Below are 57,671 nucleotides of genomic sequence, written 5' to 3' on the forward strand. Positions count from 1 at the left end.
AGAACCAGCGCAAGGTCGACGCGGCGATCGCGTTCGGGGACCTCGCCGCCGAGGCGGGCATCACGCTGATCGAGCTGGCCCTGGCGTTCGTGCTGCGTCACCCGGCGGTGACGTCGGCGATCATCGGCCCGCGCACCATGGAACACTTGGAAAGCCAGCTCACCGGTGCCGACGTCACCCTGGACGAGGCGACCCTGGACCGGATCGACGAGATCGTCCCGCCGGGTGTCAACCTCAACCCGCAGGACGCCGGGTGGATCCCGCTGTCGCTCACCAAGCCGGCGCTGCGCCGCCGCTGACGCCACGCCCGGTCGCGGCATATCGCGGGATGTCCCGGTATCTCGAAGTCGATGTCGACATCGAAGGTTCCGTCCGTCTATCGTGAGCACGTCCGGCCGGCGACGCCGTCGGCGGGACGTGCCGGCAGGACCCTGAGCCTGGCCGCGGCGGGTTCACGGCCGTGACCGCGGGCGCCGAGCGGTCGGAGCGCCGGTGCTGGCGTCGCCTTCGGAGGAAGAAGACCACGTGGACCTCGCTGTCACCCAGGAGCAGACCGAGCTGCGCCGGACCGTGCGTGACTTCCTCGACAAGACCTCGCCGGAGTCCGAGGTCCGTCGGCTCATGGAGACGGCTGACGGCTATGACCCCGACAGCTGGCGGCAGCTGGCCGGAGAGCTCGGCATCGCCGGCCTGACGCTGCCGGAGGAGTACGGCGGCGCCGGATGCGGGCTCGTCGAGCTCGGGATCGTGCTCGAGGAGGCCGGGCGTTCGCTGCTGTGCGCACCCCTGCTCTCGACCGTCGTGCTGGCCGCCTCGACGCTGCTCGCCCTGGACGACGAGCAGGCCCGCGCCGACTACCTCCCCGGCATCGCCGCCGGGACGACGGTCGCCACGCTCGCCCTGTCCGAGGCCGCCGACGCCGGCGGCGACCCCGACACCATCACCACCACGGCCGCCCGCGACGCGCACGGCTGGACGGTCACCGGGACGAAGACGCACGTGCTCGACGGGCACACCGCGGCGCTGCTTCTCGTCGCCGCCCGCACCGGCACCGGTGCCGGTGCCGGTGCCGGTGCCGGTGCCGGGATCAGCGTGTTCGCCGTCGACGGCGACGACCCGGGCGTGCGCCGGCAGCCTCGGGCCACGCTCGACCAGACCCGCCGGCAGGCCGACGTCACCTTCACCGCCGCGCGGGCCCGGCTGCTCGGCGGCGAGGGCGCGGCCTGGCCGGTGCTTGCGCACGTGCTCGACCTGGCCGCGGTCGCCGTCGCCGCCGAGCAGGTCGGCGGCGCGGCGCGGGTGCTCGACATGGCCGTCGGCTACGCGAAGACCAGGGTGCAGTTCGGCCGGCCGATCGGCTCGTTCCAGGCCGTCAAGCACAAGCTCGCGAACCTGCACCTCGACGTGGAGTCGGCGCGTTCGGCCGCCTGCTACGCCCTGTGGGCGGCGGCCGAGAGCCCGTCCGACCTGCCGCTGGCGGCGAGCCTGGCGAAGGCGTGCTGCGGGGACGCGTTCGTCACGGCGGCCACCGAGAACATCCAGGTGCACGGCGGCATCGGGTTCACCTGGGAGCACCCGGCGCACCTCTACCTGAAGCGGGCGCACAGCTCGCGCCAGCTCTTCGGCAACGCCGCCGACCACCGGCAGCGCCTCGCTCGGCACGTCCTCGCCGAACGGGCCGAGTGACGCCAGGTGACGCCGAACAGCCCGAATGGCCCGGGTGACCCGGGCATCCCCGCCAAGAACGCGCGTGGAGGCGAACACCTGATGCCGACCCCATCCGCACCGGCTCCCGAGGGCGCGGCTGAAGCGCCCGCCGAGGCGCCTGCCGAAACGCTCGCCGAGTTCCAGGGCCGGGTCCGCGCCTGGTTCACCGCCAACGCGCCGCGCAAGGGATCACGGGAGGACTTCTCCGCCGTCCACGTCGTCAGCGCGCGCACGGCCGAGGAATACCGCGAGCAGGAGCAGCACGCGATCGACGTGACCCGTGGCTGGCAGCTCAGGCTGTTCGACGCGGGACTGGCCGGCCGGTCCTGGCCGGCCGAGTGCGGCGGCCACGGCGCACCGGCCTGGCAGGACGAGGCCGTCGCCGAGGAGCAGGCCCGGTGGGGCGTGTCGACGAAGATGTTCGCCGTCGGGCTCGAGATGGTCCCCGCGGTGCTGTTCGCCCACGGAACCCACGAGCAGCGCGTCACCTACCTCCCGCCGATCCTGCGCGGCGAGCACAGCTGGTGCCAGCTGCTGTCCGAGCCGGGCGCCGGCTCCGACCTCGCCAGCGTCCAGACGAGGGCGACGCCCCGGGACGGCGGCGGCTGGACCGTCACCGGCCAGAAGGTGTGGACCTCCAATGCCGGCTGCAGCGAGTACGCCCTGCTCGTCGCCCGCACGGGCAGCAGGGAGGAGGGCCGCGCCGGCCTGTCCTGCTTCGCGCTCGACATGACCCAGCCCGGCGTCGACATCCGCCCGCTGCGCCAGATGTCCGGCGCCTACCACTTCAACGAGGTCTTCCTCGACGACGCGGTCGTCCCCGAGGGGGGACTCATCGGCGGCCTGGGCGACGGGTGGGCCGTGCTGCGCACGATGCTCGCCAGCGAGCGGGCCGCGATCGGCGGCGGCACCAGCGCCCGCTCCGCCACCCAGCTCGTCGCGCTAGCCAGGCACCTCGGCCACGCCGACGACCCCGGCGTGCGGGACCTGCTGGCCCAGGCGGTCATCCGGGAGCGGACCCTGGACCTGCTGCGGGCCAGGATCGCGGCCGGCCATCCCGTCCCCGCCGCCGGGCCGACGACGAAGCTGCTCTACTCCGAGCACGCCCGGCTCAGCGCCGACGCGGCCACCACCATCCTCGGGATGGCGGCGACGGTCGTCGACGACCCGGTCTCCGCGCCCTGGATCGAGCGGCTGCTGTTCGCCCCCGGCCTGCGCCTCGGCGGCGGCACGGACGAGATCCAGCGCAACGCGATCGCCGAACGCGGGCTCGGCCTCCCCCGCTGAGCCTGCCGGCWGACCCGACCGGCTCACCGCTCATCACTCTCCGGTCGAAGGTTCGAGCCCCACCCGGCCCACCAACCGAGCCTTGGGTGGGTGTCGCACACCGCCTGACCTGGATATTGGCGGTTTTCACGCCAGAATTGCCGATCTTCGTACCGGTGACGTTACGTTCGCGAGGCGCTGACCAGCGCTGATTCAAGATCGATGGCGGGCGCTCTCGTCGTCGATGGACCGGTGGTTGGCTGTTGACAGCGACACGGTTCCGTCGCGGCGCGCGGCTTGGATCGGTATGCAGGCGCGGACATCCGGTCGACGCAACACGCCGCCGCCAGCGGGCGGGCGAGCAGCCCGCGCAAGCCCATCGCGACGGGCTGCGTCATTGTTGCAGCGATGGCGCGCGGCGAGACGCCGCCCTCGGCCAGCAGGGATCGAGCGATGATGGCGGCAGCGCTCGGCGAAAACCGTAGATCGCCGATTACGGGTGGTCACCGATTCGCTTCGACGACGCCGCCGCCATTAAAGCGGGTCTGACAATAGGCCGACGTTGATCACTGGCTACGGCCTACCGCCCCGGAGTACCCCTCGTCCCTGCCCCTCGGTTTCGAGGGGCGAAGCACATTCCGCCTGTAGGGGCCGGACGGCGTTTGGCCGACACGGACGGTGTTCTTCTCCGTGTCGGCCAAACCTGTCCTCATGTGCGCGAAGACGCGCTCCGCCGTTCGGCTACATGCTGTTCTCTGGCTGGTGGTAGACGTGTCCGTCGACGATGGTGATCATCGTTCCGGTAGCCTGGAAGTCGTTGACCATCAGGTCGATGGTGAGGTGGAAGCCGTCCGGGCTGGTCTTCTTCGTGCTTAGGGTGATTCCGGTCTGGGTGAGATCGGAATACCAGTCGAGTTTGGAGACGGTGATGCTCGGCGCCGCGGCGGTGACCTTCTCGGTGCCGTTGAGGGTGCGCAGGCCGTCGTCGGAGAAGTTGGTGTAGCGGACGGCGACGGTGTCGATGGCGGTCTTGGCCGCATTCTCGGTGATCGTGATCGCGGCCGATCCGGTCTTCGCCCCGGCGAGCGTGTACGAGCCTGCGGGCGGGTAGGGCCGTGTCGGGATCGGGCTGCCGGGCACGTATGGGGTGCCCCAGGGGACGGTGTCGGAGATCGGGGCGACGGTACGCGCTGGTTGCGGCTTGCGGCTGGTGAACCTGGCGATCATCATCCGCGCGGTACGGCCACCAAGTTCGGTGGAGGTCTCGCACTTCAGCGGGTTCGCGCCGCCGCAGGCAGGTGCGACCGCGAGTGCCTGCCAGTAGACGACGGCGGTGCCGTCCGGTGACCAGCGCGGGTCGGCCATCCCGTTCCAGTTCGGGTCGTTGATCGCGCCAGGACTGCCGTCGCCGGCGGCGTTGATCTGCTGCCCCTGGTAGGTGCCACGGTCTCCGTACCGGTCGATCAGGATCGGCTGGAAGAACCGTCGCGGCCCGTTGTTGCGGATTGAGGAGATTGCGCCGGGAGTGACCAGGTCTGTGATCGGTGGGACGCCGCGCATGCCGGCGACGAACTCCTGGCGGTCGGAGCCTCTTGTGTCCATGGCGACTGTCCAGTTGCCGTCCGGCGACAGGTCCATCGGGTCGGTGTACTCAGGGTTGGCGGTCAGTCGGCGCACCTTGCCGGTGGTCAGGTCGGCCGCGAAGACGTCGATGTTGGATGACTCTTCCGGGTAGCCGATGTAGGCGACCTCTTTGCCGTCCTTGCTGAAGCCGCGCAGCTCACCGACGGAGACGGCCTTCGGGTTGATCTTCAGCTGGTCGAGGTGGGCTGGGTCGACGTAGACGTTCTGCCTGTCCGCCGCGGTGTCGAACAGCCGGGTGACCGACGTGATGTCGTAGCGGGGCGCCAGCGGGGTGCCGGTCGTGGGATTCGGGTTGAATGTCAGCCGGCCGAGGTAACCAAACTGTCCGATCGCGTCGTTGGAGAAGGTGAAGCTGTTGAAACCGAGATGGACATCGTCCGGGTTCAGCCGCAGCTCACGAATGTTCCCGCCCTTGCCGGACCCGTCGGCCGTGTCGTTGAACCGGATCGGATACATGTGAACCTGGTCTGGCGTGCAACCAGGTTCGGCGATCTTGGCGGACCCGCAGTCGATGATGTTTGTGCCGGCCAGGATTCGTTTGCCGTCGTTGAACGGCTGCGGATAGTCGAGGGCTTCGTTGCGGCCGATCTGGTTTCCGACCGGGAGACCGCAGGTCACGCATTTCCACGCGTCACCGTTGGGGAAGGTGCTGCCGTCGGTCTTCACGATGATGATCTGCGAGCCCGAGTAGATGCTCGTAGGGTCGGGGGCCGCTGGCGCCCCGGCGAAGCTGACCGTCGCGGAGACGGTGCGCCCGTCCGGCAGGTAGCCACCCGACTGCAGACCGACTGACTGGCCGATGCAGCCCGTGCCACGCGGGTTGATCGCCGTGGTGCAGCCGCCCGGCGCGATGTTCGCTGTGACCGGGGGCAACGGCAGTTCGCTGACCGAGATCGGCTCCGGCTTGGGAGCAGGCGGATTGTCCTTCACCTCGGGAAGCGCGTTGACCCCGGTCGCCGGCGCGGGAGACGTCTCGGCACCGYCGGGCGAGCCCGCCGACGAGCACGCCACCACCGCGACCACCAGCGCCACGACCAATCCGACGACCGACCATCGCCTCCGGGCAGCCTCCCGCGGCAGTCGGAGCCTGGCCGGGACCCCTTTACGGAAGGTGTGCGCTACCCGTGGGGCGCCACGAGAACTCGTCGAGCGTAAAGGCATTCTGTCCTCTTCTTCCTGTGGAGCGATGGTCATAGCCGCGCTCACCTCGTAGGAAATCTCGCCACATTCAGGGCGCCGGAATTCCGAGGCATCGTCAGCACCAGAGGCCCTCGGCCAACATGGGACCTGTGGTCGACCGAACGGGACCGGTTCCGCATCGTCCCTTAACGACGATGGAGCTTTCTAGAAATCCCCCGTGGCATCGAAGTTCGGCATCCACGCGGGTCGCCGCTCGGGGCGATTGATCATCCAATGCCAACGGTGGCGCGTCGCGCGAGACATGACAAAGTCCTACTGGCCGCGAGAAGGGCCAGTCGTTTACGACCAGCTTTGGCCTCCGCGGGTCAGCTCCAGCCGCCGGCTCCAGTACGGAAGGCGGTGATGCTGGCCGCCGCCGGAACGGCGTCGATCGGTGTGGCGAGCTGTTCGGCGCTGGGAGCGCTGATGTCGCTCGCGATGGCCTGGAGGGCGGTGCGGTCGAGGCCGTAGACGCCGATCGCGTTCTCACCGACCATCCGGCGGGTGTCCGCCGGCGCTACGGCGTTGAAGGTGTTGCGCAGCGCGAGGCGGGTGACCGACGGCGTGTCCTGGCCGTCGGGATAGACGAAGGTGCCTTCGAGGTGGGGGTAGTCGGATCCCCACAGCAGCTGCGACTGCAGCCCGTGACTGACCACCTGCTCGACCTCGTAGGGGGACGCGAAGCTCGCGCCGACGAATACGTTGGTGGCTAGGTACTCGCTGGGCCGTCGGGGCACCTGTTCGAGCAGTGCCTGGTTGAGCGGCTCGTTGCGCTTCGAGTCGTAGAAGGCGTGCAGCGCGTCAAGTTCGATCGCCTTCGCGGGAAGCCAGCTACCAGGTGTCTCGGTAATCACGAGCTTGAGGCCCGGGTGGCGCTCGAACACACCGGCGAAGATCAGCCACCAGACCGCCCGCTGGGAGAGAAATCCGGCCGACTCCAGCTGGATCAGCGCGACGGATTCGAGTCCGGTGTAGCGGGCGGTCATGCCGCCGCCGACGTGGGTGACCAGCGGCATCCCGAGTTCTTCGCAGACCGACCACAGTGGTTCCCAGAGACGTCGGTTGTACTCCGGCAGTTCGCCGTCGCGCATCGCCGGGAAGTTCACCCCCCGCAGACCGGCGTCCCGAGCCCAGGCCACCTCCGTGACGGCGGCGTCGATGTCCCACATCGGCAGGTAGGCGAGGCCGATGTGGCGATGCGGCGCGCGCGAGACGAAGTCGGCGAGCCATCGATTGTAGATCCGCTGCCCGACGCCGATGAGCTCCCGGTCTCCGTCGGGCCTGGGCTTGCCCAGCGGCGAGGAGATGAACGGGATCGGTTCCAGGTTCATGGAACCGTGGAAGATCACCCCGGCAGCGATGCCGTCGTGGTCGTAGTCGGCGAGACGCGCGGCCGAGTCGTGGTGCCCGGCAGTACGGAAGTTCGGGTGATCGAGATAGCCGCTGCCGGCGAGCATCGCCGCCGCGGCCTCCTTGTTCTGGCGCTCGCTCGCGGCGAAGCGGTCGAAGTCGTCGAGATATCTGGCCGGGCAGTAGGCGCGCAGGTCGTCGATCAGCCGCGGCCCGATGTGGGTGTCGTTCGAGACCACGATGACTGGGTCGGTCGGTAAGGCCATGAGGTCACCTCTTGTTGATCGGGCCGGCGCCAACGCGGACCACGATGCCGGTCATTCAAACGGGACTCGCTACTCGGGTGGTTTGGCAAGATCGCCGGCAAGGACCCGCGACCAGGCGGCGCTCCCGGGCATCGCGATCAACCGAGCTGCAAGATCTCTACCTGGTTTCCMCATGGGTCGAGAAGGTCGATGGATCGCCCGGTCTGGTTGTTCGGGGTTCCGGTGAACTCGCCCTGCACCGTGGCGCCGTTCGCGACCGCCCGCGCCTGTGCCGCGGTCAGGTTCGGAACCTGGATTACGAAGGCTCCTGCCTTCTTGTCGTCGGACTGTCCTGGGAGCAGGATCAATCCGGGGCCACCGTTGGGAAACGTCACGACGCCCACGTTGCCCTGGACCTTGAGAGCGAGTTTCGCGCCGAAGACCGCGCCGTAGAACTTCTCGCCGGCGTCGAGACTGCCGACGTGTAGTTTGATCATGAGTATGGTCCCGTTCGGCGCGGCCGGATCCTTCGAAGCCGAGGCCGTCGCCGACGGAATACTCTCGATGGAGAAGGTGGTCGCAGCGGCGGCCGGCGTCGAGCTAGTTTCGAGTCGGGCGCTGGGAGCAGCGGCGGAATGGCTGCCGGTCGAACCGCACCCGGCCGCCAGCACCAGAGGCGCAACAAGCAGGAGCGCGCGTCGGCGCATGAAAAGGTCTCTCAATTCTCTCGGACACCAGATCATCTGGCGCATCTCTCTGCCATGGAGCCACGAATGGCCCGGCTATCCCCGCGCGACTCGGCCTGGCTATCTATCGCCCAGCCCGTTCCGAGGCGGCTCGCTGCTCGGCTGTCTCCGCCGTGGACCCGCCTGGCTCGCCGAGGCGGCCCGTGACGGAAGGCCGCGCGCACCACGGTCATCACCGGCCCGAACGTTGACCGTTCAGCCTGCCCCTCCTCGGACCAGGCAGCTGACTCCGACCGCGACAGTGAGAGGAAACCAGAATTCTCGACATCTGTCGAGTGAAGAGGTGTCGCCGCTACTCGGACCTCGGCGTCGTCGATCAAGCGGCGAAGATGATCGTGCGCTCCGGGCGCCTGCCCGGCCGGCGAGGGTGACGCCGCTCCGTCGCTCCGGTGGCGGCCCGACGGACCGGAGCGCTGTCTCAGCCCGTTGGCAAGGCGCCGAGCCGCACTCCGCTCCGGTCCGCGATCCCACGCAGCGCACAGTCGAGGTCGTACTCGAACTGCGCGTCCGGTGAGGTCTTGGCAGCCGCCGCAACCACCTCACGAAGCGTCATGAGATCGTCGACCTCGACCGCCTCAAGCTCGGTCATGAGCGCCCGGTGCATCCCCGTCACCGGCGCGTCACCGGACCCGATGCTCGCCAGGACGACCTGGAAGAGGAACGCATAGGCACGGGTCGCGTCATCGATCGAGAAGCCGCAGGCGCGAAGCCGCCCGACCAGACCGTCCATGGCACGCAACTGCACCCGCCCAAGCACGAGCCGAGGCGTCGCGAACCGGATCCACCCCCCGGCCGCCATGAGCCCAGCACGCGTCGCGCGGGCGTAGGACTCCATCACCGCGTTCCAGCTGCCATCTGGCTGCGGAGACCACCGCGCCGATTCGCCCTCATCGATGATCGCGCCGAGGACGAGCTCGCCGATGTCGCCGCGGTCGCGGACATGCCAGTAGATGCTTGTCCGGGCAACACCCAGCTCGGCCGCGAGCGCGGCCGGGTTCACGGCATCGGGACCGAGCCGCCGGGCCGCCACGATCAGCTCCTCGCGGCTGAAGGTCGGCACACGCCCGCGACCACGACGCTCCACCACCCGACGGTACCCACCCGCCGGGACCGGAACTGCAGGGCAGCCACGCTCCCAGCGCCGACGATGGATGCCGCCACGCGTCGCTGGCGCCGCATGCCCTGCCGCCGCGGCCGAGCAAGGATCGACCCCCGGTAGGGCGACAGCCACCAGGCCGCGCCTACCCTGGCGCCGTCTGCACGGCTGGTGAGCAGCATCTGTGTCGGGCGCCGTCTCAATATTTGAGCAGATGTTCAAACTTTCGGGCTGCCGATCCTGGCGTCAGAGGCGGCGGGCCCGTTGCTGTTCAAGGCGCGTGACCAGGCGGCTCATCGCGGCGCGGGCCTGCTTGTGCGCGGTCTCGTAGCCGGCAACCTCGTCGGCGACGAGGCCGAGGGCCAGACCCTGCACGGTCGCGGCGATCAGGGCAGGCGGGTAGTCAAGCGGGTCGAGATCGTACTCGGGGAGAATCTTGTCGAGGACCGCCATCTGCAGGCGCCGTACCTCGCGTGCGACCTCGCCCATCGATGCCTTCAGCGCCGGCCGGTGGTTCGCCGCGGCGAGGAACTCGATGAACAGTGCGGTGCCACGGGGGTCGGAGGCGAGGTCCCACCAGGCTTGCAGGGGTCGCGGTGAGGCCAGCGCCGCCTCCATGCGTTCGACAACGCGCTCGGAACGCCTGCGCAGCAGCGCGACGAACAAGTCGTCCATCGTCGCAAAGTAGTAGTGCAGCAGCGGTGCCTTCAGGCCTATCCGCTCGGCGACGTTGCGTGAGGTGACGGCGGCGTAGCCCTCCAGGAGCATGATCTCCTCCGCCGCGTTGAGCACGCGGTTCACCTTCTCTTCGGTCGCCGCGCGCCGGCGACGGGGCTCGGCCATCCAACTCCTCCCAGCTCCTCCTTCGATCAAGTCGTCCCATCCTGCCGGACAGTCGAGCGTCTTGACAGCGTGTCCCCGCGAAGTTTGAATGACCGCTCAAAGTAGACGTGGTGGAGAGTCGAGCCCGGAGGTGTCGGAGTGAGCAACACGAGGCCGGTGTACTGGGACCCGTTCGACGGTGAGTTAGCGCGCGATCCGTACCCGATCTACCGGCGGCTGCGGACCGAGGCTCCGCTCTGGTACAACGGGCGCCACGATTTCTGGGTCCTCAGCCGTTGGGACGACATCAACAGCGGGCTGGTCGACTGGGCAACCTACTCCTCGTCGAGGGGTCCGATCCTTGAGCTCATCAAGGCGAACATCGAGATCCCACCGGGCACGCTGCTCATGGAGGACCCGCCGATCCACGACATCCACCGGCGCCTGCTCGCGCGGGTGTTCACCCCCCGTCGGGTGCTGTCGCTGGAGGCCGCGATCCGGGAGTACTGCGTCCGCTGCCTCGACCGCCTCGATGGGGTCGACCGGTTCGATCTCATGGCCGCGTTCGCCAACGAGGTCCCGATGCGCGTCATCGGGATGCTGCTCGGCATCCCCGAGGACGACCAGCTCACGGTCCGGGAACGGGCCGACGCGAAGCTGCGGACCGAACCCGGCCAGCAGATGAAGGTCTCCAGCAGCGCCCTCATGGACACCGATCTGTTCGCGAACTACATCGACTGGCGCGCCGAGCATCCCTCCGACGACCTGATGACCGAACTCATGAACGCCGAGTTCGAGGACGAGCGGGGCATCACGCGCACACTCACCCGCGAGGAGATCCTCACCTACGTGACCGTGTTGGCAGGCGCGGGCAATGAGACTACCGCACGCCTGATCGGCTGGCTCGTCGCGCTGCTCGCCCGCTACCCCGACCAGCGTGCCGATCTTCTCGCGCACCGTGAGTTGATCCCGAACACCGTCGAGGAGACGCTGCGCTTCGAGCCAACAGGTCATGCCATCGCGCGCTACGTCACCCGAGACGTCGAACTGCACGGCCAAACGGTCCCGGCCGGCAGCGCGATGATGCTGCTCGTCGCCTCGGCGAACCGCGACGAGAAGCGATGGGACGACGGCGAGACCTACGACATCCGCCGCAAGATCGACCAGCACATCACCTTCGGAATCGGGACCCACTACTGCCTGGGCGCCGCGCTGGCCAGGATCGAAGGTCGGATCGCGCTCGACGAGTTCCTCACCCGGTTTCCGACCTGGGACATCGACTGGGACAACACCGCACTGTCGTCGACCTCGACCATGCGCGGCTGGGAAACCCTTCCCCTCAGCGTCGCCTGAGGTCGGCTCGCTCCCTCACCGACTGATGGCTCGCGCGTCGTCGACGATGCCGTACGCGCCCGCCATCGCCACTCAGATTGGCGTTCGCCGTCGGTGAGCTGGCCATTTGCATCGATGCGCTCGCCGCCGGGTAGGCCTCACCGCGTTCCGTTCCGGTGCCGACGCTGGCGGCTGGACCTTGACCGCTCCGCGCGAGCGTGTCTCCGCTCCGGTCGTTAGCACTGGCCGTCGGGCTCGTCGCCACTGCGGGTGGGCGTCACCGCCCGCGGTTCGACGGCGGCACCAGCCAGCGTGCGTGGGTCCCGCCGTCGAACCGCGGAAGAAACCATGGGCGGGATCAGCGCTTCGGTGGCTGGCTGGGGGTCATCTCGGCGGAGAGGCGTGCTGCGCCGTCGAGCCGAATGACCTCCCCGTTGAGGTAGGGATTGCGGATGATTGCCTCCGCGAGCAGGGCGTATTCCTCAGGCCTGCCCAGCCGTTTCGGGAACAGGACGTCGCGTACGAGCAGCTCCTGGACCACGGGGTTCGACAGTCGTGGTGTGGCGAACGCGCCGGGCGCGATAGCGCATACCCGGACGCCGATCGCGGCGAGGTCGCGCGCCATGGGCAGCAGCATCGCGACGATCGCCCCCTTGGCCGCGGCGTAGGGAACCATGGTCGCCTGGGCGTCGAACGCACTGATCGACGCCGTCTGCACGACGACTCCACGCTGCCCGTCCTCGTCCGGCGCGTTGGCGCTGAACGCCGATGCCGCGAGCCGGGTGAGGTTGAACGGGCCACACACGTGCAGGTCGAGATTCGCGCGCAGCACCTCTGTTGACATGACCGACCCGTCACTTGCGACGAGTCGTGGGCTGGGGATGACGACACCCGTCGCGCTGACGGCGATGGAGAAGACGCCGAGAGCCTGCGCCGCCGAGATCGCGGCGGCCACGGCCTCGTCGTCGTTGCTGTCGCCGGTCACCGCCATGACCGTGGGACCTAGTTCGGCGCCGAGTGCCGCCGCGCGGTCTGCATCGGGATCGAGCACGACGACACCGACTCCCAGCGCGGCCAGGCGCCGCACCGTCGCTCCTCCGAGACCACCCGCGCCTCCGGCGACCACTGCGGCCTTACCCACGAGCTCCATGGACTTCCTTCCCACGAGTGCGATCGCCGAGCTCATCGCGCATCTCCTGCGGCCGGTGCGCGAGCGCGCGGCAGGGTCGCGAGCTGACCACCATTTCTTCTGCCTGTCGCCTAGCCCCGCGGCCGCCGGAAGATCGGATACGCGGGAGGGAAATCAGAGGAGACGCCACGAGGTGGGCCGACAGCCTCCGCTGGCCGTCGGCACGGTTACCCGTCGACGACGGTGATCGCTCTCTTTGGGCAGGCCGCCGCAGCTGCCTGCACATCGGCCCGCAGATCCTCTTCTGGGCGCTCGTCGAGCACGGCGAGTGTGTCGTCCTCGTCAAGCTCGAATACCGAGGGCGCGAGGCCCACACACAGGGCGTTGCTCTCGCAGAGCACGGGGTCGATGACCACCCGCATAGCGACCTCCATCGATACGACTCGCGACATCAGGCCGACGCCCTTCGCCGTCGCGGCGACCAACGACATGAAAGCGTCAAGATCATGAAGAAGATCCGCACCCCGGAAAGGCGTCCGGGGTGACCCAGCGACATTCGTGCGGGTATCGCCAACACCCCGCGCGTTACCGCCCCACGTCAGATGTACATGCCGCCGTTGACGCCGATGATCTGGCCGGTGATGTAGGCCGCGTCGTCGGAGACGAGGAACGACACGGCGTTGCCGATGTCGGCGGGCGTGCCGGCCCGGCCGAGCGGCACCATCGCGCTGACCGCTTCGAGGAACTGCTCCGCGCCGCCGGCCTGGCCTGCCTCGTGGTGGGCCATCGGGGTGTCGACGACCGTCGGCGGGATCGTGTTGACGGTGATGCGGTGCTCGGCGAGCTCGCGGGCCAGCGCCTTGGTCAGGCCGATGACGCCGCCCTTGCTGGAGACGTAGTGCGCCATCGCCGGCGCGCCCGACTGCGCGCTGGACGACGAGATGGTGACGATCCGGCCGTATGTGGCCTCGATCATGTCTCCGACGGCGGCCTGGATCGTGTGGAAGACGCCGGTGAGGTTCACCGCGATCATCCGGTCCCAGGTCTCCTGGTCGAGCTGCACGAACGGGACCATGTTCGAGATGCCGGCGTTCGCGACGACGATGTGGATCGGCCCGAACGTCTCGCGCACCGTCGCGTAGGCGGTCTCGATCGAGGCGCGGTCGGAGACGTCGACGGTGAGCGGCAGAACGGTGCCACCGGCGGCGGCGAGCTCGGCGGCGAGCTTCTCGACCTTGTCTCCCTGCCAGTCGAGCATCGCGACCTGGTGGCCGTCGTTCGCCAGCCGCGTGGCGATCCCGGAACCGATGCCCTCGGCAGCACCCGTGACGACTGCGACGCGACCCATGCATTGCTCCCTACTAGACACGAAGTTTTGACGGGTGTAAAAGTACTGCCATGGGTGGGCCAGAGCAAGAGGTTCGTTCGCGGGGTTCCCGAGCGCCCGAGACGCGCGCGAGGATCGTCGACGCGACGATCCAGCTCCTGGCCCGAGAGGGCTATGGCAACATCACGACGCGGCGTATCGGAGAGGTCGCCGGTGTGAAGTACCAGCTCGTCCACTACTACTTCGCCTCGATGGAGGACCTCTTCATCGAGGCCTTCCGGCGCGGCGCCGAGGAGAACCTCGCGCGTCTCGCCGAGATCGCGAAGGGTGAGGCCTCGCTCCGCAGGTTCTGGAAGATCCACTCTGACGCCGGCGCCAGCAAACTCATGGTCGAGTTCGCGGCTCTCGCCCAGCGTCACCCCGCGCTGCGGCTGGAGATCGCGGCCTACGCGCGACGTTTCCGCACTGCGCAGCTCGACTTCGCGCGGGCGGCCCTCGACCGCGAGTCGATCGCATCCGACCACATACCACCGATGGTCGTTCTCCTGCTCACCACCGGCCTGGCGCAGCTAGAAGCGAACGATCGCCTGCTCGGTTTCACCGACGGACACGACGAAACCCGCACCTGGATCGAGAACTGGCTCGCCGCCAACACCACCCCAGTAAAGGAATGAGAGACGACGCATGACCGCCACCGACCTCTACTGGGACCCGTTCCGCCACGACATCTGGGTGGACCCGTACCCCATCTACAAGCGCATGCGCGCCGAGGCCCCGGTCTACTACAACGAAGAGCACGACTTCTACGCCTTCGCCCGGTGGGACGACGTGGACCGCGGCCTCCCGGACATCGAGCACTTCAGYAACGCCCGCGGCAACATCTACGAGTTCATCAAGTCCGGCATCGAGATGCCGCCGGGCAGCGTGATCTTCGAGGACCCGCCGAGCCACGACATCCACCGCCGCCTGGTCTCCCGCCTGTTCTCCCCGGGCGRCATCAGGGCGCTGGAGCCGAAGATCCGCGACTACGTCGCCCGCCAGCTCGACCCGGTGCGCGACGGCGAGAGCTTCGATGTCATCGACATCCTCTCCGACAAGGTGCCGATGCGCGTCATCGGGATGCTCGTCGGCATCCCCGAACAGATGCAGCAGTCGGTCCGGGACCGGACCGTCGCCAACCTCAAGACCGAGGAGGGCGGCAAGATAGACGCCGAGGCCTCACAGATCGCCACCGACATCTTCGAGAGCTACATCGACTGGCGCATCGCCAACCCCTCCGACGACATCATGACCAAGCTGCTCAACGTCGAGTTCGAGGACCACGACGGCACCACCCGCAAACTCACCCGCGAGGAGATCCTGGTCTACTGCGCTGTCATCGCGGGAGCGGGAAACGAGACCACTGGCCAGCTCATGGGGTGGATCGGGAAGATCTTCGGCGAGGAGAACAACCAGGCGCAGTACCAGGAGGTCGTCGCCGACCCGTCGCTGTCGGCCAGGGCGGTGGAGGAGATCCTGCGCCTGGAGCCCGTCGGCCAGGCGGTGGGGCGGTACGTCACGAAGGACGTGGAGTTCCACGGCCAGACCATCCCCGAAGGAAGCACCGCGCTGTTCATCGTCGGCTCCGCCGGCCGTGACGAGTCCAAGTTCGCCAACCCCGACGACCTCGACATCCACCGCGACATCACGGCGCAACGCAGCTTCGGCTACGGCCTGCACTACTGCCTCGGCGCGAACCTCGCCCGCATGGAGGGACGCATCGTCCTCGAAGAACTGGCGAAGCGCTTCCCGAAGGGATGGGACGTCGAATGGAACGACGCCAAGCTTGCGAGTACCTCGACAGTACGTGGCTGGGAGAAGCTTCCCATCGTCCTGCGGAAGTAGATCCGCCTCGCCACGGGTGAAGGACAGTTAGCGGACGTCGCCGCTGGCGTTGGCGGACTCGGCATCGCCAGCGCGCGACAGCACCATGTGTCTCGACGTGGTCGCCGCATCGCTGTGACGTCGGCGGCATCGGTGGGGGAAATGACCTCCTGCTGTTCTGGCCCCGAACCCTGGCCGGCCTGTGCGCCGTCGATGCCCCGTCCGCTGGTTGAGCGATCGCTCACATAGTGGAGGGTTTTGTCGCGACCTGTGCGACGCGACGTTGGAAGACGCGTGTCGCCGCCCGGTGCCAGTGGAAAGCGTCGAGCTGAAATCAGAGTGCTGGCAGTGACATGGCCGGGGGTGTCTGGTCGGTGGTGGTGAGGAATCGTCGAGTCTCCTGCGACACCGGAGCCGCGAGGTGGCCGGTGAAACCGTCGATCAAGGTGCTGACGAACAGGCCGAAGGGGACGATCTGTTCGCCGGCCGCGATCGCTCGCTCCCGCCGGGCCGCGGCGTGCACGCTGAGCTCCTGGACCTCACGGATGCGCATCGTGCGTACCGGCTCCTCGACGTGGGGCACCAGGCGGCGCATGTCGTGGAGGAACTCGCCCTGGGAGCGCTGGATCTCTTCCGACTGGACGAGGGTGCCGGTGGCTTCGGCGCTGCGTTGGAGCTGCTCGACGAACGACACGTAGAAGTTGTCCGGTGACTCCGCCAGTTCCAGCACCGGCAGCAGGTGCGCCTCGAATCGCGCTCGCAGGTCGCCCGGGTCGATGCGGGCGAGCAGGAGCGCGCGCCGCTGCACCAGTTGCGGCATCCGGTGAGCGAAGATCGCTTCGATCAGCTGTCGTTTCGAGCCGAAGTAGTAGTGCACAGCCGAGTTGTTGCCCGACCCGGCCTGGGTGGCGATCTGCCGCAGGGACACCCCGTCGATGCCGTGCTCGGCGAAGAGCCGCTCGGCGGTCAGCAGGAGTTGCAGTGCCATCGCACCGGACGGGGTGCCCTGCGGCTGGCTCACGGCTGGCCCGCTCGCCAGTGGCGCGCGGCCTCGTGCAGCGCCTCGCCCTTCGCGAATCCGTAGTAGGCGCTGAAGTGCAGGATGATCTCCTGCATCTCCTCGTAGGTCACGTCGCCTGACTCTAGTGCCGACCCGACGTGCGAGAAGATCGGTCCGACCGCGTCCGAGGCCCCGACGCAGGGAATCGTGACGAGCCGTCGCTCGCGGCGGCTGAGCCCTTCCCGGCGCCAGACGTGGCCGAAGACGAAGTTGAGGATGCCGGCGTAGAAGTAGGGCGAGTCGGACGGCGGAGCGGGGATGACGTTGACGGTCCTGAACTCCTCCTGCCCGCCGTGGATCCGCTCCTCACGGTCCGCCGGCCCGAGGTTCTCGACGGTGAGCGTCGGCCAGGCCGGCGCCTCCTGTCCCTGTTCGGCATGGAGTCGGTGCCATTGCTTGCGGACGGCCTGCTCCAGTGCTGAGGCTTTCGGCCAGCCGCAGTAGACGGCGAAGTGCAAGGTGACCTCGTTCATCTGCTCGATCGTGAGGTCGCCGCTGTGAAGCGCCGCGTAGACGTGGTCGTCGATCGGTGTCGCTGCGTCCGCGGCGGCCACACACGCGAGCGACACGAGGCGGCGGTCGCGGATGCCCAGACCGGGCCTGCTCCAGATCTCTCCGAACAGGTACTGGCGTGTGGCCGCGTCGAAGGGCGTCTGTGGCGTCGGCGGGTCGACGGTCATCACGGCGCGGTAGACGTCGTCCGCGGTGGTCGGCGAGGTCATGGGTGGTCCTCTCGTGCGGTGCGGGCGAGGCCCATGGCGGCCAGCGCCGTGTCGGCCATGTCGATCAGCGGTGAGCTCGCGGGTGCGAGCAGGTCGGCGAGGATCCCGACGTCCTTGGCGAGCAGTGGCCCGGCGCCGCCCGCGAGCGGGGCCAGGTGGTAGCCGTTCCTGGCGACGACGTCGGCTGCGAAGCTGTGGCCGCTGCCGCCGTGCAGCACGGTCGCCATGGCCGCGGGGTCGAGCCCGCGGCGTTGCGCGGCCGCGTGGAGCTCGGCGGCGAGGGCGAGTTGCGCGGTGAACAGGGCGTTGTTGAACACCTTCGCTTCTTGGGCGCTGCCCAGGGGCCCTAGGTGCACGATCGGGTCCGCGAAGGCGGTCAGGATCGGCCGGCAGCGTTCCAGGATCTCCGCCTCGCCGCCGACCATGACCAGCAGCCTGCGTTCGGCCGCGGCTGCCCCGCCACCGCTGACGGGCGCGTCCAGGACGTGCAGGTGCGGATGGTCCTCCTGCAGGCGGCGACAGGTGTCCGGACGGGTGGTGCTGTGCACCACGACGATCCCGCCCGGCGCCATGCCGGCGAGCGCCCCGTCCGGTCCGCGTAGCACCTCGTCCACGTCGGCGTCGCCCACGACGCACACACCGAGCACGTCGCTGGCCGCGCCGAGCTCGACCCTGCCCGCGGCGAACCGAGCGGGCGTGTCGGCGAAGAGCTGCTGGGCCTCGGGGCGGCGCGCCCACAGCGTTGTCGGGAAGCCGGCGTCGATGATCCTTCGGGCCATCGGGGCGCCCTGGGAGCCGAGCCCGACGAAACCGACCCGTACGCAGCCGTCCCCGCGGGCCCCGCTCACGGCGCCTGCTCGGTGATCCGGGCCTGCAGGTACGCCTCCAGGTCGCCGGCCCGGACCGCCAGCTCGTCATGGATCGCGGGGGCCGTCAGGACGAGGAACCGTCCCTGTGCCACGGCGTCGGCCGCCAGCTCGCCCACTGTGTCCGCGGGCACCACGGGATGATCGGGAGCGCGCGGCGAGGAGGCGACCTCGCCGTAGACGGTCACCTGCTCAAGAATGTTCGTGATCACTCCGGACGGGCACAGGCAGGTGACTCCGACGCCGCGGGGACCCAGGTACAGCGCGAGCGCCTCCGACAGTCCGACGACCGCGTGTTTGCTCGCGACGTAGGGCAGCCGGTCGAAGCCGTACGCGAGCAGCCCCGACGCGGACGCGGTGTTCACCACGTGGCCCCGGCCCTGGGCGAGCAGCAGGGGCAGAAACACCCGGTTACTGCGCGCGATGCTCATCAGGTTGAGGTCGAACACCCGCAGCCAGGCCTCGTCCGGCAGCGATTCGGGCGCACCCAGGGCCAGGACGCCGACGTTGTTCATGACGAGGTCGACCTGGCCGAACCGGTCGAGAGCGGMGTCACGCCAGGCGGCGAAGTCGGCCTCGCGGGTGACATCAACCCGGGTGGCGAACGCCTCGCCGCCGCCCGCGGCGATCTCGGCGGCGACGGCGAGCGCCCGGTCGAGATCGAGGTCGCTCACGGCGACCCGGGCACCCCGGCGGGCAAACGCGAGCGCGGCGGCCCGGCCGATCCCGCTGCCGCCGCCCGTGACGGCGGCGACAGCACCGGTAAGCATCAGTGGCCGGGTCATGCGATCGCCACGGCCTTCGTGCGGACGAACTCCAGCAGGCCCTCCTGGCCGCCTTCCCGGCCGTATCCCGAGATGCCCACACCCCCGAAGGGCAGCTCATAGCCGACCACCGGCGGAGCGCCGTTGACGTAGACCCCTCCGGCGCGCAGCTGGGCCGTCAACCGGTTGACCCGGCCGATGTCGCGGGTGTTCACGTAGGAAGCCAGGCCGTAGGACGTGCTGTTCGCGATCGCGACCGCCTCCTCCTCGGAGGAGAACCGCAGGAGCGACAGGACCGGGCCGAACACCTCCACCTGGGCGATCTCGCTGTCCGGCGCGACGTCACCGAAGACCGTCGGCTCGACGTAGTAGCCGCCCGCCGGCGGCCCGTCAGGCACGCCGCCGCCGGCAAGCAGGGTGCCCGCGCCCTGCGACCGCGCCGTGTCGATCATCCCGAGGATCCGGTCACGTGCCGCACGCGTGACCACCGGGCTGACATTGGTCGACGGGTCGAACGGATCCCCGAACCGCAGTGAGCGCACCCGCGCGACGACCTTCTCGGCGACCTCGTCGTAGACCGACTCGTGCACGAGCAGCCGCGACGGGATCGCACAGCCCTGGCCCGCCAGCGTCTCGAACACCGACGAGGTGTTGATCAGGGTGACACGGTCAAGGTCGGCGTCCGGGAAGACGAGGTTGGCTGACTTGCCTCCAAGCTCAAGCACCGCGGGCTTGAGCGACTCCGCGCACGACGCGAGGATCTTGCGGGCCGTCGTTGGGCCGCCTGTGAAGCTGACCTTCTGCACGAGCGGATGGCGCACGAGCGCCTCACCCGCGTCCGGGCCGCCGAGCACCAGGTTGACCACGCCATCCGGGATCCCCGCCGCACGGACGAGACGCATCAGGTGCTCGGTGGCGTAGGGCGTCAGCTCGGACGGCTTGACGACAACGGTATTGCCCGCCGCGAGCGCCGGGATGACCTTCATCCCGACCGAGACCAGCGGGCCGTTCCAGGTCAGGATGATCCCGACGACGCCGTAGGGCTCGGGGACCGTGTACGCGAGTTCCCGGCGCTGTGCCGGCACCGTGGTGACCCGGCCCTCGATCTTGTCCGCCCAGCCCGCGTAGTACTCGGTGTAGCCGGCCATCGAGCTCGCCAGATGCAGACCGATGCGGTGCGTCATCCCGTTGTCCAGCACCGACAGCCGGCCCAACTCCGCAACGTCAGCCTTGATCATCTCCGCGAGCCGCACGAGTACGCCGCGGCGCTCCGCCGGGGTCCAGGCTCGCCAGGCCGGAAACGCGGCATGTGCCGCCTCGACAGCCTCCGCGACGTCGGCCGGCCCGGCGAGCGGGACCAGGCCCTGGACCTCTCCCGTCACGGGGAACACGTGCGCGACCGTGCCGCCGGTGCCCTCCACCCGCGCCTGGCCGCCGATGTGCAGATGTACGGCGGGGACCGTGCGATCGATACCCATGCAGGCCCTCCTCTCGATAAGTCGCCTGCTTTAAGGCAGAAGCTACTTGACTTGGACAGTATGCGCATGTCTTAGTGGCCGCATGGCACCCACGGAGCTGTTCGACCTCGCGGGCAAGGTCGCCGTCCTCACCGGCGGAGCCGGAGGCATCGGCGTGGTCTACGCGGAGGCGCTCTGCCAGGCCGGCGCCTCCGTCGTCGTCGCCGACCTGGACGGCGCCGCGGCTGAGCGCACGGCCGAGAAGTTGACCAGACAGGGACTGCCGGCCACGGCGGTGCAGGTAGACGTCTCGTCCGTCGAGTCGACCGCGGCGATGGCCGCGGCCGCCGTCACCGCGTTCGGCGGGATCGACATCCTGGTCAACAATGCGGCGATCATGACGAACCTGCCGCCCTACGGACTGTCGAACATGCCCGTCCCCGACTACGACCGCGTCATGAACGTCAACCTGCGCGGGCCGCTGCTGTGCACACAGGCCGTCGTCGAGTCGATGACCGAACGCGGCGGCGGCCGGATCGTCAACGGCCTGTCGGCCGGAGCCTTCATGACCGGCGGCGTCTACGGCGTCAGCAAGTTCGCACTCCACGGCCTGACGATCAACCTCGCGGCCGARCTCGGCCCCTGCGGCATCAACGTCAACGCGATCGCGCCCGGCCTCGTCGCCAACGACAGCGGCTACGTCTCCCTGCCCAAAGACTCGCCGTTCCGCGCCGCGATCGAGRCACGCATCCCGGGCAAGAAATCCGGACCGCCCGAGGACCTGGTCGGCGCACTGCTCCTGCTGTGCTCCAAAGCCGGCGAATGGATCACCGGCCAGACGATCCTCGTCGACGGCGGATGGATCACCCGCCTCTAGATGCCGCCGGCAGCTCCGCTCACCACAACCCGGACGCTCCGACGAAAGGAAGACACCGATGAGTACCGAGCCGGCCGGCAACAGCACCGGCCACGCCACACCGCTGCGCGAGCAGCGGCGCGGGCGGCGAATAGCGATGACGCCACAGGAGCGCGACGGGTTCCTCGCCGACGAGCGGACCTGCCGGGTCTCGACCCTAGGCGCGGACGGCACCCCGCACACCTCGGCGCTGTGGTTCGTCTGGGACGGCACCGCGCTGTGGCTCAACAGCATCGTCAAAAGCCAGCGCTGGACCGACCTGACCCGTGACCCACGAGTGTCGGTCATCATCGACACCGGCCACGACTTCGGCGAGCTACGCGGCGTCGAACTGATCGGCCAGGTCGAGACCGTCGGCGAGGTACCGCGAACGGGCGCGACCGAGGCGGCGGCGCTGCTCACCGAGCCCGAGCGCCTGTTCGGCGAAAAGTACGGCGCCGGCAAGTTTCACTACGACGGCCGCCACGCCTGGCTAAAACTCACTCCAAACAAGATCGTGAGCTGGGACTTCCGCAAAGCCGGCCTTTAGTACGGCGCCTCGATCGGCATCGGGTGCAGGAAGGGCGGCCTGCCGTACAACGGTGGCCGCAGCGCACGTCGCCCGGACAGTACCCACGCGGATAGAAGGCCGTCCGTGGCGTTGGCCGACCGAAACCTGTTAGCGCCCAGCAGGGCCTGGCCCCCTACAACCAGGCCCCGCAGCCCGCCCCACCGCCGACGCCTCCCGGCAACTCGATAACACCGGTCATACAGGGTCGAGCAGCCCCGGCAGCGTGGTCGACCGGGTCATCAACGCCGGCCCGGTGTCACGCCGACTGGAGCGGGCTATGTCGAGGCCGCTCCAGGATGCTGGTTGTCGAATGTTAGCCGAATACCCCATCAAATCGGCCCGGGAAGGACTTGCAGGTGACGCCGACTGGCAGAATCATCACCGAAAATTTGACAACTGCAGTTTCAGCCTTCCACACCAGACGGATCCGGTTGGCGCCAGTGCCTGTATGACTCCCACCCGTGAGCAAAACTCTCAAGGTGGAACGGTAAGTACATTCTACCAGGATTGRCACATGATGAACGACGACCCCTTCTGGGTGGACCTCCTTCCGTAAACCCCGGCGATCAATGATCGGCTAGAAGTGGTGGCACGCTGACCGGCGATCAGCGCGCCACCACTTCTCGAACATAAACAGCCAAAAATCGGCGATCCTGCTACATTCTAGCTATGCCAATTTTCCCGAAACTGCACGGCTCGCTACTGATACGCACGGATTTTTCTGACGATGATGCCTGGGAAGCGGTCTGCACGGCGAGCGTCGCGACCTCGCCCGAGGGTTTCGAGGCGCACCTGCTCTTCATCAGTGACCCGGAGTTCGCAGATCTGACCGTCGAGCAGGTGATGGCAGTCCCGGGCGCACGACACTACAACGCCCTATTTATCGTCGATCACGTCACGATTTCTGATCAAGAGAAGCCGATCCTGGTAGTTGATCTGAATCTCGAACCTGGGCGCACCCTTCGAGTGATACCGGCCAAGATGCAGAGTATAGAGAACAACCTCGAAGCCGATCACATGAATTTCTCTCAATTTGCCGGCGCGGCTGACCCGGATGGAGTCTTTCGTGGCTTCGCTGACGTCCGTTGACGACCGCGCCGAGAACCGTCAGGAACCCCTGCAATTGATCGAGAGGATCAGACCCCGTCAGCCGATCACGCAGTAGCGACAGCTCCTCGTTACGGCCTGTGAACAGCGCATTGCGCGGCCAGGCCAGGTCCCACACCACTCCGCCGGCCGAGCCTCCCGAGCGCGCGGCCCCCGCTGCAAACACCGGATGGGCCGGAAACGCCGCGAGTGCCGCCGCAAACAACTCCGCTAGACCACCAGGCAGTACGCCGTGTTCCAGCAGTTCTGACACCGCGCGTCAGAAGCCCTGAGCGTCGGTTGCCGTCCAGGATGGATGGCGCCGAGTTGGCAGGCCCGCCGCAGTCAGCACCCAGCCGGCAGCACGTCGTTCAGGGAACGCGTCGGCGAAAGCTTCGACCTCGTCGGCCGACAGCCAGCCATCGGCAGCCCACCCGTAGCCAGACCTGCAACCAAGGCCAGCGTTACCATGCTCGCGAAGATGAGTAGCCTCCGCGCCGAGCGCAGCACCTCGATAGGGCCGCCGTTGACAGCGAGTGCCGGCTGGCTCCGCAGCAGTCGATTCCTGTAGGTAGTCGTTCAACGGCATGGCGGTCCGAATGAAGCTGCGGATGGAAGGATCCCGTGAGTGGCGAGTCCGCGCGGCTGGGACTGGCCGGCGTGCAGGTCGCTCGCGGCATTCTGGGGCGAGATCCGGCAGGTGGGTGGCTGGGCTCCTGTTTACCGGCGGTCCGCACCTTCGTCGGCCGCTGCGGTGGAGCGCACCCAGTACCGATCAGCTCCGCCAGCGCCTCGACCGCGCTTCGCCGTTGCCGCATGGCCGTGGTCTCGGTCCGCTCGACGAAGCCGCGCCGTTCCCGCCAGGCAGGTGGAGGCGACGGCGGGGCGGCCAGGGACGGGCGCGGGACCGAGATGGCCCACCCCCCGATTGATGTCCGGTGCGAGGATCACTTGGCTCTGGTCGTGAGTTGCGAACGCGACTGGTCATCGTGACGGCGCGCACATGTCGGCGCGGCCCGGCCGATATTCGATCTTGGGACCGGGCGGCTTCACCGCTCTGCCGAGTGCCGTCACACCGAGTTTGGCCCGCGGTTCGTTGGTCGTTTCACGAGCGACAGGAGCTGGGCTCGGAGCGTGTCATCGTCGAGTCCGATGAGTAGTGGGTGCACGGCTGCCCCGCTGATCGCGGCAACGATCATCGCCGTGTGGGTGATCGTGTCCGGGCCGGTTGCTGGCGATCCGGAGGCGGCAGCACGGATGCCGTCGCGGTAGATCGCGCCGCGCCTGCCGTCGGGTGTTGGCAGACTCGCGTCATGACCGTTAGCTTCACATGCCGCACCGAGTCCACCCTGCCCCTGGAACGGCTTTTCGACCTCGYCCGCAGCATTGACGCCCACATGGACTCCCAGAAGGGTGCCAGGGAGCGGGCTGTCGGTGGCGTGACGTCGGGCCTGATCGGTGAAGGCGAAGAGGTCACCTGGCGGGCACGGCACTTCGGTCTGCCGATCACGATGACCAGCCGCGTCACCGCGCTGGAGTTTCCCGTGAGGTTCGTGGACGAGCAGGTCAAGGGTCCGTTCAAGTCGTTCCGTCACGTCCACGAGTTCGAGGCGACGTCAGGGGGCACTGTCATGACGGACCGGGTGAGGTTCACGGCGCCGTTGGGACCTTTGGGCCGCCTGGTGGAACGGCTGGTGCTGGGCCGCTACCTGGAAAGGCTCATCGTGGACCGCGGCCACTTCCTGGCTGTGCGCTAGCGACGCCGGACCCAGCTGGACCAGATTGGCCGTGCCCGTCTCTTCGGAGACTCGCGAATTAGGTTCTCGAACGGTAGCGCGTGCATCGATCGTCTTTCTTTGCGGCCTCGACCCTTCTTCGTTGGTGACGAACCATCCAACATCATCGTAGTGCACTCATGTAGGTTCCATTTCGGTCCAATGGCGTCAGGCCGTTCTGTTACACGCCGGCTCTGGTGCCGAGGCATGGAGCGTGGCCTTGGCGTCGCCGCGGAGCTGGGCGACCAGGTTTCGTGCGGTACCTGCGCCGACGCGGAGGCGTTTGCGGAGCTTTTCGGAGGAGATCGGGCGGTGGTGCAGGTGCCAGTGGAAAACGTCTTCGGCGCGTGCGCGGTGGAGCAGGTCCTGCTCCCGTGCGCCTGACGCGTCTCGGCGAGGTGCCGCCTTGGCCGATGGCCCCTCCACGCTGGATGGATCACGACCCTGAGGCACCGATGGTCGGTCAGCCGCGATCGACTCGGGCGAGTCGCCCACAGCCTACTCGGCCAGCGCAGACGTGCACGCCGAAGCGGCCTGCATCGCCTGGAGCACTCTCGGCCCCACTTCCGCCCATCCGATGAGAAGAGTGGTCCGACAGCGTCGAAGGCCGCTTTGCCGCGGTGGCCGGCGATGAGGGGTTCCGCGATGTTCAACGCGAGCGTCACTGCGAGAAGATGAGCAGACGCCGCGCCGAACGAATGCCGGGGTCCCAGTCGCGTTTGGCTGTCCGTCTGTCCGGGCCTACCGCGACGAGTGCATGAGGTAGCGGAGATGGCTCATGGATGCGCGGCGGCGGTAAACCGGTGCGCGACGTCGAGGAGTTCGTGGCCTGGGGCGTCGCCGAGTAGTTCGCTCATCAGGTGGACGTCTTTGACGAGCGGAGGGCCGGCGGGTGAGGCGGCGACGCCGGCGGTGGAACCGGCGCGTAGTCGCAGTCCGGAGGCGACGCAGGCCGAGCTGCTGGTCATGAGAACCGTGGCGAGGCCGGCGGGGTCGACACCGAGGGACGCGCCGGCTTTCATCGCGTCGTCCGCGAGGGTGATCTGGGCGGCGAACAGGGTGTTGTTGATGAGCTTGGCGTGGGAGCCCGCGCCGATCGCACCGAGGTGGATGACGTGGTCGGAAAGGGCTGACAGGAGGTCGGTGACGTCGGTGAGGGCGCCGGCGTCTCCGCCGATCATGATGGTCAGTTCGCCGGTCTGGGCTCGTGGGGCCCCGCCGCTGACGGGCGCGTCGAGGACGCGTAGGTCGTGTGCCGCGGCACGTTCGGCGATGGCGCGGATCTGGGTAGGCGACACGGTGCTGTGCACGAGCACGACGGCGCCTGGGCGCAGTGTCTCGACCAGGCCGGCCGGCCCGAACATGACTTCTTCGACGCCGTCGGCGTCGAAGACACAGATGCCGACGGCGTCGACCGCTGCGCCCAAAGCGGCTGGGGTCGCCGCGACGGTCGCGTTCGAGCCTTGAAACGGTTCGGTCGAGGCGGCGCGGCGGGCGTAGACCGTGAGGTCGTGCCCCGCGGCCTGGAGCCGTTGCGCCATGGGCAGTCCCATGCTGCCGAGTCCGATGAACCCGACTTTCACGATGTCCTCCTGGTCCAGGTACCCGCTTGCCGTTCGCCGTGGTCCCACTCGTCTGTGGCCCGTTCGGGCCGGCTGGCGTCTTCGGATGTGGTTGGTCTGGAGGTCCTGTTGCCCGCGATGACTGGTCGCTGCTGGAGGTGGCGGACGCCCACCGTGGTCTACGTGGGCACCGCGGCCGGGGGCGCTGGCGCTTCGGCTAGCCGAGCTGTCCGGTCTGGATGGCGGCGACGGTGCCGCCGTCGACGAGCAGGTCGGTGCCGGACAGGAAGCTCGCGGCGGGGCTGAGGAGGAACTCGGTGGCGGCGGCGATGTCTGCGGGGGTCCCGAGCCGCTTCGCGTTGGACACGTCGATCATCATCTGCATGTGGCCGCCGTGATCGGTCGCGAGCTCCGCGGTGCTCATCGGGGTGGCGATGACGCCGGGGCTGATGGAGTTGATCCGGGCACCGTGGGCGCCCCAGGTGGTGCTGGCGGCCTGTACGCGGATCTGGTTCGCGCGCTTGGCGAAGGTGTATGCGTGGCCGCTGTCGGGAAACTGGTCCGGGCTCGCGGCCGGAAGTGCCAGCAGCTCGCTGGCCGGTGTCGTGGCAAGGGCGCGAGCCACCTCCGGTGCCAGCGGCGTGCCGAGGTGGCCGGCCATGCTGGCGATGACGACGCCCGCCCCGCCCGGGGCGACGACGTGGGCGAACTCCTCCAGGACCAGGGCGACGCCGAGCAGGTCGACGGCCAGGACCGCCGGTACCGGAGCCTGAGCGGGAGACAGCCCGGCGGTGTGGACCACGGACCGGACCGGCCCCAGCGAGGCTGCGTGTTTGGCGAGGGCCACCACCGACTCGCGGGAGGTGACATCGACGACGGCGGTGGCCACCGCGTAGCCCTCGATCTCCAGCTTCCCGGCGAGCGTCTGCAGGATCTCCTCGTTGACGTCGGCGATCAGAACGTGGGTGCCGGGACCGATACGTCGAGCGATTGCCTGTCCCATCGCTCCGATACCGATCACCACTGTGACGTCAGGTTTCATCGTCTGCCTTGAAGGACGTCTGGCGGCGGTCAGCGGCGGTCGCGGGCAGCGTTTGGACCCACCGTGCGAGGCGGTTCCAGAGGTCGTGGCGGGTGCCGGCGGTGTTGTGGCAGTGCGCGGACCTTGGGAGCCGGAACAGGGTGATGTCGTCGGAGGAGCTGTAGGCGCGGGCCTCGTCGTGGTGATCCGGGGTGGAGTCGCGTTCTCCGAGGCCGATGAAGACCGGGCAGCGGATCCGGCCGGCGTGGTCGGAGGCGATGTACGGGACGATCGACAGCGGGCCGGTCACGCCGGGAAGGTGGGCGCTGGTGAGGTCGTCCGCGGCGATGACGTCGGTGGGGACGTCGTCCCAGTAGAAGTGGTGGCGGATCGCGGGGTCGGTGCGGTCGGACAGGAACGGTTCGTCGAAGGCGCCGGCCCTGGCCGGGACCATGATGGACTCCAGGCTGGGGATCTTGGTGCGGTCGTTTCCGACGAGGTGCGCGGCGAAGGGGCCCACTGTGCCGTAGCCGAGTGGGGCGATGGCGTCGAAGCTGCCGTGCAGCGATTGCTGGAAGATGGCGAGCATGCCGCCCATGGAGTGACCGACCGCGACGATCGGGCCGATGTCGATCGGCCCGAGGCCAGGCAGGAGCGTGCCTTTCGTCGCGTGTTCGAGCAGGTCGGTCAGCGCCGCGTTGTTCGCCGCGGCGACGACGTCAGGGGTGAGTTCCACGGCTCGTGGGTGGCGGGAGCTCTCGCCGGTGGCGAGATGGTCGACAGCGATGACGAGCATTCCCTGGGCCGCGAGGTGCTCGCCGAAGCTGTAGCCCACGCGGCCGGGGACGTCGAGATGCCAGTAGGCCTTCGTGTAGCCACCGCCGGGAAGGCAGAACAGCAGCGGCACCGGGCCGTCCGTCGGCGCCGGGGGCGGGAAGATCCACGTCGCGATGTGGTGGTCGCCGTCGATCGACACCCGGCCGGTCACGTCGACGACGACGGTCGGCGGGGCGGACGCGGCCGGCGCGCTCATCGGGCGCCCGATCGCGTCAGCGACGTCACACCCGGGGCCCGGACCGGCACGGCCGTAGATGGCACGATGGCCTGGAGACCGTGCGCCCAGGTGGTGAGCTCGTGGGCATCCCCGACGGTCCGCGATAATAGCCCGTCGCGCTGCATTCCGACTCTCACGTATTCGTTTCCTGCCATCGGACAACCTCCTCAAATGCTGCTGTGTGCTTCCACGGGTATAACTTGCGGAAAGGTGGGAGTGGTTACCGACCGCACCCTTCACCCACGCGGCGCGCTCGGTTCGCTCCGGCCGAGCTGACGGTCCGGACCAGACGACGGGTATTACATCAGGGGACGATGCGCCCGTCGGGCTGACGCCACGGATTGACACCGCGGCCGATCATTTGCACAATCGGGCCGGGAACGGATCGATAGACGCCAGGCCCCACATTTGGAGCAGAGCGCGCACGTCAGGCGCGGCCAGAAATAATCTTATCCAGATCGCGAGCCGCTTCCAGGTCGGCGAGGCTGGTGACGTCGCACCGGATGGCGACGGCCTGTGTGCCGATCTCGACGGCCACCGAGTCCGCACGGTCGGCGTCGATGTCGGCGACCACCACGCGGGCCCCACGGCGGGCGAGGGCATGCGCGGTGGCACGTCCAATGCCGCTGCCACCGCCGGTGATCACAGCCACGGCGCTGCTCAGGTCAGTACTCACGAGCACTCATCGCGCAGGGTCACCTGTCCTTATCAGAGGAACGGCGGCCAGGTCAGACTGGCCGGATCGGTGTCGTCGAGGGCAGCGAGGGTCGCCGGAGACACCGGGGCCGAGAGGAAACCGACCAGGCCGTCGAGCAGGTCGGTGACCGCGACGGCAAGAGGGACCACCGGCCGGCCGGCGGCGCGTGCCAACTCCCGGTCCGCGGCGGCCCGAACCATGAACGTCATCGCCCAGGAGATGCGATGGGGCCGCAACGGCTCCGCGATGTGCGGGAGAAATCCCGACAGGCGCTCCTGGAAACGCACCGCCGACTGGCGGATCTCGTCCGGCAACTGCTCGAACACGTCCCGCCGCCCGTACTGGTGGAGCATCCCGACAAAGCCCAGGTAGTGACTGCCCGGTCGTTCGCTCTGCTCCATCACCACCCGTAGCTGGCACTCCAACCACGAGCGCAGATCGTCGGGACGGCGTTCCGCGATCAGCAACATCCGGCGTTCATGCAGCCACTCCAGCCGGTATTCGAAGATCGCCTGTATCAGCTCGTCCTTCGAGCCGAAGTGGTACTGCACCGCCGAGTTGTTGCCACTCCCGGCCGCCGTCCCGATCTGGCGCAGCGACACCCCCTCGATCCCGTGCAGAGCAAACAACTGCTCCGCCACGCGGACGATCTGCTCCTTCGTCGACGGAGCTACCACCGGCATGGCGCCATCGAAGCATCTGGACACCAGGCAGTCAACCGTCTTAGAGTCCAGCCGCCCGACTTAGCCAGCGCTGATGCGGAGGTCCATCCATGAGCGACTCAGTCACCGACCGRACCTACCGGGAGGTCATGACCGTCGACCCACCGCCGGTGAGCACACCTTTCGAGCAGGCGACCCGTGATTTCGTCTTCGGCCAGGTGTGGTCGCGCCCCGGGCTGAGCCGCCGCGACCGGCGCCTGGTCACGCTGACCTGTGTCGCGGCAGCGGACGCCCCCCAGCCGATCGACGACCACGTCTACGCCGCGCTGGGCAGCGGTGACCTCACGCTGCCGGAGTTGCTGGAGTTCGTCCTGCACTTCGCCGTGTACTGCGGCTGGCCCAAGGCGTCCCACGTCGAGGGGGTGATCCGCCGGCAGTGGGCCCGCCTCCAGACCGAACGTGACGAACCGGTGACGCCCTGGCCCGCGCTGGACAACGCCACTCTCGGCCCGAACGACTGGGACGCCCGGCTCGAACGCGGCGTCAAGGAGTTCATCGACGTCAACCTGCTCCCCGCCCCGCCGCCCGACACGCCGTACACCCATGCCGGCATCCTCAGCTACGTCTTCGGGCACCTCTGGCAGCGCCCGGGCCTGACCCGCCGCGATCGCCGGGTCATCACCGTCGCCTGCGTTGCCATCGACGACTCCCCCATGCCCCTGCAGACACACGTCGGCTCCGCACTCGGATCAGGCGATATCACCAAACCGGAGATGGACGAGATCGCCCTGCACTTCTCCGTCTACTACGGCTTCGCCAAGGGCGAGGCCCTCCAGGCCAGCGCCGATGCCGGCTGGGCCCGGCTACAAAGCTGAACCCACCCGGCACACCTCCACCGCGGGCCACCGCAAGTCAGAAGTCGCTGATTGCTCTGGCGGCAGAGCAGCCACGTGGCCCGGTGACCGGAGTCGCCCTGATGGCCGATCCCCTGCCGACGCCGTCGGGCACCGTTTCGTCGCGCACCGCAAGAGATCGGAGGTGGGTCGGTGAGAGTCGGTGCCGCGGAGGTGGACCGAGTGGAAGAGCAGACCTTCCGCGCCTCGCTCAGCGCGATCACCCAGGACGAGGCGCTCCTCGACCGACGGGTAGGCCCACTGCCTCCCGGGTTCTGGGACCGCGCCTCGGGCGTGTTCCAGTTCTCGTGCCACAGCTGGCTCCTGCGGGTAGACGGCCTGGTCGTCGTCGTGGACCCGTGCACCGGGAATGGGCGCCGGCTGGGGCAGGCACCCGTCTTCGACGACCTTGACACGCCCTTCCTTGAACGGCTGGCGGCAGCGGGGGCACCGGCCGAGAAGGTCGACCTGGTGTTCTCCACCCATCTGCACCACGACCACTGCGGCTGGAACGTGCGGCTGGACGAAGAACGCTGGGTCCCGACCTTCCCGAACGCGGTCTACCTCTTCGCCGAGCAGGAGTACCGGCGCTGGGACCCGGCGAACCCGTCCCGGCACCCAAACGCGTTCAACCCGAACGTCTTCGACCAGTGCGTGCGGCCAGTGGTGGCAGCCGGGCAGGCCGAGCTCGTGGYGCTGCCGTACCGGGTATCACCCAGTTTGACGATCGAGCCGGCCGCGGGACACACCACCGGGCACGCCATGATGGGCCTGGTGTCCGAGGGCATACGCGCCTACTTCACCGGCGACGCCTTCCACCACCCAGTCCAGTTCACCCGGCCGGAACTGCACCTTCCAGGCTGCGACGACCTGGCCACGGCAATCGAAACCCGCAGATCCGTGGTGCGACGCCTCCAGGAAGAAGCAGCGTTCGTCCTGCCAGCCCATTTCCCGTCACCACACTACGGCCGGCTAGGTCTCGACGACAACGAGGTCTGCTTCATACCCGGTGGAGCAGCGTGAAACATCGCCAGTCGCCGTAGGCCTTCCCACTCCTCTTCAGATCACCTCAAATCCCCCATACCGTCCGGCGACCATCTTGCTCACGACCATCAACAGCGAATCAGCCGGTGTCGGCAAATCCGAAAAAGCGAGTCCGTGAGCCGCCAGCCGCTCTCCCCCTAGATACTCGCTGGCAACAGGTCTTCGCGGAGAGTTTTGCTTCGACTCCAGTTCCGGCCGGTGCGTCCCTTCTCGTCGCTGCGCTGGTCGACGTAGGCGTACTCCCATACCGAACCGGCGGGCCAGAGGCGGCCCGCCGGCCGGCAGCCCTCGTGCCCGGCGAGCGCCCTCAGCGCTACGACCCAGGCGATCAGGAACAACCCTGCGCGCATTCCTCACGGCCGACCATTGCGCAAGTCGCCGCGAGCGAACTGAAACCCAAACAGGCGTCACCCCAACGAGCCGCCGGCCCACGCGGGCGAACACCACGGCGATCTTCACAGTTGCTCGCCATCCGACGAAAGGACAAAGACATGTCGCACACTCGCCACCTGACCAGCCGACGGGCAGGCACCCGGCCACCCTCGGCCGTCGCATCCATGCGAGCATCCACCCACCCGATCCGGTTACGGCTCGCCGGCGTCGCCGTCCTGGCCGCGAGCCTGGCCTTCGTCTCGGCCTGCGGCGGCTCCGACGACAACGGCCCCACCCCCACGGCAAGCGGCTCCGCGGGTCCCGTGGACATCCTTGGCCCGATCGACAAGGCGACCGGCGCGCCGGTCAAGATCGGCGTGATCACGGAAGGCTCCAGCCCGACCGCCGATCACACCAACGACAAGCGGGTCATTCCGGCCGTCGTCAAGTACCTCAACGAGCACAAGGGCGGGATCGGCGGCCGGCCCATCGAGGTGACGGTCTGCGAGACCCTCAGCGATCTGTCCAAGGCCGCCGACTGCGGCAGCCAGATGGTCGACGACGGCGTCGCCGCGGTCCTCATCGGCACCTCCGCCGTCGTCGAGGCCGCCTGGAAGCCGCTGAACGATGCCAAGATCCCCGTCATGCTCTACAGCTCGGGCGACCCGACCCTGCTGGCCAGTCCGACGACCTTCGTGCTGGCCAACCCGACCTTCGGCTTCGTCGACCTCGCGATCCAGGTCGCCAAGGACGCGGGCAACAAGAAGGTCTCCGCGATCGTCGTCGACGTCCCCGCAGCCCTGCACTCCGCGCAGGAGGTTGCCCCGCCCCTGTTCCAGAAGGCCGGCATCGGCTACGAACTCGTCCGCGTCGCACCCGGCACTGCGGACATGACGCCCCAGATGCAGCAGATCGCCGACAACGGCTCCGACCAGGTCTTCATCATCGGAAACGACGCGTTCTGCATCAGCGCCATGAACGGCCTGGGGGCCGTCGGCTTCACCGGCACCATCAGTGGCATCTCCCAGTGCATCACCGACGCCACCCGCAAGTCAGTCGCCAGCACCACCCTCAAAGGGATGGTCATCAGCGCCAGCGCGCCGATCGGCCCAGACAGCCCCTCCATGCGGCTCTTCACGAAGGTCGCCGAGACCTACGGCAAGGACATCGACCTCAGCAACCAGGACGGCATGATCATGTTCATGCTCATCGCCGGCCTCCAGACAGCGACACAGGGCATCACCGGCGACATCACCCCGGCGACCATCACCACGACCATCAAATCGATGAAGGAGACCGAGCTTCCCGGCGGCGGCGGCATCAATTTCCGCTGCAACGGCAAAGCCGTCACCGATTCTCAAGCCGTCTGCGTCCGCGGCGGACTGTCAACTACCCTCGACGACAAGGGCCAGCCCGCCGCATACAAGGTCCTCGCCAACACCCCCATTCCCGACTAACGTCCCACCCAGGCCGGAGGGCGGGCACCGCTTCACCACCCGCCCTCCGCTCGCCATCACCACATCACCCGCGACAAGCCGCCACTGGCGACGGCGCGGCCCCAGGCTGTTCCATCACCGGCTGACCTCTTGTGTCGAGGTGTCGAACATGAATTCGGTGCCGCTGCGCCGCTACGTAGCCAGGTTGGCCTAGCCAACCTGCTCGGAACCCAACCACGCGTCGGCTACGAGGTCGGAGCGTGGCGCTCTCGGGGCGCATCCGCTCGCTGGTCATCGAGGATGAGCTTTATGAGTTCCACCATCGACAGATAAAGCCAGAAGATCCAGTCGAGATAGAAATCATCATAGTCACGTTTCTGTCTCGCGTCCTGGTGGCGGATGTGAAAGTTGTTCGCGATGTCGAACAAGGCGCCGCGGTCCGACTTGGCCAAAGGCGTCTGCCAGTATGCCGTGGCGGCGCTCTTCGATCACCAGGGCCAGGGCCGCAACCGCGGAGCGCTTCTGGTGCCGTCCAGCCTCGCGGCCTCGGAACAGCGAGATCGCGTGGCGGACTTGCTCGTCCTGCTCGCTTGTGTCACGGGTCAGCAGTGACCGAACAAGCTGCGCACGGGCATCGTCGGTCACCCCGACCAGTCGGCCGACATCGGCGCCTTCATCTGCCAGGCGATAGGGAACGTCCGCGCCGCGTAGGAGACTGTTCACGCGCCAGCGATACACCGCACGACCTGAACCAAGATCCCATTCGCAATGGGGCCAGTCGCACTCGTTGTACGAATGGAGATCCCGTGGCCGTGGCCGTGGCCGTGGCCGTGCGACGAAATCGTGCAGGACCTCGATCATTTGGAAGAGGTTCTCCCGGTCGGCGGCCAGCATCTCGGGGTCGATCGGCCACATGGTCGGCCCGCCGAACGGTCCTTCGACCAAGGTGGCGGGCGACGGGCCGTACGGGTTGTCGATACAGTCCTTGCCGAATCGCCGCTCGAAGTAACCCGAGACTTCGAACTCACGGACAGGATCCACGTGGCGGCGCGCCAATGCATCGACGCTCGGGTGAGCAGGTCGGTGCGGCCAACGGGTCCGTTCGCGCCAATAGGGAGTTTGCGGGGTGGATCTTCGTGCAGCTCGCTGGCGCTCCCCATGAGGTGGCGCAGAAAAGCCTGCTTCGTCGTCAAGCCCTGCGCCCGACGCGGCGCGGACGACCCGTATCCGTAACCAGGTTCACTGAGTTCTCGGAAGTCCACACCGCCGCTTCCCGTCCATCGCGGCGCCGTGCCCTCTCGAAAAGGATCGCGATCGACTCCCCAGTTGATCAGTCAGGAGCTCGCGGGGTGGGGCCTGACGAGGGAAGATCATGTTCTTCTGAGGGCATCGAGGTGGTCGTGCGCCCAGGTCCTGAAGCTGGTGGCCGGACGTTTCAGGAGCCGGGTCACGTCGTCGGTGAGGATGGCGTTGTGTCCTGCCCGCGCCCACCTGGAGCCGGTGATGACGACGTCGACGACGGAGCTGTCGATTCCGGACGCGAGCATCTGGTCCCGCGCGATGTCGAGAGGCACGTCTACGGCCGTGACGGGGTGGCCGAGCAGCTCTTGGAGCTGGGAGGCCTGGTCGGGCACGGTGAGCAGGTCCGGGCCGGTCAGGGTGTAGGTCCGACCCGCATGCGCAGAGGAGAGCAGGGTCTCGACGGCGACCGCGGCCACGTCGCGGGGGTCGACGACGCCCTGCTTGCCGTCGCCCGTCAGGTTGGGGGCGGGGTTTCCGGATTCGATCGGCTGGGCCCAGTGCAGGACGTTCGAGGCGAAGGTGGACGGCCGTAGCACCGTCCAGGCCATGCCACTGTCGCGCACCGCCCACTCCGCCCGCTGGTGCCAGGCTCCCACTGTTCTGTTGTGGTCGTCGATTTCACCGGTCCCGATGGCGGACAACTTCACGATCCGACCCACACCGGCCGCCGCCGCGGCGTCAAGCAGGGCCATGTCATGGTGGGGCGAGGGTGACGCGGGCGCGGTCAGCAGGAAGACGCTGTCGGCTCCGGCGACCGCCGGAGGAAGGGACGCGGGGTCGTCGAAGTCGGCCTGCGCGATGTCCACGCCAAGCGAGGTGGGAATCCTCGCGGGGTCCCGTGTCATCGCGCGGACCGCCTCGCCCCTGGCGGCCAGGAGCCGGAGAACCTCGCGGCCCACGGTGCCGGTGGCACCGGTAACAAGGATCATGTGGACCACGGTGGCAGTGTGGACACCGCCGCCGCTAGGACGTTTCGGCACTCCCCGTCCGCGTGGGCACCGCGGCTGTTCGCGCCGCGCAGGCTTCTACCGTAGGGACGGTGAACGACGACTCAGAACATGTTGTCCCACTGTCGGCCGCCCTACGACCGTGGATTTCCCAGATGAGCACCGCCGCCGGCGGCGACCCCGCTCGCCCGGTCCGGACCGACGTACCGGACGCCGCCACGGCGCTGGTCGTCCGGGAGGGTGGCGCCGGTGTCGAACTCATGGTCATGGGGCCCCGCACCCAGGCCGCGTACTTCGCGGTGAAGCGGGTACCTTTCTGCGTCAAGCTTCGGATGCGGCCCGGCTGGGCTTGGGCGCTGCTGGGTGTCCCGCCGCGCGGGCTTGTCGACCGGGCCGTCCCGTTGAGCGACCTTTGGGGTGCGGCAGGCGACCGGCTCGCCCGCGACCTGTCCGACGTCGGGCCGGATCCCACCGCGGTCGCCGTGCGGCTGGAGGAGGCGCTGAGGCTCCAGGTGTCCACCCGACCGCGCCACGACCTGGCCCGCGGCGAGCTCGTAAACAGCGCGGCCACCGCCCTGACCTCCCCGGCGCTCCCAGCATCGCGGCAGGTACGGACGACTGCCGAGCGCCTCAACATCAGCGAGCGGCACCTGCGCAACCTGTTCACCGACGCCGTCGGCATCCCGCCCAAACACGTCGCTCGGATCGAGCGGCTACGACGTGTGCTGACGGGCGCCAGCCAGCGGTCCTGGACCCACCTCGCCGCCGAAGCCGGCTACTACGACCAGTCCCACATGACCGCCGAGTTCCGCCGCATGATGGGAGTACCTCCCGGAGCGTTCATCACCGGACAACTACCCGCAGCTACACCCTGTCACGAGTAGGCCGTTAGCTGCCCCATCACCACCCTCACGACTTTCGCCTTCGGCGCGACTCCTACCAGGCCTACGGAACACCTATTCGACTCGGTAGATGACGTTGAGCTGCGGCGCGGCCTTTCCGGCGTCAGCGAGAAGATGCTCATCCAGCACCTGCGCGAGATGGAGGAGGACAGCCTGGTCCACCATGAGGTGTATCGCGAGGTCCCACCCGGGTCGAGTACTCCCTCACCGAGCACAGCACGTCACTCAACGAGGCCCTCCGCCCGCTGGGTGAGTGGGGGAAACGACGTCGCGAGCGCCTCGCCACCGAGGACGCGCTCGCATCCGCGTAACCAGCCGCGCCTCGCTGCCCGCGATCCCCACGATAGGTATCTCATGCCACCCGTGTCGGCTCTACCGCGCCGAGACCGGCCGCCTGGTCGAGATCCCGTCGCCGGCCCAGCTCCGCGCGATGCTTGACCTGCCGGCCGGACCGTAAGCCCGTCGCGTAGTTGAGCCGCGGCCGAGCGGTGCCGCGCGTCCTCACGGGCCCACGGCGCTCTCGTCCTGGACCGCCCTTCAGGCGGCCAGCCAGGAGTGCTCGCCGCTGCGGGCGGTGGATGATCCCCGTTCGGGACGACCCACCACTTGATCAGGTCGTCGGCAGCCTGGGCGCCCTCGGTACCGCTCGAGACATACAGCAGCCTGGGCGGACCGAGGTTCAGAGCTTGGCGAGCAGGCCGTTCATGTCGCCGATCTCAGCGGTCTGGCTGGTCCTGATGCTGGCGGCGAGTTGCTTGGCCGGGCCGTAGCGGCCGTCGCGATCCTCGGTGGTTGCCATGGTCACCGCACCCTTGTGGTGAGTGATCATCATGGTCAGGAACATCCGGTCGAAGTCCCGTCCGGACGCGGCGGCCAGTTTCGCCAGGTCCTCGTCGCCCATCATCCCGGGCATCCCCGGGCCGCTCGACGGGCTTGCGGTCGCCATCGGCATGCCGCTCATGGACATGCCCCCGTTCATCGACATCCCGCTGTGCATGGGCATCCCGCTGTGCATGGGCATGGTGGACGCGCCGCCCATGGTCATTCCGCCCGTCCTGGTGGGAGCGGTGGGGGCAGCGGTTGGCTCGCGCCAGCTGTGGAGCCAACCGGCCACGGTGGTGATCTCCGGGTTCTGCGCCTTCGCGATCCGGACGGCGAGCTTCTTGACCTGGGGTGAGGAGGCCCGGGTCGCGGCGAGGTCGGCCATCTCGATCGCCTGCCGATGATGGGCGATCATGTTCTGGGCGAAGGTGACGTCCGCCGCGTTGTGGTCGGAACCGGCGGCGGAGGAATGGCTGGCAGCCGCGGCGCCGGCCTGTGTTCCGCCGCTACAGGCGGTCACCGTCGTGGCGGCCAGCAGGGCAGCAGAGATCGCGAAGAGTCGCTTCATGGGTCTTCTTCCTCAGAAGGAGGTCTGTAGGCCACGTGGGCGGGACACGTCGCGGTCCCGCGCGGCGCGAAACCGCGGCGCGGGGCAGGGACGGGTTGGTTACAGACGAAGCGCGCAGAGCGAGGACAACGTGCGGGCGCGTGGCGGACGCCGCCATCTGGGTGGCCCTCGCCGCCGGATCGACGACAGTACGGCGCCCGCAGGACTCTGACGGGTGACGCAGGTTAGGCCTGCCAGCAGTCGCCGCCCTGCCAACAGCGGCCCGGTATAGCGGAGTCCGCCATGGACATCAGACCGCCGTGGCCGCTGCAGCCATCGGCGTCACACCGGAGCCAGGACCTGTGCGGCACGGCTCGCCATGCGTCGCTGATCGTTAAGACGTCCGAGAGTKGTGGCGCGGTCCGGGCCATGGAGGTGGTCAGGCCGGTCGCGACCCGGGCGAACGCAGGAATGGCCGTGGCCGCGCTGGAAGCGGGTGTGGGCCGCGGATTGGTCGACGGCCGGCCGTGCATCAGAGGGAGTCCGAGCAGTACCGCGCCGACCAGCAGCAAGGTCCGCGCCTGCGCGAGACCCGCGCTGCCGGCGTGGCCGGGCGTGCTCTCCACGCCCGCCATTCTCACCAACAGCTGCCCTGGGCGCCCGACGGAATCCACCCGCACGCGTCGCGTCTTGGGCCCGTCCGCGGTCCGGTCCTCGGCGCAGGACGGGAGCGTCTCGGGATCATCGGGAGACTACGGCCGGTACTACTATTGGTGCCGATGGAGCAGGAGTCGAGGGCGATGTCCACGGCGCCCGCCGCCGTCCCGTCCGGCTCATGCCAGGCGGGCTGGCCTCTTCCGGCGCTGACGTCGAGCCAGAACCGCTGGGCGCCGTGGTTCGGCGCGCTGGCGAGCKGGCTCGCGGTCGCCGCGCTGCTCCTGGGTCTGGTCGTGATGCACGCCGGCCTGGCTCCAGCGATGCCCGACGAGCCGGGCATGACAGCCGGTGCCGGCGCGAGCGCGATGTCGATGCGCGGCGCGGCCCCTGACGACTCGGCGGCATCGATGGCCGACGGGGCGACCGTGCGGCCCGTCGGAGAGCATCCGGTCGAGGCAACAGCGGGGTCCGTGCTCGCCGCGGCGGCGGTTCCCGGGAGCGCGGGCGCCGGGGGGATGCTGGGGCACGCCGGCGGGATGATGTGCCTCGCGGTGCTGACGCTGTTCGCGCTGTCCCTCGTACTGTCCCTGCGCCGAGGTGGCCGGTGGGTCGCGGCGCAGCCCGCGGACCTCCCGGCGCCCGCCCGCAGCACGAGCTGGGCGGCGCAGCGACCACCACCCTCGTCCGCCGCGCTCGCGCGGCTGGGAGTCCTGCGGACGTGAGGGCGGATCACGGTATTCCGATGCCCTGATCCGATCAGTCCGGGCAGCTGGCTGGACCTGTCCGTCGTCCGGTCATGCCTGGATTTCCCTCGTCTGGAGAACCAGCATGTCTTCCCAAGCCCCGCCGTCGGCCCGGCCCGCTCGGGCCGCCTCCCGCGCGTCGCGCCGCCGCCGTCGCCGGACGCGGCCGCTCACCGTCGTCGGCGTTCTCGCCGCCGTCGCGCTCGCCGCGGCGACCGCAGCAGTCGTCACCCACCTCACCGGCAGCCCGACCAGCAGCGGCCAGCTGGTAGCGCCGTCCTCGGAGGCRGTGCTCACCGCCGAACGCGCCCGCGCGACAACCGGGCGCACCGTGAGCAGGACCATCACCGCCCGACCGGCGACGGTCGACCTCGGCGGGCGCGGCGTGAACACCTGGACGCTCGACGGCACGGTGCCCGGCCCCGAGCTGCGAGTCCAGCCCGGCGACCGGCTTCGCCTGACGTTGCGCAACCAGCTGCCGGTCGCGACCTCGCTGCACTGGCACGGCCTGGAACTGCGCAACGACATGGACGGCGCACCCGGAGCCGCGGGTTCCGAGATCCCGCCTGGTGGCTCGTTCACCTACGACTTCACGGTGCCCTCACAGCCAGGCACCTACTTCTTCCACAGCCACGTCGGCACCCAGCTCGACACCGGGCTGTACGCGCCGCTGATCGTCGAGGACCCGGCCGCGCCCCGCGACTACGCCACCGACGCGGTCCTCATGTTCGACGACTGGACCGACGGCCTGGGCCGCTCCCCCGACCAAATCCTCGCCGACCTGAAGGCCGCCGGGATGGCGGGCATGACCGGCATGAGCGGCCAGGGCGACATGCCGGGGATGGACATGGGCGGCATGGACATGGGCGGCGGGCAGGCGAGCCCGCTCGGCGCCGACGCCGGTGACGTGGCCTACCCCGCCTACCTGGTCAACGGCCGCGTGCCTGAGAACCCCTACGTGCTGTCCGCCCGGCCGGGGCAGCGGATCCGGCTCCGGCTGGTCAACGCCGGCTCGGACACGGTGTTCCGGTTCGGCGTCGGCGGCCATCGGCTCACGGTCGTCGCGGCGGACGGCCGGCCGGTCAAGCCGGTGGACGTCGACACCCTGCTGATCGCGATGGGCGAGCGCTACGACRTCGAGATCACCGCGGGCACCGGGGTCTTCCCGCTCATGGCCGCCCCCGAGGGCAAGGACGGCATGGCGATGGCCGTCCTGCGCACATCCCCCGGACCCATGCCCAACCCGGCCGCCCGGCCGGCGGAGCTCAATGGCCTGCTCCTGACCTACCGCGACCTCTACCCGACCCCCGAGGACGCTCTGCCGGCCCACGCACCCAACCAGGTGATCACGCTACGGCTGGGCGCGGACCCGACCGACTACCGCTGGACGATCAACGGCAGGTCGTTCGGCGACGCCGACGGCGACCCGTCGACCAACCATCCACCCGAGCTTCGGGTTCACCAGGGTGAACGCATCCGGATCCTCTTCCAGAACGCCACCATGATGTCTCATCCCATGCACATCCACGGCCACACCTTCGCCGTTGAGGCGCCGACCTCGAACGGCGTACGCAAGGACACCGTGCTCGTCCCCGCGATGGGCACGGTCACCGTCGACCTCGACGCCGACAACCCCGGCCAGTGGATGATCCACTGCCACAACGCCTACCACGCGGCGGCCGGCATGATGACCATCCTGTCCTATACCACCTGACCGCAACCCCATGTCGGCTCGCCGGAGCGCCAGCGGTCCGCTGAGCCGACAAAGGAGCAAGGATGCGCGCCAGCCGGCCGGCGCCGCTAGCCGGCTGGCGCGCCGATCGCGCCCACGTGATGGTGAGCCGGCCGCGACCGGTCAGCGCCTCGGTTGGCCGTCAGTGTTTGACAAGGCGGTCGGCCGTCTCACGGAGGGCGGCGAGGCGGGCGCGGTACTCCTTTTCGTCGATCTCGCCGCGGGCGAAGCGCTCGGCGAGGATCTGCTCAGGGGACGGGCCGGCAGGCCCACCGGTGGCCGCGGGCCCGGCGGGTGGCGGCGTCGGGGGACGACCGCGGTCGCCTGCCTGGGTCAGCGCCCGTACTACCAGTACCGCTCCGATGATGAGCACAGCCCAGAACAGCAGCATGCCCAGGGACATGGCGAACCAGCCCCAGCCACCCATGCCATGGCCGTCATGCCAGTACATCATCACTGTCACCTCCCGGAGCGAGTGGACGGACGGTCCGAATGGCGCCTTCGCCGCGCTCCCTCCTTCTTCCAGGATGCGGCGGTTCGCGCCGGAGTGCAGGTGCTGGACGGCCTGACGCCACCAGGTCAATCCGCTCACCGCCGCGCACCCAGCCGCCCGCCTGGTCAGCTCGACGACCGGGCGTCGCTGGCCGGCGCCAGGTGCAGTGGTAGCTGTGGTCACGGTCTTCGCGGTGACCTTGTGATCGTGAAGCCACCGCGCGGGGGCTCAGCCGTGGTGGGCCTGTACCGCCGCGTGGACGGCGGCGACCTGTTGGAAGACCAAGCCAGATTGATCGATAGATCGCCGATCCGACGGCGCCGGAGGCGATCTGGCGAAGGCGCGGGTCCCAGGCGAGGTCCGCCAGCCCCGCAGAGGAGACGGCGCGGGGTCGAGCCGCGGACCTGCCCGTCTCGGCCGCGGCGGCGCTGGCCGGAGCTGATGGCGGACGCGATCAGCGAGGTCCAGGTCGCCGCCCGGACCAGGACCCGGGGTCACCGGGCTCCCGGCCACCCGACTCCCGACCTGGCGACACGCCGACGGCGCCGCCCACGGTTCGTCTGCCTGCCGGGCTCCAGCCTCGGTCCGCGTCCGCCAAGCCCGATACGGCGGCGCCATGATGCAGGCAGGCGTCGAACGAGTAGGCGCCGGCACCGACGATCAGCAGAAACAGGCTGCCACACAACTGCGCGAGATCCACCCGGGCTTCGTGGAGGAAGTCCCCCCAGCCGGACTCGCCTTTGAACAGCGCCGAACCGCCCCACAGGATCGGAATCTTAGTAACGATCAGGGCACACGTCATGTTCACGACCATCGGTATCGCGGCGAGCCGGGTCAGCAGCCCGACCAGAAGCAGCGTCCCGCAAACGATCTCCAACACACCGGTGAACGGCGCGAAGAAGCCGGGCGCGGGGATACCGATCTTGTCGAAACGGCCGGTACCCAGCGTGTGAGGACGCACGAACTTCAGGATTCCCTCGGTAAGGAACACCACGCCCACGTAAAAGCGGATGAGAACCGTCGCGGCCGTCACGTCCGTCGCGACCAGCCAGGTCCACCAGCCAGGCCCCGGCGTCATCCGGAAATTCCTTCCAAGCGGAGTCATACCCGACCTCCTCACCGTCCTCCGGCACCGGCGCTGGCTCGAACCCGCGCCCATCCTGCGCCGTGGCGCCGTCCGCGACCGGTGCATCCGCCACGCACCCTGCCCGGTCGCCGTCATCCACCACCACCGCGCATGAACACGCAGAAGCTGTTCGGGCCATCGCCCAGTCGTCCCTCGGGACCCCGTCCGAACCGATCTCGGCAACCCCGGCCATCGAGCGTCGTCCCTGTTCAGAGCACGTTTGGCGACCGGCCGGATGGTGATCTGGCTTGACTCGAGGCGTTCGTTCTCGGGGCGGCGAGTCGTCAGGGCGCCGTGGTGCTGACTCGTCCGGTTCGGACCGCCTCGACCAGCGCGGCGTGGTCGGCCTCGTTCTGGTCGGCGTACGCCTCTGCGAAGCGAGCGACCGCCCGGTCGAACCCCGCGCCGGTGCCCAGGTAGGACGCGATCGCGATGCGGTCGCCCGACCGTGCGTGGGCCCGCGCGAGGGTGGCGGCGCACAGACGTCCGAACAGGGCCATCCCGTCGGGGTCCATGCTCTCCGTCTCTGCGATGCCCTTCCAGTCCTGCAGCTGCCGGACGTAGAAGTCGCGCTGCCGCCCGTCGAGGCCTTCCACTCGCTGCCAGCCGAGGAAGATGTCGCTGGCGGCCTGGATGAGGCGTTGCCCGACAACGACCCGTTCGCCCTGGTTGCCGTACTCGCTCCCGGGCAAGTGATCCGCGAGGACCGATGTCCCCGCTTCCTTGATCTGCAGCAGGAGCGGGTCGCCGTCGTCGCGGCCGAGCAGCAGCGCAGCCCAACAGCGGGTGCCCACGCTGCCGACACCGACGACCTTGCGAGCGAAGTCCACGAGACGGTACTGGGCGAGCAGTCTGCGTCGGTCGGCCGACAGCGTCGCGGAGTACCGGTCCACGATCGAGCTCAGCCATCCCATCAGCAGCTCCCGTTCTCTCGCCGCCTCCAGCTCGCCGATCGGGACGAGTAGCGGCGGGTCGGACGCGAAACGTCGTTCGCCGTCCACAAGCTTGGTCAGCTTGGTGAACGCCCGCAGCTGGTCGCGCGATCGGGCGCGCGACGTCGCCCGTGACAGGCGTTTGGAACTCCCCCGGCCCAGCACGTCCGCAAACCGTGTAACCAGGTCGTCGACATCGACATGCGCGTACCAGACGTCGAGGTTGGTCATCGCCGCGAACCGGTGCATCCACATCCGATAGGCCCTGACCGCCGCGGTCACGATGTCGCGCCGTTCGACCGGCCCGAAGCCGTTGGCACGGCCAGCGATGACCAGACTGGTGGCGAACCGCTTCACGTCCCACTCCCAGGGGCCGGGAAGGGTCTCGTCGAAGTCGTTGATATCGAATACCAGGCGTCGTTCAGGGGAGGCGAGCAGCCGGAAGTTCAGCATGTGCGCGTCGCCACAGAGCTGGACGGAGATACCCGACGTCGGAGTCCTGGCGAGATCCGCCGCCATGATCGCGGCGGCGCCTCGATAAAATCTGAACGGCGATTCAGCCATCCGCTGGTAGCGGATGGGAACGAGCTCGGGCAGGCGGTGCCGCGACTGCTGGTCCACCGCGTCGATCGGATCGGCCCGATCCGGCGCCGGTTCATACTCCGCGTGGGTCCGGCGCGGGGCTTGGGCCCGTGYGGTCCGTCCCCGAGCCGCGCGCTCCGCCGGACTCAGCGGAGCACCGTCAGGCATTCCTTCGGCTGACCGCGGCCGGGAGCGGCGCCCGGGAGCGTGTCTCACAGCAGCCGTCATATTCGACCTCTCGCGGGCCTCCACGGTGTGACTCATGGTCGCCTCCGTACAAAGTCCTACTGGGTTCCTGAATGGGCGGGTGTCGAGGAATCCTCCACCGCGGTCTCGGCAGTCGTATCGCCCAGAAGCGGACGCAGCCATTGGGCCGCGGGATCGGCGTCGATGAGCAGAGCCTTGGCCAGCAGGGTCATCGGAACCGCCAGCAGTGCTCCGAGCGGGCCGAGGACGAACGCCCAAAACACCAAGGACAGGAAGGTCAGGGTCGCGGACAGCCTCACCACGTTGCCGACGACCTTGGGCTGGATGAACGACTGCACGACCATGTTGATAGATGAGTAGACCGCCACGACCCAGAGCATGCGGCCCACACCGCCCTCGAGCAGGCCGAGCAGCGCGGGTGGGATCAGTCCCACCACGAACCCGATGTTGGGGATGTAGTTGGTGATAAACGACAGCAGCCCCCACAACAGTGGCAACGGGATCGCCAGCCATTGCAGAGCCARCGCGTCGAGCACGGCGACGATCAGCCCGAAAAGCGAAGACACGGCCAGATAGCGGCGCGTGTTGCGGGCGAATTCCCGCAATGCCCCCACGACGAGCGGCCGCGACTCGGCTACCACGTCGAGCCGGCGAGCAAACAGGTCGCAGTCGATTGCCAGGAAAAACACTATCGTGACCAGGAACACCAGGTTGGACCCCGCCGAGGTCAGCCCGGAAAGGATGTCGTGCAGCACGCCGGAGAGTTTGGTCAGGTCGAGCCGACCGACCGTGGCGCTGGCTTGTTCCGGCTGGACACCGAGGTCCTCAAGCCACTGGGCGGCCTGGTTCAACAGCTTGTCGAACTGGGTGCGGTAGTCCGGCAGCAGCGTGATCAGCCGGGCGGCCGACCCGACCAGGGCTACCACCAAGCCGACCAGAATCGTATATATCGTCGCCATCGCCGCGACCACGCCGACCCACCCGGGCACCCCACGCCGGCGCAGGCCTGTCTGCAATGGGTGCACCGTGACGACGAGAACCAGTGCCAGAAACGCTGGTCCGAGTGTGTCCCGGAAGGCTCGAAATCCGGCCGTGACGACGGTCAGTGACGCCAGTCCCAGCAAAATCACCACAGGGCGTGCCAGCGATCCTTTTAGGGCATCGCTCGACGACATCCGCACCGTGTCTTCAACCCTTCCGCGATTGATCGCGCGGCGTCGGTCGCGGTGACCGGCGCGGAATCCGGCAAACTATTCGGATGTGATTAGACCCACGATTCCGCTCGCGAGGAAACATAGCCCGCTCACCGTGGCGACCAGAAAAATGACATCCCATCCGTGTCGGCCCATCCACGTGTTGTAAGCGGCGAGAATCCGCCCGGTCTGCCGTGGCGCGAGCAGCCTGAGGACGATGGGAAACTCTACCATGATCAGCACCAGCGCGGCGCACACGAACAGCGAGAGAATAGTGAGACCCGGGCCGGAATCGGTCGCTGCGAGATTTTTCAACGCGGCGACATAGAACGCGGAAGGCAGATATGTCGTTACCCCGACGAAGAACATCGTTCGGGCTCCCACAGCCTTCCGGCTCTCACCAGCCTCTTTCGGCGTCAGGTCGCGGGCCGCATCCGGGCCGCCCACTTCTCGCGAGGTTGCCACGACACGTCGAGACGGTCGGCGAATCTCGGTCGGGCGGTGTCGAGAAACCCAGAACGCCACCAGTAGCAGTACCGCCCCAAGAAACGTCTGCATACCGGCGCTCAGGGTCCGCTCCTGACTTCCAGACAGGTCGGCGACGCGCAGGGCCACCACGATGGCGGCGCCAGCCCCGACGGTGACTGCCGCCGCCCCGCCGAGGTAGGCAAATGCGTGCCGCAGCGAAGGAGGATCGCCCAGATAACGAACCACGATCGCCAGGCCGAGCGGATAGATTCCGGCGGCGATGGCAAGCGGCAGCGAACTCGTCACTGCCGCTTCCCTCGAGGCGGCGCCGGTCGGGGTTGGGCGTGGCACTTCCTCATTGACGCACCGGAACTCTTCCAGGAGAGTTTCGTCGCTGGCCCTGAGGCCGGAGAGGTTGACGAGGTCCCCGCAACGGGTCCTGGAACCGGCGACCGCCTCTCTGCCTTAGGCGGTGCCCCGGCCCAGTTTCTTCCGCGTGCCGATTTTTCCGCCTCACCATGTGCTGGCCCCTGGCCACCAGATAGGCACAGACGCCTCGGAACGGGAGGGCGAGCGCGGAGAGAAGCAATCCAGCCTTCGCCCGTCCACTCAACTCTCGATCGCGGAGGATTTCTGCGATCATATGGGACCGAAGCACCATCCCAATAACCCTCAGGAAGATGCAGCGCAGGGTCCTGAAGGCGCCGAGAACCGGGTGGCCGTAGGTCGGATACTGGTGATCCATTTTTCACCTCCGCCTATCACGGTCAGACCTCTACAGTCCCACTCAAGGGGGGACCGGTCGATTCGATCAGCGATTGGGAGCCAGCTCGATTTCTGCGAAGCGGCTCATGTTGGACGAACCAGGCGGTCGCGGCTACCGGATCTGCTGGCGCGGCGGCGCGGCCCGGGGCGTCGCCGCCCAACGCACATGACAGGCCGGCGGTGCCTGGGCAGCCTCACGGATCGCACGGTTGCGCGCTACCGCCGAGGCGTACCAGCGGCCGTAGCTCCGAGCGCCCGAGGGCGCGGTGACGCCGTGTAGGACCACGCTCATCCCGACCGTCAGCATCACAACCGGGACGATCTGGTGCTGTTCGGGTAGCCCACTGGTGGCGACCAGGTCCGCGAACACTATCGACGCCAGCCCGCGCGGCCCGAACCAGCCGACATATGCGACGGTCTGGGGCGCCAGCCTCGATCCGCACAATGAGATGGCGACAGGAACCATCCGGATCACGGTCAGACTGAGCAGCCCGTAGGCCGCCGCCCTCCAGGTCACGGATTCGAGGGCTGGTGCCAGGAACAGGGCGCCGAACAACACGAAGCTCACGGACACGCCGAGGTTGGCGGCTTCCTCAGGCATCTGTTGCGCCGCAGCCAGGCTCTCGTGGGCCGTCAGGCCAGCCACCAGGCCGGCCACCCATGCAGCGATGAAACCACTGCCGTCGATCAGGTCCGCCAGCACGTACGCCAGCGTGGCCGTCGCCAGCAGCGCCACTGACCGCCAGCGCCGGTCCGACCAGCCCTTGTTCATCGACCACCGCAGGGCGAAGGCGCTGCCGGCGCCGAGCGCCATGCCGATCGCGCCGGAGGCCAGGAGCGCCCGCAGAAGGACGGATACGGCATATCCGTGCCCGACCGCGTGCTGTTCCTCCTGTGCCAGCGCCAGGAAGATGGTCACGAATGGCAGCGCCAGACCGTCGTTGAGGCCACCCTCGACGTTGAGCGCATGACGGATCAGTCKGGGGACCCGCTGGTCGGTGATGACGGGCAGCCCAAGCGCGGAGTCGGTGGGCGCCAGCACCGCCGCCAGCAGCGCCGCCCCCCACGCGCCGATGCCGGGGAATAGCGCCCACGCCAATAGCCATCCGGCGACCATCGTCAAGGGCAGCCCGAGTCCCAGCAACCGACCAGGCAGCGGCGCCTCCGTCGCCCACGCGCCCACGTTGGCCCCCATGGCGTCGCCAAACAGCACGACCGCGAGGGTCAGTTCCAGAAAGATGGTGGCACCGTGGCTGGCCACGGACGGGGTGATCAGCCCCGCGACCTGCTCGCTGGCCAGCAGGCCGGCCGCGGTGAACACCATCGCGCCGCTGATCGGCGTCTGCCCCAGCCGCCGCTCCACCAGCGCGTAGGCGAACATCGCCGCCGCCACCACCGCGACCGCGGGGTCCATGACGTGCTCCTGCCTGGGTGACCGGAGACCAGGCGGCCGGGCAACCTCACGGACYGGGCGCCGCCAGAGTCCTGCTGTCGTCGAGGCTCGAGCCTTCTTGACTGGTCCCCCGAATGGGAGGGGAATATCGCCACCCCGTCAATTTCTCGGTTCCGGGAGACTCCTCGGATCAGCACACACCCCACCGGCGGTGCGGTCCTCACCCTTCCGAGATGAGCCGCCCGGCGGGGCTGCCACGGCGGCGAAGTACATGAGCGTCGTAGGGACGACTCGACGCACTTGGCGGTAGTACGGCCACATCCGGCCCGAGTCCCTGTGCGGTTGGCCACGGAGACGGCGGTTGCTTCGGCGCGACGCGGGCACCCTCGTCGCGGCACCCAGGGAGGGCGGTATGTGCAGATGGATAGGATACAGGGGCGACCCGATCGCCCCACGCGTCCTGTTGTATGAGCCGGAACGGTCGCTGATCGCCCAAAGCGTCAAACATGCGCCGGAATTGCTCGAACCGAACGGCGACGGGACCGGTCTCGGCTGGTATGACAGACGAAAGACGCCGGCTGTCTTCCGCAGCGACTCACCCGCCTGGGGGGACGAGAACCTCCGGGAGCTGGCCGACGAGGTCTGTTCGCCGCTGTTCCTCGCACACGTCCGGGCGGGCACCGGAACGCCCGTTCAGAAGACGAACTGCCATCCCTTCCGCTACCGTGAGTGGTTATTCGTACACAACGGCTACGTCGCGGGCTTCGAGTCGATTCGGCGCGAGCTGCTGATGGCAGTCCGCCCCGACCTGTTCAGCAATATCAAGGGCTCCACCGATTCGGAGGTCATTTTCCACCTCGCGCTCACATTCGGGCTGGAGAAGGATCCCCTCGGCGGCCTGGAGCGAATGGCTGGTTTCGTCGAGAGCGTCGGTGCCGCCGCGGGTATCGCTGAGCCTCTACAGATGACAGTCGGCCTGACCGACGGCGAAACGCTGTTCGCGGCCAGATACGCCAGCGGGCCGGTTGTCAACACTCTGTACATGAGCGAGGATGTCGACGCGATCCGGATGCTCTACCCCGAACACGAACGCCTGCGGCGCGTACCAGACCACGCGCGGGCCGTCCTGTCGGAACCCCTGAGCGAGCTACCCGGGGTGTGGCACGAGATACCACCCTCGACGGCGCTTGTCGTCACCGACATGCCGCACGATATCACCTTCCATCCCCAGCCGCCGGGATGAATCGGCTCCGGGGCGTCGGACCAGACCAAGACCCGCGATCTGGACGACGTAAACAAACCCAGTTGGCAGGCGGATAGCCTGGGCGGAGGAGTCCAGATGGAGATCAGGCCTCAGGCGGTGGCCATCCCCAAGGAGACCGACCAGCTCGAACGGGGGAAATACGGCCCTGTCTACCCGAGGACACCGGCGTGCTACGGATTCACCATCATCGCCAAGGTCAAGCCGGGCCGAGCCGAGGCGATACGCGCACACGGCCGCACCCTTGCCGGCGCGCTGGAGGGGGATCCTTATCTCCTCGCGCCGCTGAAGCTGCACTACCTGCGCTGGGTGCTCTTCGATGACGACACCCGTTTTATGTACCAGGGGATCTTCGACACGGACTTCGACAAGTACACCGAGGACGCGGTCGCGCTTTTCAGTCGAGCAGGCGTGAGCACGGCCTTCGAGAATCTCGAAGGTTTCCCCGAGGACTGGCGGACGAACCCTGAGGCCTTCGTCCGTTTCGTACGCGCGCACCACTGCCCGAGCTTCCTTGAGTACGGCGAGTATCCGTACGTCACCTCCGACGAGATCAAGAAGGCCCTGCGAATCAAGAACGCCCTGTCGGAGATGCTCGACCAGATGCAGTGAGCATCTCCATCGTCACCGTGAGAACCGGATCGACCTCAATCGCCAGCCGGGACAGGGAGGCGCCGTGAGAAGGCCATCGTTCACACCCTCCGCGCCTTCGGTCGCGCAGCGGAGACCATGATGCCCGAGCCGCGGACGGCGCGCGTCTACAACCAGAACCATGTTCTGCGCACCTACACCCCGGGCCGGCGGCGGGTGAGCATCTACGTGTCGTGGAGCTATCCGGCCGAAGCTGGTAGGAATCCCGCCGAGCTTGACAACCGGTTCTCCACGATGACCGAGATCCGGCGGGTCGCCTGGCCCGCCTACGAGGAACCGCGGTGGTCCGACCCGTTCCAGTTCCAGCAGGGCATCGCGGGGGCGCTGGAGTTGTTCTTCTGGGCCTGGGTTCCTTTCCAGGTGTACGTGGAGCAGGTCACCGGACATCCGGTACCGGTGTATCAACGGATCGATCAGGCTGGGTTTCGGACCGTGCTGGACGGGCGGGTGCTGGCCGACACCGACACCCTGTTCGTGTTCGGACTTGATAACACGATCACCGGGCAGAAGGCTGATCTGGCCGAGATCGAGGCGCTAAGGCACTTCCTGCGCCGCGAGGACGCCTGCCTGATCCTCGGGCCGCATCACGACGTCGGAGCTTCCGACGACCTGGCCGTCCGGGACATCGAGTACCACCACCACGGAGATCTCCTGATCCCCCGCCAGCAGCGGCTTGCCGGATACGTCCGCGGCCTCATGCAAGGACTCGGGGTACCCGTCGAGAACCGCTATGGGCTGCGTCCCGCCGTCCAGGAGCACCATCAGCCCGCCCCGCTGTCCCTGGCCAGGGACCTGGACCCCAGGGGATGGCTCGACGGGGTCAGCCACTTCAATTTTCACCAGCATCTGCCGCACTACGCGGTGACGACCGACGAGCCGGGCGTTGTCCAGGTACTGGCCAGGCAGCCCATCGACCTGGCAAGACCGCATCCGTTCATCGGGGCCGGCGGCACCGAGTTCAACACGTTCCTGTGGATGCCTCCAGCCGGAGACCGGGCCGGCGATGTGCTTCTGGCGGACTCCACGATCTTCAGCTCGCTGTTCGGCGGCGACGAGAGCCTGCGGAACTTCTGGCGCAACCTCGTCTCTCGGTAGCGCCGGAAGGAGGCCCCGCCTGTGACCACGAAGATGCGCGCCACGTTGCAGCTCGACGACATTCAGCGTGGGGTCCTTAGCCCCCGCCCGACCCCCTACGCGGCGACCTATCTCCTGTTCCGAGTGGATGACCGGGCACACGGGCGGGAGCTGATACGGCGCGTGAGCACGGCGGTGACCTCCGCCGCCGATCCGGTCAGCCCCCTGGGGAACACGTGGGTCAGCGTCGCGCTCACCTGCCCCGGACTGCGAGCACTCGGCGTTCCGGAGCCCGCCCTGGCCACGTTCGCCTGGGAGTTCCGTCAGGGCATGGCCGCCAGAGCCACAGCGCTCGGAGACGTCGGCGAGAGCGGCCCCGAGCACTGGGAGACGCCGCTGGGCACGTCCGCTGTCCACGTCGTGCTCCTCGCGGTCGCGCCGGACGCCGCCCAGTTGCAGACGGCCATCGACCGGGTCCGGCCCGCCTACGACCGCCTGTCAGGCGTGAGGGCGATCTGGCGGCAGGACTGCTACACCCTGCCCACCGAGACCGAGCATTTCGGCTATCGCGACGGTGTCAGCCAACCCGCGGTCGAGGGCAGTGGCATCGCCGGGTCCAACACGTTGCAGGTGCCGTTGAAGGCCGGCGAGTTCGTGCTCGGCTACCCCGACGAGCTTGGCGGCGTGCAGGCACCACAGCCAGCCGAGCTCGGACGCAACGGCAGCTACGTCGCCATCCGCAAACTCCACCAACGGGTCGGCGCGTTCCGGCGCTACCTGCGGGACAACGCCGTCAACCCCGAAGACGAGGAGCTACTGGCCGCCAAGATCATGGGCCGATGGCGCAGCGGCGCACCGCTCGCGCTCAGTCCCCATCACGACGATCCCGCCCTCGGGGCCGACCCAGAACGGCGCAACGCGTTCCTCTACGAACGCGATGATCCCGGCGGATTCATCACCCCTGGCGGCTGCCACATCCGCCGGGCCAACCCCCGGGACGCCTCGGTAGCAGGCGAGCCACGACTACACCGCATGATCAGACGGGGCGCTGTCTACGGCCCGCCGCTACCTTCAGGAGTCCTGGACGACGACGGGGCCGACCGCGGCCTGATGTTCACGTTCGTCGGCGCGCACCTCGGGCGGCAGTTCGAGTTCGTCCAGTCCGAATGGATGAACGACGGCGTCTTCTTCGGCGCCGGCGGCGCCACGGACCCCATCACCGGAAGCCACGAAGGCCCCGTCGGGTTCACCATCCCCCGACGGCCACTGCGCCGGCGACTGTCCGGGCTGCCACGGTTCGTCGTCACGCGCGGCGGCGAGTACTGCTTCCTGCCAGGCCTGAACGCACTGCGCTGGCTGGGCGACCTGAAGGACTGAGCACGACCCGACACTTCGCGCCTCACCGCCCCGGCACGCCGCGTCTCCCAGGCGGGAAACCTCATGGACACCCTGCGTCTGCTGTTCAACGCCATCACGGTGATCTTCATCGCGGCCACCATGTTCTCCGCCGGTCTCGGGGCCACCCTCCCGGCCCTGCGGGCCGTCGTGAGCGACGTACCGCTACTGCTGCTGGCGCTGCTGGCCAACATGGTGGTCGTCCCGCTGCTCGGCTGGGGCATCGGCGAGCTGCTCGGCCTAACCGCCGCGCCGTTCATCGCGCTCGTTCTGGTCGCCTCGTCTCCGGGCGGACCGTTCGGGGCGAAACTGGCCATGATCCAAGGAGGCGACGTCGCCGCGGGCGCTGCGACGCAGGTGTTGCTCGCCACTGCCGGTAGCCTCACCTTCGCGCCAACCGTCACCATCATCCTCACCACCGCCGACGTCGGCACCGACGTCTCCCTCGACGTCGGGACGCTGGTGCGGACCGTGGCTCTCCTGCAGCTCGTCCCATTCACCGTCGGCCTGCTCCTTCGCCGCTATGCCACCTCCACCGCCCGGTCGTGGCACCCGACCGGGACCGTGATCTCGAACGTGACCTTCCTGATCGTGCTGGTAGGCATGGTGGTGGGCAACTGGCATGACATCGTCGCGCTGCTCGGCTCGCGCACCCTGCTCGCCGGGTTCATCCTCGCGGCTGCCGCGTTCGCCGTAGGCACGCTGCTGGCCACGGGCATGCCCACACGGCGCACCTCCCTGGGAGGGGTCACCGCGGTGCGCAACGCGGGGCCCGCCCTGGCAGCGATCGGCCTCGCGTTCGACAACGAACCCTCCGTCCTGGGCGCGCTGGCCGCCGTCCTGCTCAGCGGCCTGGCGGCGGCTCTGCCGATCGCCGCCGTACTGCGCGGTCAACGACGCGCCATCCTGGCCACCGCCGACCCGCATGGCGGCGACGCGCACGGACCCCGGACGTAGCCGCACCTGGACAGCGAGGGCCATACGGTCCGGCGACTCCCGGGGCCACACCAGCCGCCCGGTCCCGCGTTCGCCGAGCCGCGGCAACGCGCGGGACCGGTCCGGGACGGCCGCGGACTCACCGCAGAATCTTCTCCTTCGCGCGCTCGAACTCCGCCGCGGTGATGTCACCGCTGGCCTTGAGCCCGGACAGCCTGGCCAGGTCGTCGACCTCCTTGTTGGTGCCACCAGCCACGTCACGGATGTAGGCGTTGACCATCCCGCGCTGTTCCTGCAACTGCCGCGCGTTCCGGTCGGCCATGCTCTGCCCTCTCACGACGAGATAGGCGAGGATGCCGAGGAATGGCAGGACCAGGACGAAGAGAAGCCATCCGGCCTTGGCCCATCCGCTCGTTTCCCTGTCCCGGAATATGTCGATAACGACGCGGACGACGAGAACCAGCCAGATAACCCACAGGAAGATCCAGCAAAGAGTCCAGAAGGCGCCTAGCACCGGATAGTCATAGGCAAGGTACTGGGTAGCGAACACCCGATCCTCCGTCCCGTAGTCAGTATCATCTCCACAATCGTGCCGCAGAACGAAACAGGCGACTCGATCAGTCGCGGAYGGTGACACACTGACGATTCCCTCGACCGGGTACAAAACGGGATTCCGGATCCATCGGCCTAGCGGCGACATCGGCGCGAGACGACACCTTCCATGGAAATCGCCGGCTCTTAGCGTGTCGACTCCCGGGCAGACAGGTGAGGCGCTGCCGATCTTACGGTCGTTTGCGGCACAGATCGGTGCGCGCATGGTGCGCCCAGGTGGCACCTGGACCAGTACGCACCCGTCGCGCCCGGCGGTCGGAGTGCGCCAAGCCGCGATCGAGCGCACGCTCAAGGCGTAGGAGCGCATCAGCCGACCGGGGGTGGCGCAGGCGTCGTCCGTCGGGCATGGCTCCGTACGGCCCACAAATGGGGCCGTATCCGGCCGGGACTTCCGACGACGCGACGCGCGTGCCGACACCTGCGTCGGAGCGGTTCCGTTGCGTGGGCCGAGCGAAGGAGAAGCGACCGTGAACAGCTATCCGCCGATCGCCGACCACGGGATGATCGGAGATCTTCAAACCGCGGCGCTGGTCTCCTCTGAAGGATCGGTCGACTGGTGGTGCACACCGCGATTCGATTCTCCCAGCATCTTCGCTTCGCTTCTCGACAAGGATCGCGGTGGCTACTGCCAGCTCGCCGCTGACCTTCCGGGCGAAAGCGGGCTGACGATCCGTCAGCTATACCTGTCGGACACCGCTGTGCTGGTCACTCGATTCATGGCTCCCAGCGGCGTCGGAGAGGTCGCCGACTTCATGGAACCGCTGGACACCACCATGCCGACGGACCGGCATCGCCTGCTGCGAGTCGCGCGGGTGGTGCGAGGAAGTCTTCCCTTCGTGTTCACCTGCCGTCCCCGGTTCGACTACGGGCGTGCGCCGCACACCCTCACACAGATCGATCGCGGATCCGCGGTCTTCCGGGGCCCCAACGCCGATCTGCGCATTCAGGCCACCGCGCCCGTCACGTTCCAGGCTGACTCCAACGATATCTCCGCCCATTTCACCCTCGCGGCTGGTGACGTGGCCGCCATCGTCCTGACCAGCGATGCGCCGGACAGCCCTGCGCCGCTGCCGCTGTCACTGGACGACATCCGGGACGACCTGGAGTCCTGCCGTGGCTTCTGGATCAACTGGCTGCGCTCCTGCACCTACCGGGGCCGCTGGAAGAACGCGGTCAACCGTTCGGCGATCACCCTCAAGCTGCTCACCTACGCCCCCACGGGGGCACCGATCGCCGYGGCCACCGCCGGGCTGCCAGAGCAGATCGGCGGTGAACGCAACTGGGACTACCGATACACCTGGATCCGAGACGCGTCCCTCTCGGTCAGATCTCTGATCGACCTTGGGTTCACCCAGGAGGCTCATGCCTTCCGTCGATGGCTGCGTGACCGGCTCACCGACGGGGCCACCGCCTCCGGTGAACCGCTGCAGATCATGTACCGGATCGATGGCGACCCCCGGTTGACCGAGGAGACCCTTGATCACTTCGAGGGCTACCGGGGATCCGCACCGGTTCGGATCGGCAACGCCGCCGCCGACCAGATCCAACTCGACATCTACGGAGAAGCCGCCGACGCGCTCGCGCTTGCCGGCGATATCGGAGGCATTCGCGGCTGGCAGGCCTTCGCCACCATGCTCGACCGGCTCACCGAGACCTGGGACCGGCCCGACGAGGGAATCTGGGAGACCCGCGGCGGTCAGCAGGACTTCACCTACAGCCGCCTCATGACCTGGGTCGCCTTCGACCGTGGCATTCGCCTGGCGACCCAGTACTCGCGCCCCGCGGACATCCCCCGCTGGACACAGGTCCGCGACGCGATCTTCAACCAGATCGTAGAACGTGGCTGGAGCCCGAAGCGAGAAGCATTCGTCCAGCACTACAACACCGACGTTCTGGACGCATCGCTCCTGCTCATGCCCCGCGTCGGATTCCTATCCCCACGGGACCCCGCATGGCYGAGCACCCTCGACGCGATGGGGCAGGAACTGGTCAGCGACAGCCTCGTCTACCGCTACGACCCCGAGGCCTCCCCCGACGGGCTACGCGGCTCCGAGGGTACCTTCAACCTCTGCAGCTTCCTGTACGTTGAGGCACTCGCTCGCTCCGGCCGGCTGGTCCAGGCCCGATACGCCTTCGACAAGATGCTGACCTACGCCAACCACGTGGGCCTGTTCGCCGAGGAGATCGGTCCCTCTGGCGAGCAACTCGGCAACTTCCCACAGGCGTTCACGCATCTCGCGCTCGTCGCCGCGGCCATGGCCCTGGATGACGAGCTCGACGCTGAGGAGAACGCCGCGGCGTAGCCGGAAACCGCCAATCCGCCGTACCACCGGCCGGCGTGCTCGGACTCGACCGGCGTCCCGGAGACGATGACAGATCTCAGACGCCGATCGGGCCTGGCCGCCGCCGGCCAAGCCGTCGGTCTGCTGGCAGGCCGCCATGGCTGGTCACCATTCCCAGCAATGGATCCGCCGGCGTCCCGTGCGGGCAGCGGCCGGCAGCTCACGAGGTCGACTGGCCGGACGCGCAAGGAGGACCACCCTGAATCCGTCTCCGGGCAGCCCGTCAAAGATCGACGCCCGCGCGGTCGTCCTCCCGCTGGCGCTCGCGCAGTTCATCTGCAGCTATGCGGCATCGAGCCTCAACGTGGCCATCACCGCCATCGCGAAGGACCTCGACACCACCGTGATCGGCGTGCAGACAACGATCACCCTGTTCACACTCACCATGGCCGCGCTGATGATCCCCGGCAGCAAACTGTCGGATATCTGGGGGCGACGGACCTGCTTCATCACCGGCCTGGCCGTCTACGGCATCGGCGCACTGCTGGCATCACTCTCACCAGGCCTCGGACTAATGATCGTTGGAAACTCCATCCTGGAGGGCGTCGGCTCCGCGCTCATGATCCCGCCGGTGTACATCCTCGTCACCGTGATCTTCACCGAGGTCAGAACACGAGCGAAATACTTCGGCATCGTCAGCGGCGCGGGTGCCCTGGGTGCCRCCGCCGGACCCCTGATCGGTGGGCTGATCACGAGCCTGCTCGGATGGCGCGCGCTGTTCCTGACCCAGGCCCTGGCAGTTGCATTGATCATCTTCTTGGCGCGCAACCTCCCCGACCAGCCGCGCCAGGTACCTCGGCCTCCGTTCGACCTGGGCGGCGCGGTGCTGTCCGCGGCCGGCCTGTCCTTCCTGGTCCTGGGAATCCTGCAGACGAACACCTATGGCTGGTTCGTCTCCCGCAAGGACTTCTCGGTCGCGGGCACGGTCCTGATTTCCCAAGGCGGG

Annotated in this window: 51 protein-coding genes and 2 pseudogenes (2 of these 53 running past the window's edge); 24 read left to right on the top strand and 29 right to left on the bottom strand. The window is 68.3% G+C overall.

Annotated features, from left to right (window positions below):
• The 3 genes from BCD49_RS31080 to BCD49_RS31090 all read left to right on the top strand — a co-directional run.
• A protein-coding gene (locus BCD49_RS31080; protein WP_027140783.1) for an aldo/keto reductase crosses the window boundary here: on the top strand, window positions 1–299 show its final stretch. Its footprint begins 724 nt before the window's first position; 299 of the gene's 1,023 nt are visible here — the last part of the coding sequence; its start codon lies beyond the left edge, outside the window; the stop codon is at window positions 297–299.
• A 226-nt stretch (window positions 300–525) separates the two neighbouring features.
• The gene (locus BCD49_RS31085) at window positions 526–1,686 is read left to right on the top strand and encodes an acyl-CoA dehydrogenase family protein (RefSeq protein ID WP_071042212.1); all 1,161 of its coding nucleotides are present in this window, start codon (window positions 526–528) and stop codon (window positions 1,684–1,686) included.
• Between the two features lie 81 nt (window positions 1,687–1,767).
• Entirely contained in the window at window positions 1,768–2,994 is a 1,227-nt protein-coding gene (locus BCD49_RS31090) for an acyl-CoA dehydrogenase family protein (RefSeq protein WP_007510365.1), read from the top strand.
• A gap of 720 nt (window positions 2,995–3,714) precedes the next feature.
• On the opposite strand, the gene BCD49_RS31095 is transcribed toward BCD49_RS31090, so the two are convergent.
• The 5 genes from BCD49_RS31095 to BCD49_RS31115 all read right to left on the bottom strand — a co-directional run bounded on the left by BCD49_RS31095 (window position 3,715) and on the right by BCD49_RS31115 (window position 10,076).
• Window positions 3,715–5,811, bottom strand: coding sequence for a TolB family protein (locus BCD49_RS31095; protein ID WP_241832432.1), 2,097 nt, complete (start codon window positions 5,809–5,811; stop codon window positions 3,715–3,717).
• A gap of 311 nt (window positions 5,812–6,122) precedes the next feature.
• The gene (locus BCD49_RS31100; RefSeq protein WP_007510363.1) at window positions 6,123–7,412 is read right to left on the bottom strand and encodes an amidohydrolase family protein; all 1,290 of its coding nucleotides are present in this window, start codon (window positions 7,410–7,412) and stop codon (window positions 6,123–6,125) included.
• Window positions 7,413–7,549: 137 nt separating this feature from the next.
• Window positions 7,550–8,143 carry a VOC family protein gene (locus BCD49_RS45390; protein ID WP_241832433.1) on the bottom strand — a complete coding sequence of 198 codons (594 nt, stop codon included), beginning with the start codon at window positions 8,141–8,143 and terminating at the stop codon, window positions 7,550–7,552.
• A 412-nt stretch (window positions 8,144–8,555) separates the two neighbouring features.
• Window positions 8,556–9,167 (bottom strand): TetR/AcrR family transcriptional regulator C-terminal domain-containing protein, encoded by a 612-nt coding sequence (locus tag BCD49_RS31110; RefSeq protein WP_007510360.1) that lies wholly within the window; start codon window positions 9,165–9,167, stop codon window positions 8,556–8,558.
• A 312-nt stretch (window positions 9,168–9,479) separates the two neighbouring features.
• The gene (locus BCD49_RS31115) at window positions 9,480–10,076 is read right to left on the bottom strand and encodes a TetR/AcrR family transcriptional regulator (RefSeq protein WP_007510359.1); all 597 of its coding nucleotides are present in this window, start codon (window positions 10,074–10,076) and stop codon (window positions 9,480–9,482) included.
• A gap of 138 nt (window positions 10,077–10,214) precedes the next feature.
• Between BCD49_RS31115 and BCD49_RS31120 the strand changes: the two genes are divergently transcribed.
• Window positions 10,215–11,408 carry a cytochrome P450 gene (locus BCD49_RS31120; protein WP_007510358.1) on the top strand — a complete coding sequence of 398 codons (1,194 nt, stop codon included), beginning with the start codon at window positions 10,215–10,217 and terminating at the stop codon, window positions 11,406–11,408.
• A 337-nt stretch (window positions 11,409–11,745) separates the two neighbouring features.
• On the opposite strand, the gene BCD49_RS31125 is transcribed toward BCD49_RS31120, so the two are convergent.
• The 3 genes from BCD49_RS31125 to BCD49_RS31135 form a co-directional block, all read right to left on the bottom strand.
• Window positions 11,746–12,537 carry an SDR family NAD(P)-dependent oxidoreductase gene (locus BCD49_RS31125; protein WP_027140785.1) on the bottom strand — a complete coding sequence of 264 codons (792 nt, stop codon included), beginning with the start codon at window positions 12,535–12,537 and terminating at the stop codon, window positions 11,746–11,748.
• A gap of 206 nt (window positions 12,538–12,743) precedes the next feature.
• Window positions 12,744–12,938: a ferredoxin gene (locus tag BCD49_RS31130; RefSeq protein WP_007510356.1), complete on the bottom strand. Its 195-nt coding sequence runs from the start codon at window positions 12,936–12,938 to the stop codon at window positions 12,744–12,746.
• Window positions 12,939–13,114: 176 nt separating this feature from the next.
• Window positions 13,115–13,864: an SDR family NAD(P)-dependent oxidoreductase gene (locus tag BCD49_RS31135; RefSeq protein ID WP_007510355.1), complete on the bottom strand. Its 750-nt coding sequence runs from the start codon at window positions 13,862–13,864 to the stop codon at window positions 13,115–13,117.
• A gap of 50 nt (window positions 13,865–13,914) precedes the next feature.
• Here BCD49_RS31135 and BCD49_RS31140 point away from each other — a divergent pair, with 50 nt between their 5' ends.
• Together BCD49_RS31140 and BCD49_RS31145 are read left to right on the top strand one after the other, a co-directional pair.
• On the top strand, window positions 13,915–14,517 hold the full coding sequence (locus BCD49_RS31140; protein ID WP_007510354.1) for a TetR/AcrR family transcriptional regulator: 603 nt from the start codon (window positions 13,915–13,917) through the stop codon (window positions 14,515–14,517).
• Between the two features lie 10 nt (window positions 14,518–14,527).
• Complete coding sequence (locus tag BCD49_RS31145) at window positions 14,528–15,727, top strand: cytochrome P450 (protein WP_071042215.1); 1,200 nt, start codon at window positions 14,528–14,530, stop codon at window positions 15,725–15,727.
• 313 nt (window positions 15,728–16,040) lie between these two features.
• Here the strand turns inward: BCD49_RS31145 and BCD49_RS31150 are convergent, their stop codons facing one another.
• From BCD49_RS31150 to BCD49_RS31170, 5 genes are read right to left on the bottom strand one after another with little or no spacing between them, the layout of a single operon-like run.
• On the bottom strand, window positions 16,041–16,727 hold the full coding sequence (locus BCD49_RS31150; protein WP_007510352.1) for a TetR/AcrR family transcriptional regulator: 687 nt from the start codon (window positions 16,725–16,727) through the stop codon (window positions 16,041–16,043).
• Window positions 16,724–17,488, bottom strand: coding sequence for a carboxymuconolactone decarboxylase family protein (locus BCD49_RS31155; protein ID WP_007510351.1), 765 nt, complete (start codon window positions 17,486–17,488; stop codon window positions 16,724–16,726). Before BCD49_RS31155 ends, BCD49_RS31150 begins: the two co-directional genes overlap by 4 nt.
• Entirely contained in the window at window positions 17,485–18,336 is an 852-nt protein-coding gene (locus tag BCD49_RS31160) for an NAD(P)-dependent oxidoreductase (RefSeq protein ID WP_007510348.1), read from the bottom strand. Before BCD49_RS31160 ends, BCD49_RS31155 begins: the two co-directional genes overlap by 4 nt.
• A complete protein-coding gene (locus tag BCD49_RS31165) occupies window positions 18,333–19,139 on the bottom strand; it encodes an SDR family oxidoreductase (protein ID WP_071042216.1) in 807 nt (268 codons plus the stop codon). Before BCD49_RS31165 ends, BCD49_RS31160 begins: the two co-directional genes overlap by 4 nt.
• Window positions 19,136–20,596: an aldehyde dehydrogenase family protein gene (locus BCD49_RS31170; protein WP_007510344.1), complete on the bottom strand. Its 1,461-nt coding sequence runs from the start codon at window positions 20,594–20,596 to the stop codon at window positions 19,136–19,138. The genes BCD49_RS31165 and BCD49_RS31170 overlap by 4 nt, the downstream gene beginning before the upstream one ends.
• Before the next feature lie 82 nt (window positions 20,597–20,678).
• On the opposite strand from BCD49_RS31170, the gene BCD49_RS31175 reads away from it, so the two are divergent.
• From BCD49_RS31175 to BCD49_RS31190, 4 genes are all read left to right on the top strand, one after another.
• On the top strand, window positions 20,679–21,452 hold the full coding sequence (locus BCD49_RS31175) for an SDR family oxidoreductase (RefSeq protein ID WP_071042217.1): 774 nt from the start codon (window positions 20,679–20,681) through the stop codon (window positions 21,450–21,452).
• Window positions 21,453–21,510: 58 nt separating this feature from the next.
• Window positions 21,511–22,020, top strand: coding sequence for a pyridoxamine 5'-phosphate oxidase family protein (locus BCD49_RS31180; RefSeq protein ID WP_007510340.1), 510 nt, complete (start codon window positions 21,511–21,513; stop codon window positions 22,018–22,020).
• A 690-nt stretch (window positions 22,021–22,710) separates the two neighbouring features.
• Complete coding sequence (locus BCD49_RS31185; protein WP_007510338.1) at window positions 22,711–23,130, top strand: DUF6924 domain-containing protein; 420 nt, start codon at window positions 22,711–22,713, stop codon at window positions 23,128–23,130.
• 1,310 nt (window positions 23,131–24,440) lie between these two features.
• Window positions 24,441–24,884: an SRPBCC family protein gene (locus BCD49_RS31190; protein ID WP_071042218.1), complete on the top strand. Its 444-nt coding sequence runs from the start codon at window positions 24,441–24,443 to the stop codon at window positions 24,882–24,884.
• A gap of 186 nt (window positions 24,885–25,070) precedes the next feature.
• On the opposite strand, the pseudogene BCD49_RS46560 reads toward BCD49_RS31190, so the two are convergent.
• The 6 genes and pseudogenes from BCD49_RS46560 to BCD49_RS31215 form a co-directional block, all read right to left on the bottom strand.
• Window positions 25,071–25,602, bottom strand: a pseudogene (locus BCD49_RS46560) (hypothetical protein); the annotation flags it as partial.
• 76 nt (window positions 25,603–25,678) lie between these two features.
• On the bottom strand, window positions 25,679–26,485 hold the full coding sequence (locus tag BCD49_RS31195) for an NAD(P)-dependent oxidoreductase (protein WP_007510332.1): 807 nt from the start codon (window positions 26,483–26,485) through the stop codon (window positions 25,679–25,681).
• Between the two features lie 196 nt (window positions 26,486–26,681).
• Window positions 26,682–27,506 carry an SDR family oxidoreductase gene (locus BCD49_RS31200; RefSeq protein WP_007510331.1) on the bottom strand — a complete coding sequence of 275 codons (825 nt, stop codon included), beginning with the start codon at window positions 27,504–27,506 and terminating at the stop codon, window positions 26,682–26,684.
• The gene (locus BCD49_RS31205) at window positions 27,496–28,518 is read right to left on the bottom strand and encodes an alpha/beta hydrolase (protein ID WP_007510328.1); all 1,023 of its coding nucleotides are present in this window, start codon (window positions 28,516–28,518) and stop codon (window positions 27,496–27,498) included. Before BCD49_RS31205 ends, BCD49_RS31200 begins: the two co-directional genes overlap by 11 nt.
• Window positions 28,519–28,966: 448 nt before the next feature.
• Window positions 28,967–29,215 carry an SDR family NAD(P)-dependent oxidoreductase gene (locus BCD49_RS31210; RefSeq protein ID WP_007510324.1) on the bottom strand — a complete coding sequence of 83 codons (249 nt, stop codon included), beginning with the start codon at window positions 29,213–29,215 and terminating at the stop codon, window positions 28,967–28,969.
• Between the two features lie 32 nt (window positions 29,216–29,247).
• Entirely contained in the window at window positions 29,248–29,919 is a 672-nt protein-coding gene (locus tag BCD49_RS31215) for a TetR/AcrR family transcriptional regulator (protein WP_027140788.1), read from the bottom strand.
• Window positions 29,920–30,008: 89 nt separating this feature from the next.
• Here BCD49_RS31215 and BCD49_RS31220 point away from each other — a divergent pair, with 89 nt between their 5' ends.
• The 3 genes from BCD49_RS31220 (at window position 30,009) to BCD49_RS31235 (ending at window position 33,664) form a co-directional block, all read left to right on the top strand.
• Window positions 30,009–30,773 (top strand): carboxymuconolactone decarboxylase family protein, encoded by a 765-nt coding sequence (locus BCD49_RS31220; protein ID WP_007510321.1) that lies wholly within the window; start codon window positions 30,009–30,011, stop codon window positions 30,771–30,773.
• Between the two features lie 201 nt (window positions 30,774–30,974).
• Entirely contained in the window at window positions 30,975–31,814 is an 840-nt protein-coding gene (locus BCD49_RS31225) for an MBL fold metallo-hydrolase (RefSeq protein ID WP_071042219.1), read from the top strand.
• A gap of 512 nt (window positions 31,815–32,326) precedes the next feature.
• On the top strand, window positions 32,327–33,664 hold the full coding sequence (locus BCD49_RS31235) for an ABC transporter substrate-binding protein (protein ID WP_007510317.1): 1,338 nt from the start codon (window positions 32,327–32,329) through the stop codon (window positions 33,662–33,664).
• Window positions 33,665–34,012: 348 nt separating this feature from the next.
• Here BCD49_RS31235 and BCD49_RS43280 read toward each other — a convergent pair whose 3' ends face one another.
• Together BCD49_RS43280 and BCD49_RS31245 are read right to left on the bottom strand one after the other, a co-directional pair.
• On the bottom strand, window positions 34,013–34,684 hold the full coding sequence (locus tag BCD49_RS43280) for a hypothetical protein (RefSeq protein ID WP_131803594.1): 672 nt from the start codon (window positions 34,682–34,684) through the stop codon (window positions 34,013–34,015).
• A gap of 329 nt (window positions 34,685–35,013) precedes the next feature.
• Window positions 35,014–35,874: an NAD(P)H-binding protein gene (locus BCD49_RS31245; RefSeq protein WP_007510316.1), complete on the bottom strand. Its 861-nt coding sequence runs from the start codon at window positions 35,872–35,874 to the stop codon at window positions 35,014–35,016.
• 173 nt (window positions 35,875–36,047) lie between these two features.
• On the opposite strand from BCD49_RS31245, the gene BCD49_RS31250 reads away from it, so the two are divergent.
• Window positions 36,048–36,776: an AraC family transcriptional regulator gene (locus tag BCD49_RS31250; RefSeq protein WP_007510314.1), complete on the top strand. Its 729-nt coding sequence runs from the start codon at window positions 36,048–36,050 to the stop codon at window positions 36,774–36,776.
• Between the two features lie 99 nt (window positions 36,777–36,875).
• Window positions 36,876–37,105: pseudogene (locus BCD49_RS41250) on the top strand (winged helix-turn-helix transcriptional regulator).
• 368 nt (window positions 37,106–37,473) lie between these two features.
• Here the strand turns inward: BCD49_RS41250 and BCD49_RS31255 are convergent.
• Entirely contained in the window at window positions 37,474–38,184 is a 711-nt protein-coding gene (locus BCD49_RS31255) for a DUF305 domain-containing protein (protein WP_007510312.1), read from the bottom strand.
• Between the two features lie 779 nt (window positions 38,185–38,963).
• Between BCD49_RS31255 and BCD49_RS31265 the strand changes: the two genes are divergently transcribed.
• Window positions 38,964–39,542, top strand: a complete 579-nt coding sequence (locus BCD49_RS31265) for a DUF6153 family protein (protein ID WP_158072978.1) — start codon at window positions 38,964–38,966, stop codon at window positions 39,540–39,542.
• 106 nt (window positions 39,543–39,648) lie between these two features.
• Window positions 39,649–41,277, top strand: a complete 1,629-nt coding sequence (locus BCD49_RS31270) for a multicopper oxidase family protein (RefSeq protein ID WP_083401803.1) — start codon at window positions 39,649–39,651, stop codon at window positions 41,275–41,277.
• 160 nt (window positions 41,278–41,437) lie between these two features.
• Here BCD49_RS31270 and BCD49_RS31275 read toward each other — a convergent pair whose 3' ends face one another.
• From BCD49_RS31275 to BCD49_RS31300, 6 genes are all read right to left on the bottom strand, one after another.
• Entirely contained in the window at window positions 41,438–41,749 is a 312-nt protein-coding gene (locus BCD49_RS31275; protein WP_007510304.1) for an SHOCT domain-containing protein, read from the bottom strand.
• Between the two features lie 493 nt (window positions 41,750–42,242).
• A complete protein-coding gene (locus BCD49_RS31280; RefSeq protein ID WP_241832434.1) occupies window positions 42,243–42,821 on the bottom strand; it encodes a DoxX family protein in 579 nt (192 codons plus the stop codon).
• A gap of 377 nt (window positions 42,822–43,198) precedes the next feature.
• Window positions 43,199–44,656: a DUF2252 domain-containing protein gene (locus BCD49_RS31285; protein ID WP_071042222.1), complete on the bottom strand. Its 1,458-nt coding sequence runs from the start codon at window positions 44,654–44,656 to the stop codon at window positions 43,199–43,201.
• A gap of 56 nt (window positions 44,657–44,712) precedes the next feature.
• Window positions 44,713–45,810, bottom strand: coding sequence for an AI-2E family transporter (locus BCD49_RS31290; protein WP_027140795.1), 1,098 nt, complete (start codon window positions 45,808–45,810; stop codon window positions 44,713–44,715).
• A gap of 75 nt (window positions 45,811–45,885) precedes the next feature.
• Entirely contained in the window at window positions 45,886–46,602 is a 717-nt protein-coding gene (locus BCD49_RS31295; RefSeq protein WP_007510294.1) for a GAP family protein, read from the bottom strand.
• Window positions 46,603–47,173: 571 nt separating this feature from the next.
• Window positions 47,174–48,475: a cation:proton antiporter gene (locus tag BCD49_RS31300; RefSeq protein ID WP_007510292.1), complete on the bottom strand. Its 1,302-nt coding sequence runs from the start codon at window positions 48,473–48,475 to the stop codon at window positions 47,174–47,176.
• Between the two features lie 391 nt (window positions 48,476–48,866).
• Between BCD49_RS31300 and BCD49_RS31305 the strand changes: the two genes are divergently transcribed.
• The 5 genes from BCD49_RS31305 (at window position 48,867) to BCD49_RS31325 (ending at window position 53,792) form a co-directional block, all read left to right on the top strand.
• Window positions 48,867–49,697, top strand: a complete 831-nt coding sequence (locus BCD49_RS31305) for a class II glutamine amidotransferase (RefSeq protein WP_007510290.1) — start codon at window positions 48,867–48,869, stop codon at window positions 49,695–49,697.
• Window positions 49,698–49,793: 96 nt separating this feature from the next.
• Window positions 49,794–50,327, top strand: coding sequence for a hypothetical protein (locus BCD49_RS31310; RefSeq protein WP_007510289.1), 534 nt, complete (start codon window positions 49,794–49,796; stop codon window positions 50,325–50,327).
• A gap of 120 nt (window positions 50,328–50,447) precedes the next feature.
• A complete protein-coding gene (locus BCD49_RS31315) occupies window positions 50,448–51,461 on the top strand; it encodes a hypothetical protein (RefSeq protein ID WP_007510287.1) in 1,014 nt (337 codons plus the stop codon).
• 33 nt (window positions 51,462–51,494) lie between these two features.
• The gene (locus BCD49_RS31320; RefSeq protein WP_035928845.1) at window positions 51,495–52,817 is read left to right on the top strand and encodes a Dyp-type peroxidase; all 1,323 of its coding nucleotides are present in this window, start codon (window positions 51,495–51,497) and stop codon (window positions 52,815–52,817) included.
• A 63-nt stretch (window positions 52,818–52,880) separates the two neighbouring features.
• Window positions 52,881–53,792 carry a bile acid:sodium symporter family protein gene (locus tag BCD49_RS31325; protein WP_007510284.1) on the top strand — a complete coding sequence of 304 codons (912 nt, stop codon included), beginning with the start codon at window positions 52,881–52,883 and terminating at the stop codon, window positions 53,790–53,792.
• A gap of 118 nt (window positions 53,793–53,910) precedes the next feature.
• Here the strand turns inward: BCD49_RS31325 and BCD49_RS31330 are convergent, their stop codons facing one another.
• A complete protein-coding gene (locus tag BCD49_RS31330) occupies window positions 53,911–54,321 on the bottom strand; it encodes an SHOCT domain-containing protein (protein ID WP_007510282.1) in 411 nt (136 codons plus the stop codon).
• Window positions 54,322–54,850: 529 nt separating this feature from the next.
• On the opposite strand from BCD49_RS31330, the gene BCD49_RS31335 reads away from it, so the two are divergent.
• Both BCD49_RS31335 and BCD49_RS31340 read left to right on the top strand, forming a co-directional pair.
• Window positions 54,851–56,686, top strand: coding sequence for a glycoside hydrolase family 15 protein (locus BCD49_RS31335; protein ID WP_071042223.1), 1,836 nt, complete (start codon window positions 54,851–54,853; stop codon window positions 56,684–56,686).
• 136 nt (window positions 56,687–56,822) lie between these two features.
• Window positions 56,823–57,671, top strand: partial view of an MFS transporter gene (locus BCD49_RS31340; RefSeq protein ID WP_116439445.1) — the 5' portion only. 702 nt of this gene lie beyond the right edge of the window; 849 of the gene's 1,551 nt are visible here — the first part of the coding sequence; it begins with the start codon at window positions 56,823–56,825; its stop codon lies beyond the right edge, outside the window.

Source organism: Pseudofrankia sp. EUN1h, assembly GCF_001854645.1.
Classification (GTDB): Bacteria; Actinomycetota; Actinomycetes; order Frankiales; family Frankiaceae; genus Pseudofrankia; species Pseudofrankia saprophytica.

Excerpts from the sequence above, each read along its gene's own strand:
- BCD49_RS31090 (WP_007510365.1), top strand. The coding sequence starts at position 1,768 with ATGCCGACCCCATCCGCACCGGCTCCCGAGGGCGCGGCTGAAGCGCCC.
- BCD49_RS31100 (WP_007510363.1), bottom strand. The coding sequence starts at position 7,412 with ATGGCCTTACCGACCGACCCAGTCATCGTGGTCTCGAACGACACCCAC.
- BCD49_RS31115 (WP_007510359.1), bottom strand. The coding sequence starts at position 10,076 with ATGGCCGAGCCCCGTCGCCGGCGCGCGGCGACCGAAGAGAAGGTGAAC.
- BCD49_RS31125 (WP_027140785.1), bottom strand. The coding sequence starts at position 12,537 with ATGGAGCTCGTGGGTAAGGCCGCAGTGGTCGCCGGAGGCGCGGGTGGT.
- BCD49_RS31130 (WP_007510356.1), bottom strand. The coding sequence starts at position 12,938 with ATGCGGGTGGTCATCGACCCCGTGCTCTGCGAGAGCAACGCCCTGTGT.
- BCD49_RS31135 (WP_007510355.1), bottom strand. The coding sequence starts at position 13,864 with ATGGGTCGCGTCGCAGTCGTCACGGGTGCTGCCGAGGGCATCGGTTCC.
- BCD49_RS31140 (WP_007510354.1), top strand. The coding sequence starts at position 13,915 with ATGGGTGGGCCAGAGCAAGAGGTTCGTTCGCGGGGTTCCCGAGCGCCC.
- BCD49_RS31155 (WP_007510351.1), bottom strand. The coding sequence starts at position 17,488 with ATGACCTCGCCGACCACCGCGGACGACGTCTACCGCGCCGTGATGACC.
- BCD49_RS31170 (WP_007510344.1), bottom strand. The coding sequence starts at position 20,596 with ATGGGTATCGATCGCACGGTCCCCGCCGTACATCTGCACATCGGCGGC.
- BCD49_RS31180 (WP_007510340.1), top strand. The coding sequence starts at position 21,511 with ATGAGTACCGAGCCGGCCGGCAACAGCACCGGCCACGCCACACCGCTG.
- BCD49_RS31185 (WP_007510338.1), top strand. The coding sequence starts at position 22,711 with ATGCCAATTTTCCCGAAACTGCACGGCTCGCTACTGATACGCACGGAT.
- BCD49_RS31200 (WP_007510331.1), bottom strand. The coding sequence starts at position 27,506 with ATGAAACCTGACGTCACAGTGGTGATCGGTATCGGAGCGATGGGACAG.
- BCD49_RS31205 (WP_007510328.1), bottom strand. The coding sequence starts at position 28,518 with ATGAGCGCGCCGGCCGCGTCCGCCCCGCCGACCGTCGTCGTCGACGTG.
- BCD49_RS31215 (WP_027140788.1), bottom strand. The coding sequence starts at position 29,919 with ATGCCGGTGGTAGCTCCGTCGACGAAGGAGCAGATCGTCCGCGTGGCG.
- BCD49_RS31235 (WP_007510317.1), top strand. The coding sequence starts at position 32,327 with ATGTCGCACACTCGCCACCTGACCAGCCGACGGGCAGGCACCCGGCCA.
- BCD49_RS31245 (WP_007510316.1), bottom strand. The coding sequence starts at position 35,874 with ATGATCCTTGTTACCGGTGCCACCGGCACCGTGGGCCGCGAGGTTCTC.
- BCD49_RS31250 (WP_007510314.1), top strand. The coding sequence starts at position 36,048 with ATGAGCACCGCCGCCGGCGGCGACCCCGCTCGCCCGGTCCGGACCGAC.
- BCD49_RS31255 (WP_007510312.1), bottom strand. The coding sequence starts at position 38,184 with ATGAAGCGACTCTTCGCGATCTCTGCTGCCCTGCTGGCCGCCACGACG.
- BCD49_RS31275 (WP_007510304.1), bottom strand. The coding sequence starts at position 41,749 with ATGATGTACTGGCATGACGGCCATGGCATGGGTGGCTGGGGCTGGTTC.
- BCD49_RS31305 (WP_007510290.1), top strand. The coding sequence starts at position 48,867 with ATGTGCAGATGGATAGGATACAGGGGCGACCCGATCGCCCCACGCGTC.
- BCD49_RS31310 (WP_007510289.1), top strand. The coding sequence starts at position 49,794 with ATGGAGATCAGGCCTCAGGCGGTGGCCATCCCCAAGGAGACCGACCAG.
- BCD49_RS31315 (WP_007510287.1), top strand. The coding sequence starts at position 50,448 with ATGCCCGAGCCGCGGACGGCGCGCGTCTACAACCAGAACCATGTTCTG.
- BCD49_RS31320 (WP_035928845.1), top strand. The coding sequence starts at position 51,495 with ATGCGCGCCACGTTGCAGCTCGACGACATTCAGCGTGGGGTCCTTAGC.
- BCD49_RS31325 (WP_007510284.1), top strand. The coding sequence starts at position 52,881 with ATGGACACCCTGCGTCTGCTGTTCAACGCCATCACGGTGATCTTCATC.